Annotated in this window: 54 protein-coding genes (1 of these 54 running past the window's edge); 20 read left to right on the top strand and 34 right to left on the bottom strand. The window is 43.6% G+C overall.

The genetic code is table 11. The features are described from left to right. On the top strand, window positions 1-900 hold the 3' portion of the coding sequence (locus tag DDR33_RS01405; RefSeq protein ID WP_109413969.1) for a carboxypeptidase-like regulatory domain-containing protein. Its footprint begins 330 nt before the window's first position; the window shows 900 of its 1,230 coding nt (coding positions 331-1,230); the start codon falls outside the window, past its left edge; the stop codon is at window positions 898-900. Window positions 901-929: 29 nt separating this feature from the next. Further along, the gene (locus tag DDR33_RS01400) at window positions 930-2,789 is read left to right on the top strand and encodes a M1 family metallopeptidase (protein ID WP_109413968.1); all 1,860 of its coding nucleotides are present in this window, start codon (window positions 930-932) and stop codon (window positions 2,787-2,789) included. Window positions 2,790-2,798: 9 nt separating this feature from the next. Here DDR33_RS01400 and DDR33_RS01395 read toward each other — a convergent pair whose 3' ends face one another. The 10 genes from DDR33_RS01395 to DDR33_RS01345 all read right to left on the bottom strand — a co-directional run bounded on the left by DDR33_RS01395 (window position 2,799) and on the right by DDR33_RS01345 (window position 14,139). Then, window positions 2,799-3,407: a trimeric intracellular cation channel family protein gene (locus tag DDR33_RS01395; protein ID WP_109413967.1), complete on the bottom strand. Its 609-nt coding sequence runs from the start codon at window positions 3,405-3,407 to the stop codon at window positions 2,799-2,801. A 136-nt stretch (window positions 3,408-3,543) separates the two neighbouring features. Further along, window positions 3,544-4,554: an inorganic phosphate transporter gene (locus DDR33_RS01390; protein ID WP_109413966.1), complete on the bottom strand. Its 1,011-nt coding sequence runs from the start codon at window positions 4,552-4,554 to the stop codon at window positions 3,544-3,546. Window positions 4,555-4,571: 17 nt separating this feature from the next. After that, window positions 4,572-5,219 (bottom strand): DUF47 domain-containing protein, encoded by a 648-nt coding sequence (locus DDR33_RS01385; protein ID WP_109413965.1) that lies wholly within the window; start codon window positions 5,217-5,219, stop codon window positions 4,572-4,574. Between the two features lie 94 nt (window positions 5,220-5,313). Further along, window positions 5,314-6,354 (bottom strand): sensor histidine kinase, encoded by a 1,041-nt coding sequence (locus DDR33_RS01380; RefSeq protein WP_109413964.1) that lies wholly within the window; start codon window positions 6,352-6,354, stop codon window positions 5,314-5,316. Between the two features lie 12 nt (window positions 6,355-6,366). Next, window positions 6,367-7,020 (bottom strand): HD domain-containing protein, encoded by a 654-nt coding sequence (locus DDR33_RS01375; protein WP_109413963.1) that lies wholly within the window; start codon window positions 7,018-7,020, stop codon window positions 6,367-6,369. A gap of 18 nt (window positions 7,021-7,038) precedes the next feature. Continuing rightward, window positions 7,039-8,013, bottom strand: a complete 975-nt coding sequence (locus DDR33_RS01370) for an alpha/beta fold hydrolase (RefSeq protein WP_109414175.1) — start codon at window positions 8,011-8,013, stop codon at window positions 7,039-7,041. Between the two features lie 152 nt (window positions 8,014-8,165). Continuing rightward, window positions 8,166-10,469 (bottom strand): TonB-dependent receptor, encoded by a 2,304-nt coding sequence (locus DDR33_RS01365; RefSeq protein WP_109413962.1) that lies wholly within the window; start codon window positions 10,467-10,469, stop codon window positions 8,166-8,168. A 510-nt stretch (window positions 10,470-10,979) separates the two neighbouring features. Beyond that, window positions 10,980-11,669: a response regulator transcription factor gene (locus tag DDR33_RS01355; RefSeq protein WP_109413960.1), complete on the bottom strand. Its 690-nt coding sequence runs from the start codon at window positions 11,667-11,669 to the stop codon at window positions 10,980-10,982. A gap of 73 nt (window positions 11,670-11,742) precedes the next feature. Beyond that, window positions 11,743-13,593 carry a sensor histidine kinase gene (locus DDR33_RS01350; RefSeq protein ID WP_238387616.1) on the bottom strand — a complete coding sequence of 617 codons (1,851 nt, stop codon included), beginning with the start codon at window positions 13,591-13,593 and terminating at the stop codon, window positions 11,743-11,745. A gap of 180 nt (window positions 13,594-13,773) precedes the next feature. Further along, on the bottom strand, window positions 13,774-14,139 hold the full coding sequence (locus DDR33_RS01345) for a DUF3127 domain-containing protein (RefSeq protein ID WP_109413959.1): 366 nt from the start codon (window positions 14,137-14,139) through the stop codon (window positions 13,774-13,776). Between the two features lie 66 nt (window positions 14,140-14,205). Between DDR33_RS01345 and DDR33_RS01340 the strand changes: the two genes are divergently transcribed. Continuing rightward, the gene (locus DDR33_RS01340; protein WP_109413958.1) at window positions 14,206-15,372 is read left to right on the top strand and encodes a THUMP domain-containing class I SAM-dependent RNA methyltransferase; all 1,167 of its coding nucleotides are present in this window, start codon (window positions 14,206-14,208) and stop codon (window positions 15,370-15,372) included. Window positions 15,373-15,376: 4 nt separating this feature from the next. Here the strand turns inward: DDR33_RS01340 and hisS are convergent, their stop codons facing one another. The 5 genes from hisS to fumC all read right to left on the bottom strand — a co-directional run bounded on the left by hisS (window position 15,377) and on the right by fumC (window position 20,220). Continuing rightward, the gene (gene hisS, locus DDR33_RS01335) at window positions 15,377-16,762 is read right to left on the bottom strand and encodes a histidine--tRNA ligase (protein ID WP_109413957.1); all 1,386 of its coding nucleotides are present in this window, start codon (window positions 16,760-16,762) and stop codon (window positions 15,377-15,379) included. Between the two features lie 158 nt (window positions 16,763-16,920). After that, window positions 16,921-17,358 (bottom strand): low molecular weight protein-tyrosine-phosphatase, encoded by a 438-nt coding sequence (locus DDR33_RS01330; protein ID WP_109413956.1) that lies wholly within the window; start codon window positions 17,356-17,358, stop codon window positions 16,921-16,923. 21 nt (window positions 17,359-17,379) lie between these two features. After that, a complete protein-coding gene (locus DDR33_RS01325; protein WP_109413955.1) occupies window positions 17,380-18,168 on the bottom strand; it encodes a S1/P1 nuclease in 789 nt (262 codons plus the stop codon). A 96-nt stretch (window positions 18,169-18,264) separates the two neighbouring features. Beyond that, entirely contained in the window at window positions 18,265-18,768 is a 504-nt protein-coding gene (locus DDR33_RS01320) for a fumarate hydratase (RefSeq protein ID WP_238387615.1), read from the bottom strand. 54 nt (window positions 18,769-18,822) lie between these two features. Further along, window positions 18,823-20,220 (bottom strand): class II fumarate hydratase, encoded by a 1,398-nt coding sequence (gene fumC / locus DDR33_RS01315; protein ID WP_109413954.1) that lies wholly within the window; start codon window positions 20,218-20,220, stop codon window positions 18,823-18,825. 339 nt (window positions 20,221-20,559) lie between these two features. Here fumC and DDR33_RS01310 point away from each other — a divergent pair, with 339 nt between their 5' ends. The 4 genes from DDR33_RS01310 (at window position 20,560) to DDR33_RS01295 (ending at window position 23,361) form a co-directional block, all read left to right on the top strand. Beyond that, window positions 20,560-21,762, top strand: a complete 1,203-nt coding sequence (locus tag DDR33_RS01310) for a serine hydrolase domain-containing protein (protein ID WP_109413953.1) — start codon at window positions 20,560-20,562, stop codon at window positions 21,760-21,762. Window positions 21,763-21,933: 171 nt separating this feature from the next. Next, window positions 21,934-22,314, top strand: a complete 381-nt coding sequence (locus DDR33_RS01305) for a response regulator (RefSeq protein ID WP_109413952.1) — start codon at window positions 21,934-21,936, stop codon at window positions 22,312-22,314. Window positions 22,315-22,359: 45 nt separating this feature from the next. After that, window positions 22,360-22,668 carry a YbaB/EbfC family nucleoid-associated protein gene (locus DDR33_RS01300; RefSeq protein ID WP_109413951.1) on the top strand — a complete coding sequence of 103 codons (309 nt, stop codon included), beginning with the start codon at window positions 22,360-22,362 and terminating at the stop codon, window positions 22,666-22,668. Between the two features lie 12 nt (window positions 22,669-22,680). Beyond that, a complete protein-coding gene (locus DDR33_RS01295) occupies window positions 22,681-23,361 on the top strand; it encodes a metal-dependent hydrolase (protein WP_109413950.1) in 681 nt (226 codons plus the stop codon). 68 nt (window positions 23,362-23,429) lie between these two features. Here the strand turns inward: DDR33_RS01295 and DDR33_RS01290 are convergent, their stop codons facing one another. The 8 genes from DDR33_RS01290 to trmB form a co-directional block, all read right to left on the bottom strand. Next, window positions 23,430-24,692, bottom strand: coding sequence for a glucose-1-phosphate adenylyltransferase (locus tag DDR33_RS01290; protein WP_109413949.1), 1,263 nt, complete (start codon window positions 24,690-24,692; stop codon window positions 23,430-23,432). Next, window positions 24,689-26,116, bottom strand: a complete 1,428-nt coding sequence (locus tag DDR33_RS01285) for a glycogen synthase (RefSeq protein WP_109413948.1) — start codon at window positions 26,114-26,116, stop codon at window positions 24,689-24,691. The genes DDR33_RS01290 and DDR33_RS01285 overlap by 4 nt, the downstream gene beginning before the upstream one ends. A 121-nt stretch (window positions 26,117-26,237) precedes the next feature. Further along, window positions 26,238-27,353 (bottom strand): toxin-antitoxin system YwqK family antitoxin, encoded by a 1,116-nt coding sequence (locus DDR33_RS01280; RefSeq protein WP_146198673.1) that lies wholly within the window; start codon window positions 27,351-27,353, stop codon window positions 26,238-26,240. 4 nt (window positions 27,354-27,357) lie between these two features. Then, on the bottom strand, window positions 27,358-30,156 hold the full coding sequence (gene polA, locus DDR33_RS01275) for a DNA polymerase I (protein ID WP_109413946.1): 2,799 nt from the start codon (window positions 30,154-30,156) through the stop codon (window positions 27,358-27,360). A 253-nt stretch (window positions 30,157-30,409) separates the two neighbouring features. Next, window positions 30,410-30,991 carry a DNA-3-methyladenine glycosylase I gene (locus DDR33_RS01270; RefSeq protein WP_109413945.1) on the bottom strand — a complete coding sequence of 194 codons (582 nt, stop codon included), beginning with the start codon at window positions 30,989-30,991 and terminating at the stop codon, window positions 30,410-30,412. A 24-nt stretch (window positions 30,992-31,015) separates the two neighbouring features. Beyond that, a complete protein-coding gene (locus DDR33_RS01265) occupies window positions 31,016-31,363 on the bottom strand; it encodes a carboxymuconolactone decarboxylase family protein (protein WP_109413944.1) in 348 nt (115 codons plus the stop codon). 34 nt (window positions 31,364-31,397) lie between these two features. Then, window positions 31,398-31,736 (bottom strand): MGMT family protein, encoded by a 339-nt coding sequence (locus DDR33_RS01260; RefSeq protein ID WP_109413943.1) that lies wholly within the window; start codon window positions 31,734-31,736, stop codon window positions 31,398-31,400. Beyond that, window positions 31,736-32,386 (bottom strand): tRNA (guanosine(46)-N7)-methyltransferase TrmB, encoded by a 651-nt coding sequence (gene trmB / locus DDR33_RS01255; RefSeq protein WP_109413942.1) that lies wholly within the window; start codon window positions 32,384-32,386, stop codon window positions 31,736-31,738. The genes DDR33_RS01260 and trmB overlap by 1 nt, the downstream gene beginning before the upstream one ends. A 507-nt stretch (window positions 32,387-32,893) precedes the next feature. On the opposite strand from trmB, the gene fcl reads away from it, so the two are divergent. After that, on the top strand, window positions 32,894-33,820 hold the full coding sequence (gene fcl / locus DDR33_RS01250) for a GDP-L-fucose synthase (RefSeq protein ID WP_109413941.1): 927 nt from the start codon (window positions 32,894-32,896) through the stop codon (window positions 33,818-33,820). Window positions 33,821-33,881: 61 nt separating this feature from the next. On the opposite strand, the gene DDR33_RS01245 is transcribed toward fcl, so the two are convergent. The 7 genes from DDR33_RS01245 to DDR33_RS01215 all read right to left on the bottom strand — a co-directional run bounded on the left by DDR33_RS01245 (window position 33,882) and on the right by DDR33_RS01215 (window position 40,330). Further along, entirely contained in the window at window positions 33,882-34,343 is a 462-nt protein-coding gene (locus tag DDR33_RS01245; RefSeq protein ID WP_109413940.1) for a hypothetical protein, read from the bottom strand. Next, entirely contained in the window at window positions 34,344-34,700 is a 357-nt protein-coding gene (locus DDR33_RS01240) for a phage holin family protein (RefSeq protein ID WP_109413939.1), read from the bottom strand. Window positions 34,701-34,737: 37 nt separating this feature from the next. Continuing rightward, a complete protein-coding gene (locus DDR33_RS01235) occupies window positions 34,738-35,010 on the bottom strand; it encodes a YtxH domain-containing protein (protein ID WP_109413938.1) in 273 nt (90 codons plus the stop codon). A gap of 126 nt (window positions 35,011-35,136) precedes the next feature. Continuing rightward, window positions 35,137-36,120, bottom strand: a complete 984-nt coding sequence (locus tag DDR33_RS01230; RefSeq protein ID WP_109413937.1) for a response regulator — start codon at window positions 36,118-36,120, stop codon at window positions 35,137-35,139. A gap of 11 nt (window positions 36,121-36,131) precedes the next feature. Further along, window positions 36,132-37,424, bottom strand: a complete 1,293-nt coding sequence (locus DDR33_RS01225; protein WP_146198672.1) for a sensor histidine kinase — start codon at window positions 37,422-37,424, stop codon at window positions 36,132-36,134. A gap of 54 nt (window positions 37,425-37,478) precedes the next feature. Continuing rightward, entirely contained in the window at window positions 37,479-38,888 is a 1,410-nt protein-coding gene (locus DDR33_RS01220) for a sigma-54-dependent transcriptional regulator (protein WP_109414172.1), read from the bottom strand. A 194-nt stretch (window positions 38,889-39,082) separates the two neighbouring features. Further along, on the bottom strand, window positions 39,083-40,330 hold the full coding sequence (locus DDR33_RS01215; protein WP_109413935.1) for an anaerobic sulfatase-maturation protein: 1,248 nt from the start codon (window positions 40,328-40,330) through the stop codon (window positions 39,083-39,085). A 97-nt stretch (window positions 40,331-40,427) separates the two neighbouring features. Between DDR33_RS01215 and DDR33_RS01210 the strand changes: the two genes are divergently transcribed. The 5 genes from DDR33_RS01210 (at window position 40,428) to DDR33_RS01190 (ending at window position 46,491) form a co-directional block, all read left to right on the top strand. Beyond that, entirely contained in the window at window positions 40,428-42,098 is a 1,671-nt protein-coding gene (locus tag DDR33_RS01210; protein ID WP_109413934.1) for a glutamine--tRNA ligase/YqeY domain fusion protein, read from the top strand. Then, on the top strand, window positions 42,099-43,379 hold the full coding sequence (locus DDR33_RS01205) for a replication-associated recombination protein A (protein ID WP_109413933.1): 1,281 nt from the start codon (window positions 42,099-42,101) through the stop codon (window positions 43,377-43,379). A gap of 35 nt (window positions 43,380-43,414) precedes the next feature. Beyond that, on the top strand, window positions 43,415-44,890 hold the full coding sequence (locus DDR33_RS01200) for a DUF5687 family protein (RefSeq protein WP_109413932.1): 1,476 nt from the start codon (window positions 43,415-43,417) through the stop codon (window positions 44,888-44,890). Window positions 44,891-44,991: 101 nt separating this feature from the next. Continuing rightward, complete coding sequence (locus DDR33_RS01195) at window positions 44,992-45,693, top strand: ABC transporter ATP-binding protein (protein WP_109413931.1); 702 nt, start codon at window positions 44,992-44,994, stop codon at window positions 45,691-45,693. Window positions 45,694-45,705: 12 nt separating this feature from the next. Next, window positions 45,706-46,491, top strand: coding sequence for an SDR family oxidoreductase (locus DDR33_RS01190; protein ID WP_109413930.1), 786 nt, complete (start codon window positions 45,706-45,708; stop codon window positions 46,489-46,491). Between the two features lie 4 nt (window positions 46,492-46,495). On the opposite strand, the gene DDR33_RS01185 is transcribed toward DDR33_RS01190, so the two are convergent. Further along, window positions 46,496-47,221, bottom strand: coding sequence for a CPBP family intramembrane glutamic endopeptidase (locus tag DDR33_RS01185; protein ID WP_109413929.1), 726 nt, complete (start codon window positions 47,219-47,221; stop codon window positions 46,496-46,498). Between the two features lie 274 nt (window positions 47,222-47,495). Between DDR33_RS01185 and DDR33_RS01180 the strand changes: the two genes are divergently transcribed. After that, entirely contained in the window at window positions 47,496-48,176 is a 681-nt protein-coding gene (locus DDR33_RS01180) for an OmpA family protein (RefSeq protein ID WP_109413928.1), read from the top strand. Window positions 48,177-48,340: 164 nt separating this feature from the next. Next, window positions 48,341-49,567: an FAD-dependent oxidoreductase gene (locus DDR33_RS01175; protein ID WP_109413927.1), complete on the top strand. Its 1,227-nt coding sequence runs from the start codon at window positions 48,341-48,343 to the stop codon at window positions 49,565-49,567. A gap of 7 nt (window positions 49,568-49,574) precedes the next feature. On the opposite strand, the gene DDR33_RS01170 is transcribed toward DDR33_RS01175, so the two are convergent. After that, window positions 49,575-50,816 (bottom strand): aspartyl protease family protein, encoded by a 1,242-nt coding sequence (locus DDR33_RS01170; RefSeq protein WP_109413926.1) that lies wholly within the window; start codon window positions 50,814-50,816, stop codon window positions 49,575-49,577. 236 nt (window positions 50,817-51,052) lie between these two features. On the opposite strand from DDR33_RS01170, the gene DDR33_RS01165 reads away from it, so the two are divergent. Together DDR33_RS01165 and glgP are read left to right on the top strand one after the other, a co-directional pair. After that, window positions 51,053-52,354: a class II aldolase/adducin family protein gene (locus tag DDR33_RS01165; protein WP_109413925.1), complete on the top strand. Its 1,302-nt coding sequence runs from the start codon at window positions 51,053-51,055 to the stop codon at window positions 52,352-52,354. Window positions 52,355-52,531: 177 nt separating this feature from the next. Further along, the gene (gene glgP / locus DDR33_RS01160; protein ID WP_109413924.1) at window positions 52,532-54,184 is read left to right on the top strand and encodes an alpha-glucan family phosphorylase; all 1,653 of its coding nucleotides are present in this window, start codon (window positions 52,532-52,534) and stop codon (window positions 54,182-54,184) included. A gap of 165 nt (window positions 54,185-54,349) precedes the next feature. Here the strand turns inward: glgP and DDR33_RS01155 are convergent, their stop codons facing one another. After that, entirely contained in the window at window positions 54,350-54,838 is a 489-nt protein-coding gene (locus tag DDR33_RS01155; protein ID WP_109413923.1) for a threonine/serine exporter family protein, read from the bottom strand. 3 nt (window positions 54,839-54,841) lie between these two features. Next, window positions 54,842-55,615 (bottom strand): threonine/serine exporter family protein, encoded by a 774-nt coding sequence (locus DDR33_RS01150; RefSeq protein WP_109413922.1) that lies wholly within the window; start codon window positions 55,613-55,615, stop codon window positions 54,842-54,844. 122 nt (window positions 55,616-55,737) lie between these two features. Between DDR33_RS01150 and DDR33_RS01145 the strand changes: the two genes are divergently transcribed. Genes DDR33_RS01145 through DDR33_RS01135 form a run of 3 tightly spaced genes read left to right on the top strand, consistent with a single transcriptional unit; the run spans window position 55,738 to window position 57,652 of the window. Continuing rightward, a complete protein-coding gene (locus tag DDR33_RS01145) occupies window positions 55,738-56,976 on the top strand; it encodes a peptidase U32 family protein (RefSeq protein ID WP_109413921.1) in 1,239 nt (412 codons plus the stop codon). Then, window positions 56,976-57,206: a ferredoxin gene (locus tag DDR33_RS01140; protein ID WP_109413920.1), complete on the top strand. Its 231-nt coding sequence runs from the start codon at window positions 56,976-56,978 to the stop codon at window positions 57,204-57,206. Before DDR33_RS01145 ends, DDR33_RS01140 begins: the two co-directional genes overlap by 1 nt. After that, on the top strand, window positions 57,203-57,652 hold the full coding sequence (locus tag DDR33_RS01135; RefSeq protein WP_109413919.1) for a pyridoxamine 5'-phosphate oxidase family protein: 450 nt from the start codon (window positions 57,203-57,205) through the stop codon (window positions 57,650-57,652). Before DDR33_RS01140 ends, DDR33_RS01135 begins: the two co-directional genes overlap by 4 nt. Window positions 57,653-57,671: the final 19 nt, after the last annotated feature.

Below are 57,671 nucleotides of genomic sequence, written 5' to 3'. Positions count from 1 at the left end.
CTTGCCGTGCAGAAGCATGTGGAAGTGAAGCTTACTCCGGCTGACAGCCTCGGAATGCAATCCGACGCGGCGGAAACAGGAAGAAATGCCGTATTAGCGGATTCTTTATCTTCAGACGCTCCCATCGCGCGGGCAGACGCCGGTAAGGAAATATTTACAATACAGAGTCAGAAAGTTGCCTCTGCCCAAAATAAGCAACAAATAACAGTTTTATCGGCACGTGTAGTGGATACCCTAAGGAGAGCCCTGAATGGCCAGGGCACAGCTGACAACGTACCTGTTCAAACCTCGGGTATATCATCCTCTGCCTTATCTGAACCAGGCGATACTTCAGCGGTTATCCATGGTTCGGCTGCGTATAAGACCAGGACAATTTCAGGCAAGGTATCAAAAGAGGGAGGGGAGCCACTTCCCGGTGTTTATGTAAAACGCGAAGGGGGGGGGGGCGCTGCCACAACAAACGCTGAAGGCATGTTTGCTCTGGCTGATTCAACTTCCGGTAATGTATCTTTCTCCGCTCCCGGATATGAATCTCAGGTTAGACGGGTAGAAGCGGGAGAGCCCGTTGTGGTAATTATGAGGCTGTCTAATGGTACCTCTGCGCCGGCCGCCACCTTGTCCCGGCAGGTCCGGCCGGAGCCCGTTTCCGGCTGGAGCAAATACAACATCTATTTAAGAGAGAATATAAAGCTTGCTAAAGACAAACAAGTAACTGGAACTGTAGTGGTCCGTTTTAAAGTAAACTCAGGGGGTATACTCAGCGGTTTCAGTATAGAAAAAGGACTTAACGAAGCATGTAATAAAGAAGCGGTCAGGCTGATTGAGGAGGGACCGGCATGGCGTTCAGGCTCTGGTAAAGATACAGAAGAGGTACAGGTGACGGTATCCTTCGGAAAATAATCATAACACTTAAATTCTCTTTTTCCGGTATGACGAAATATATCTCATTCCCTGTTCTGGTACTGAGTACTTTTTTATTGATAGCATGTAGCCGGAATAACTCCGGTTCTGAAACTGAAAAGAAAGATCCGCACTCGTTTGCTAACCCGGCACAGGTACGTGTAAGTCATCTTGATCTCGATCTGAAAATAGATTTTATAAACCAGAGTATAGATGGAAAAGCAGAATGGGCAATTGAAAATATTGCAAAAACGGATACAGTCATTTTCGACACCAAAGAGATCAAAATTGAAAAGGTGACACTGGGTGATGACCACCGTGAAACTTCTTATTCCCTCGGGGAAAAGGATAAATACCTTGGACAGGCTCTGAAGATAAAGATTAGCCCCTCTACGTCCAAAGTTACTATCTGGTACAAAACCTCGAAAGATGCTGCTGCGCTGCAGTGGCTGAATCCTGAGCAGACTCTGGGTAAAAAACATCCGTTTTTATATACCCAGTCTGAAGCTATTCTCGCCCGTACCTGGGTACCTTGCCAGGACAGTCCGGGCATCCGGTTTACATATAATGCATCTGTGACTGTTCCTCAGGGTCTAATGGCTCTGATGAGTGCTGAAAATCCGCAGCAACGATCGGCAAATGGAAGATATACCTTCAGACAACCGCACCCTATACCTTCTTATCTGATGGCTCTTGCTGTTGGTGATCTTGATTTTAAAGCTGTGGACAAACGGACTGGCATATATGCTGAACCGGCAGCGCTGGATAAAGCTGCATGGGAGTTTGCAGATATGGGTAAGATGGTGGATGCTGCGGAGAAATTATATGGTCCGTACAGGTGGGGGAGATACGATGTTCTGGTACTGCCGCCGAGCTTTCCTTTCGGTGGCATGGAGAATCCTATGTTAACATTTGCTACACCCACGGTGATAGCCGGAGACAGATCCCTCGTGAGCCTGGTGGCACATGAGCTCGCTCATAGCTGGAGCGGAAACCTAGTCACAAACGCCACATGGAATGACTTTTGGCTGAACGAAGGCTTTACTGTTTATTTTGAGCGAAGGATCATTGAAGAAGTGTACGGAAAGCAGGAAGCCCGCATGCAGGAGGTATTGGGCTTTGAGTCATTAAAGGAGACCATCGCAGATATGGGTAAAGAAAATAAAGATACCAGGCTCAAAGGAAACTTCGCAGGGAGAGATCCGGACGACGGTATGACGGACATTGCCTACGAGAAGGGATACTCGTTTCTGCGAACAATCGAAGAAGCGGCGGGGCGGCAGGCATTTGATGCGTTTCTGAAGCAGTACTTTAAACGTCATTCTTTTCAATCTGTAACGACTGAGGACTTTGTGAATGATCTTGAGACCGGCCTGATTAACAAAAACCCCGGGCTGCGTGATAAAATTGAGATGTCCCGCTGGATTTATGAGCCAGGTATACCTGCAAATGTACCTCCGGTAAACTCCCGGGAATTTGAAGCGATAGATTCTATGGTTTCTTCGTGGAAAAATAGTCTGCATATCGGAGAACTGAGAAAACAGCTAAAGACCGCCAATGAACTTTTATATTTCATCAAAGCTCTTCCTGATAGTATTTCGGCAGCACATCTGAAGGCCTTAGATAAGGAGTTTTCTTTTACACGTTCTGGAAATGCAGAAATTCAATGTTCCTGGTATCTTCTGGCAATCAGGCATCACTATACTCCGGCGTATTCTTACATTGAAGAATTTCTGACAAATGTCGGACGGCGTAAATTCCTGATCCCCTTATATAAGGAAATGGTTTTAACTAAAGACGGTAAAGCATGGGCAAAAGAGATCTATAAAAAGGCAAGGCCTAACTATCACTCTGTTTCCTATAATACCATAGACGCCATCCTTAAATAAGAGAAGAATTTAAGCGTAAAACTTGGGCATACTGAGATTGTACTTTACTGCTACAAGTCTGATCCCGCAAACCAGTGATATGGTAATAACCCGGGAAAGATCTTTATCTATTACTTGTATAAGGAGAAAGTATATTACGCCACCAACAATACAAGCAGTTGCATAAATCTCTTTTCTGAAGATCTGCGGGATATTGTTCAGCAGGATATCCCTTAATACTCCTCCAAAACTGCCTGTAATAGTCCCAAGGATGATGCATATGCCCGGATCCAAACCAGTTACCACTCCCTTTTGAATGCCGATCATGGTAAAAAGGCCGAGTCCTACAGCGTCAAAAAAAACGAATGTGGTTTTCAGGTTCTTAATGTAATTCTTGATAAACAGGGTGATGATCCCTGTAACGAAGATGAGAATTGGAATGTCGGGTGTTCTCATCCAGGTCACTGGAGTGAAACCGATAAGCACATCCCTTATTGTCCCGCCTCCGAGAGCTGTTACAAAACCTATTATCAGTACTCCAAAAGCGTCGAATCTCTTTTGCATGGCAGAGAATGCCCCTGAAATGGTAAATACGATAATTCCCAGGACCTCTATAAAGTATGAGATATTTTGTGTCATTCGGGATTTATAACAGTATAAAAGATTTAAAGATTATTACAAATGTCTCCTTTTTTATTGAAAAAAGCATTGGATATAAACAGGAAAGGACGTCGTTTCCGGCGTCCTTTTCTTGTTTATATCCTTTTACCGGTATCTAAAGGAACATGTTTATAACCAGATAAACAAGTCCGGCCAGTATAGCCGATACCGGGATTGTTAAGATCCATGCCCATACAAGGTTGATGGTGACACCCCATCGTACCGCTGATACTCTTTTAGTAAGTCCAACCCCGATAATTGATCCGGTTATGGTGTGAGTAGTGGATACAGGGATGGCAAAGTGCTCGGTAATGCCTAACGTAATAGCACCCGCAGTTTCAGCGCCAACTCCTTCAAGAGCTGTAACTTTAGTTATCCTCGAACCCATCGTTTTAACGATCCGCCATCCGCCGCTCATTGTTCCAAACGCAATGGCGCTGTAACATACGATCGGAACCCATTCAGGCATATGATCTTCACTGCTGATTACATTGGAAGCAACTAATGCAACATAGATGATCCCCATAACTTTTTGCGCGTCATTTCCGCCGTGAGCAAAACTTAAGGCAGCAGACGATACCAGCTGCAGGCGCTTAAACCATTTTTCTGCTGTGGCTGGCTTCGACCATCGGCTAAGATTCACAATTATCAGGGTTATGATAACAGATATGATCATACCTATAATCGGCGCCAAAACAATGAAGGAAAGAATCTTGAATACATAACCCAGGTTGAGGGCCTCCATGGGAGTATGTCCGTTAAGTAATGCATAGGTTATTCCCGCCCCTGCGAAGCCACCTATTAAAGTATGGCTTGAGCTTGAAGGAATTCCATAATACCATGTAAACAGGTTCCATGTAATTGCTGCAACCAGCCCGGCCAGTACAACATGCATGGTAATGAAGTTCTCCACGACTGTTTTAGCAACAGTATTGGCAACTTTATGATCGTCAAAGTAAAAGTAAGCTGCAAAATTAAAGAGTGCTGCCCACAGAACTGCCTGAAAAGGAGACAGAACCTTTGTTGAAACTACTGTAGCAATAGAATTTGCCGCATCGTGAAATCCGTTAATGTAATCGAACAGAACAGCCAGGATAACGACAACTACTAAAAGGGTTGTGACCATTTTTAGTTGATTTTAGTTTATGCGTTCTTTACAAGAATAGTTTCCAATACATTGGCGGCATCCTCGCATTTGTCTGTTGCTGTTTCCAGTGCAGAAAGGATCTCTTTATATTTGATGATCAGCTTTGTGTCTTGTTCATATTCAAACAGATCGGCAACTGCACGGTCAAAAACATAGTCTGCCTGATTTTCCATGCTGTTAATACGTACACAGGAATCCGTTATGAGGCGGATGTTCTTCAGGTTCTTTAATTCACCCACAGCTTTATTCAGATCTATACATCCCTGAAGGATCAGCTCAGCAAGCTTTGTGAACGGTGCGGTAATATCCGTAACCTTGTAAAGCGACATACGGGCGGCAGATCCATGAATAAAATCGGCTATGTCGTCGATAGCTGAAGCCAGGGCGTGGATATCTTCCCGGTCAAATGGTGTTATAAAGTTTTTACCAAGTTCAAGAAAGATCTGGTGAGTGATATCATCACCTACATGCTCGAGGTCTTCAATTTTTTTGGTAAGTTCTGCTCTCCTGTTTGGATCAGAGGAGTTAACCAGTTCGTTTAATGCTTCTCCTAAATGTATAAGGTTTCCGCTTGCTTTTTCGAACAAGGGGAAAAACTTCCTGTCCTTCGGTACGAAGTATTGGAAAATGCTGTTTAATGACATATATTGCTTTAAAAACTCAGCAAAGGTATCAATACAATGTTAAGTTAATGTTAATTGTTAATTAAGACATTCCTGAACCGCGCCAGGGCTTAACTTAAATCGGAAAACTGCTCTTTGCTCTGGCGAGGGTAAACGCAAATGTAGAACCGAGCCCTTCCGTACTGCGTACTGTGATGGTTTGCTGATGAGCTTCCAGTATATGTTTAACGATCGCGAGACCAAGACCCGATCCGCCAATCTGCCTTGACCGGCTTTGATCGGTTCTGAAAAACCGTTCAAACAATCTGGGCAAATGTTTCTCTTCTATGCCGGCTCCATCGTCTGTTACTTCTACCAGGATCTGATCGTGAAGTTCAAATGTCTTTATTGCAGTCGTCCCGTTTTCTTTGCCGTATTTTATTGAATTGTCTATAAGGTTAATCAACACCTGGCAGATCTTGTCTCTGTCAGCGTATACAAGTGTGGGAATGTGGTATTTATCTTTGAAGATGAGCTCGATCGTCTGGCTCTTCGCCTTAAGCTCCATTTGTTCAATAACCTCTTTTATCAGAACAGTAAGATCGAACTTCTTATAATTTAATTGCATCTCCCCGCTTTCGAGCTTGGAGATAGAATCGAGGTCTTTAATCAAAAGGCTCAGCCTGTCGATATTTTTTGACGCTTTATCAAGGAACTGCTTTGCCAGCTCCGGATCCTCCATTGCATCGTCCTGTAGGGCTTCTATGTAACCCTGTACAGCAAAAAGAGGGGTCTTCAGTTCATGTGAAATATTCCCCAGGAAATCTCTCCTGAACTGTTCCTGCTGCTTCAGCGCGTCTATCTCCGTTTTTTTAACCCTTGCCCATTCTTTTACTTCATTTTCCACGTCATTAATAGGATCGTCACTTACGTATTCTCCCAGTGCGTCCTTGAGGTCTTTGCCTAACTTCAGATTGTGGATCAGTTTATAAATGAGCTTGATTTTACTATAAATATACCGCTCTATCAGGTAATAGAACACGATATAACAAATCACTAAGGTGATAATAAAAGTTAAAAGAAGGTCATATATATTGCCCTGGAAATAATAATTCACCAGAGCGAGAGTAAGAGCTACGACAAACGCATTTATAAAAACTAATTCCCTGAGTTTCATTATACAATGATACTATTTTTCTCCATTCCACTCAGCATAAAACTGATTAAGAAAATCTTCCATAAAAAGATGCCTTTTTTCCGCAAGGCGTTTTCCGGCAGCAGTATTCATTTTATCCTTCAGCAAAAGAAGCTTCTCGTAAAAATGATTGATAGTAGGCGCTGTGTTTTTTTTATAATCCTCTTTGCTCATATTTAGATTTGGGGGGATCTGCGGATTAAAGAGTTCGCGATTTTTATATCCGCCATAGGTAAAGGCCCGTGCTATACCTATGGCACCTATGGCATCCAGTCTGTCTGCGTCCTGCACAACCTCCAGTTCCTTTGAATGGAAAGTAAGCTTTCCAAGGCTGGATTTGAATGACATATTTCTAATAATCTGTTCCACGTGGAATGCTATATCCTGCTGTAATCCAATTGACTGCATGAATTTTTTGGCTGTTTCAGGACCAATCTCCTCGTCGCCGTTGTGGAACTTAGGATCTGCAATATCGTGCAGGAGAGACGCGAGTTCCACAATCAGCCCGTCTACCTGTTCTTCAAGGGCAATGGCCTTCGCAGTATTCCACACCCTTAATATATGCCACCAGTCATGGCCACTCTCAGCTTCCTTCAGTGAATCTTTCACGAAACGAACCGTTAATTCAACTATTTCTTCTTTTTGCATATCTAAGAGCTGCCTAAATTAGAGATTAGCAGTCAGGGAAGAAATAAATTTTTGCGGGATCTGAATATGCGGAATATGTCCGACACCTTCGAATTCTATCAGCTTAGATCCGGATATCCTGGAAGCGATTTGTTTTCCAAGAACTTTATATTGCCCGTGCCTGGATTGCTCTTCTTTTGAAAGGAGTGCTTTTCCCACGATTGTTTTGTCCTCGAGGCCAATGAACAGCACAACCGGAACCTTTAAATTGCTAAATTCATAAACTACCGGCTGTTCATAGATCATCGTAAAGGTCATTGCCGATACTTTTGCATACCGCGGGAAATCTGCGCTTTTTGCCACCCCGGCTCCGATCTTTACCAGGTAATCATATTCTGGTTTCCAGACAGGAAAATAAGAGGATTCATAGTATTTTCTGACACTGGCAGGAGTTGTTTTTAGTTCTGTCATGTATTGTTCCTCCGTCGTGATGTAGGGAACAAAAGTCCGGTAATCCTCAAAACCGATAGGGTTCTCAAGCAATAACTTCGACACACGGTCCGGGTACTGAAGCGCAAAACGTGTAGCAAGCATGCCACCCATGGAATGGCCAAGAACGGATGTTTTTTGTATTCCGAGGCTGTCCAGAAGCTGCTTGTTGAATTTAGCAAGAAGATGAAAGCTATAATGGATGAAAGCTTTCGATGATTTTCCGAATCCAGGCTGGTCGGGAACAATCACCCGGTACCCTTTTTCAGAAAGAGCTTTTATAACATCTGTCCAGTAATAACCGGCAAAGTTCTTCCCGTGCAAGAGCATAATTGTTTTCCCATTCGGGCTGGCAGGCGCGACGTCCATATATGCCATTCTTAAATCCTGTCCTTCTGCATTTATGTTGATAAAATTCACCGGATAGGGATATTGAACATTTTCGAGCGTAATAGAAAGGGTATCCGGTTGCGCAAATAAAACCGGCGGAATCAACAAATTTAATAAGAGCAGAATTGTCTTCATATCGGGTGTGATTGCATCTCTCTGGTGGCGCTGATAGCTGCGTACCACCTCAATGGTAACTGTATTTAAAAGGAATGGTTTTGATTGTTCAAATGTAAAAGCCCCGGCATTAATTATTGCCGGGGCTTTTCAGATATCATGTTCCGGAACGTCTATTCTGCATGTCCGAAGGACAGCGGTACACGTACAGAAAATGAAATGTTTCTTCCTGCATCCCAGAAGCCATCCTTCTTAAACCTGCTTAAGTGGCTTATGTACGCTTTATCAAGGATATTGCTTGCTGTGATGCTAAGCTGAATGGACTGCTTTCCTGCTTTAACGGTAGTTCCGGCAGAGGCGTTTAAAAGGGAATATGCGCCCGTCGGAGTCTCAAATTGGTCTACGCGCGATTGCCGGAAAAAATTGTCAAGGCCGACTGATATCCAGCTGTCATCCAGGTTCTTTATTTCTGGCTCAAATCTCAGTTCATTCCTTAATACAGGAGCTGGAATAAATGGAAGATCGCTCTTTGTCGAATTGTTCTTCGCTCTTGTCAGCGAGAAAGTATTCTCAAAATGGATCAGGGATACAGGATGCAAAGTTATTCCAGCTTCCAGCCCATATAGATTTGCATTATCCTGGGTGTAGTGATAAACATAGTGATCGTCCAGCATTTCATCTTCCGACAACTGTTTTAGATAAATATAATTATCAATGTAGTTATTATAAATATTTACAAACGCGCTGGCTTTATCTGTATGATATTCAAGAGAGGCATCGGCATAGAAGCTTCTTTCCGGATTCAGTTGCGGATTGCCTACTTCGTATCGCTCAGTCCCTTCGTGCACTCCATCAGTACTCAGTTCGGCTACATTTGGAGCCCGGAAGGCACTTCCAACATTTGCTTTGAAATTGACGGTCTGTGATATCTCATGGGTGATACCCAGCGCACCGCTTATATTTGAAAAATTGTTCGAGAAGTTGCTGAATTTAGGGGTGCCGTCTTCTTCCATTTGTTTCCCGTCGATATTCCGGTAGTCAAACCGAAGCCCGGCGTTGAATGTAGTAGATTTCCAGTTCTTCTTGGCATATAAAAATGCACCTATGTCCTGGCTGTCGTAGTCAGGGATCAATAGCTCCTCCGCTTTATTCTCGTTGTTCTGGAACGCTCCCGAAATGCCTATAACGGGCTCCCAGCCTTTTCTTACCGGGAAGTAGTATTTAAAATCATAGCTGTATGTCTTCAGATCGAAGAACAGGGAAGGGTCGGTTTCGTTTTCCTCAAGCTCCCGTCTTTGATTATTTTGGAAGGCCAGTGTCGAACGGAGTTTCCCTTCTCCAAGGACTATGTAGCTGTTGAGAGCTGTTTTATAATGCCGGATATCTTGCAGAGGGGTAAAGAGATTGCGCGTTTTGTACAGGGAGGGAGAGATAACAGATCCTTCTTCACCTTCATCCTCCGGTTCTGTCACAAACTGGCCCTCCTCATTTCTGGTGTATTCAGGAAGACCTAATTTTTGACGGAACGATGAAAGATCCAGGTGCATATACCCCCAGCTCTTGTTCAATCCCAGCTGCCCGCTCAGATTTGTTTCATGAAACCCGGTATTCGGAAGCCTGTAATCAGGAGTATTGTAGCCAAACGCATTTTTATACGAAGCCCTGCTTCTCCAGACGAATCCGCCTGCATTGCCTTCCAGCATGGCAGAATTACCGCTTAAACCATTATTGGTTGCATAATTACTCAGGATCTCCCCCTTTACTTGCCCGGGAGAAGGAGGAAGAGGATCAATAATGTTGATCACCCCGCCCATAGCGTCAGAGCCATAAAGAAGGCTGGCAGCCCCGCGAAGGATCTCTACCCGTTCGGCGCGATACTGGTCGACTTCTATTCCATGTTCGTCACCCCATTGCTGTCCTTCCTGCTTAACACCGTCAGACAGCGTGATCACCCGGTTGTAACTTAATCCGCGGATTACCGGTTTGGCAATTCCAGATCCTGTAGTGATCTGAGAGACCCCGGGAACCGTAGCAAGAGCTCCGATCAGTGTAGTAGATGGCTTGCGGAGGAGGTCTTCCTTGTTTAGGACCGTGACAGAAGTGCTGTTTCTTTTGTTGGTTGAACTGGCAGCTGTTCCGGTAATGACGACTTCCTGAACTTCTATAACAGTTTTTTGCAGCCTGAAATCAACAGAAACAGGTTTACTTACATCAACCGTCTGTGCGACAGATTTGTATCCTATATACTTTACTTCCAGCAGAAACTGGCCTTTTTGAGGTAGAGAAGGAAAAAAGTACTCGCCTTTCTGGTTGGTAACCACCGAGATTCTAAGCTCAGGAATAGATAGGGTAGCACCGGGAAGAGGATTTCCGGTAGCGACGTCCGTTACCGTTCCCCTGATCGGCGGGGCATCGGCTCTGGCAGTAAAAGCCAGGAATGAAATGAACAGGGAAATATAAAATGAGAATGTTTTCATCTTTAATTGTGTGCTAAAATGAATGGCAGGGTGATTAAACAGGTATAACTGGCGTAAATGCCGCCCGAGTCTGCTTTTAGTGTTGATTCCTAAATATGATTGATAGGGTCGATCATCAACCCCCGAATGAAGGAGCAGGGGGCGGGCCTCTTAAAGAAAGTAGTAAGGAGTCATTTGAAATAAAGATGCATGTGTAGTCAGGATGCAGAAAGCCAGTGAGGGGAATACTGTTAATATCAATCCCTGTCTCATTTGGTTTAATTGCTTCTTTCTGGAAATGAGCTAAACAGACCCAGCATGATGAATTGTTGGAAAGATGGGACTTGTGGCTGCATGAGCCATGCCTGGCCAAATCCTGACAGGTGGTTTCCGAAGAATGATCGTGCAGAAAATCAAGGGACAGGGTAACCGCTGAAAAATGCAGCAGGAATACCCATGACAAAACAACCCTGATTGACTTATGCAGAATCTTCATTTTTAATGCAGCAAAGTTACATTAAAAATATTGATTTAGTTAACAATTAATTTGTATCCTTTTCCATGTACGTTAATAATCTCCACTTTCGGATCATCTTTAAGATACTTTCTCAGCTTACTAAGAAAGACGTCCATGCTTCTGCCATTGAAATAATTATCATCATGCCAGATGCTGATAAGCGCTTCTTCGCGCGTCAGAACATTATTCTTTTTTAAACATAAGAGCCGCAGCAGTTCAGCTTCCTTGGTAGAAACCTTTTGCTGATTATCGTCTTTTCTGATTATCTGCCCTTTGTAATCAAACTGGTAGTCGCCGATCTGGAATTTGTCCTGTTCCTCTGGTTTGCTCTCATTGTTAGAGACTCTTTTAAGCAGAGCATTAATCCGTAACAGAAGTTCTTCAATCCTGAAGGGTTTTGTTATATAATCGTCCCCGCCAAGATTAAATGCCTCTGATTTGTCCTCGATCATTGTTTTGGCGGTTGCAAAAATGATCGGAACAACAGGGTTTATTTTCCTTATATCTTTTCCGAGAGAAAAGCCGTCTTTCTTAGGCATCATCACATCCAGGATACACAGATCAAAATTCTCTTTAGTAAAAATTTCTAAGCCCTCTTCTCCGTCCTTAGCCAGAACAACTTTATACTTGCCTTTCAGCTCCAGGTAATCCTGAAGGAGCAAACCAAGATTCGGGTCGTCTTCTACCAGTAAAATTTTCTTCATTTATAATTATCTCTTAATAATTCTACAACGTAACTTATAAAATATATCTGCATGGATCTCCTGTAGCAAATGTTCAGACTGCCGGCAGGATAATTTCGAATTCCGAACCTTTATCCTTTTCACTCTTAACCTTTACGCTTCCATGATGTCTTTTTACAATGTTATTTACATAGCTAAGACCCAATCCAAATCCCTTCACATCATGGAGATTTCCGGTGGGAATTCTGTAGAACTGCTCGAATATCTTCGACAGTTGGTCTTTATTCATTCCGATTCCCTTGTCAGTCACCTTTATAATTAGGTTTTTTCCTGTATTGGCTGTGCTTATGCTGATCTCCGGCGTCCCTTTACTGTACTTCAGTGCATTGTCTATCAGATTGAAGATAACATTGCTTAAATGAAGTTCGTCCCCTTTTACCTCAGAATGGGACGCATTGAGATTGACAGAAACCTTTGCTTCTTTCTTTGCAAATTGAAGTTGCATACTATCAGCAATTGCAGAAATGAGGTCATTCATATCAAGAGGTTTAAACTCGAGCTTGAGATCGTCTCTGTCTATTTTCGCAATGTTCAATACCCTTTCAATGTGGTTCCCAAGACGAACGTTTTCGTCGTATATGATCCCAGCCAGTCGCTGTATCCTGTTTTGGTCCTCCGTAATTTCAGGATCCTTCAGCGCCTCACTGGCGATCATGATAGTCGCGACAGGAGTTTTAAACTCATGCGTCATATTATTGATGAAATCAGTCTTCATCTCTGAGATCTTTTTCTGCCTGAAGATCGTCAGGATCGTGAATGCAAAACATCCAATCATTACGATAAGAAGACTGGCGGAAGAAGCCAGAATAAAATTCATGTTTTGAATCAGATATCTGCTTTTTTGGGGGAAAGTGATGCTTAGAATACCGGAATCATGGATAATTTCTTTCGGGAAAAGGGTAGTAGAATAAGTGTTGTCATTATCAAAAACCCCTGTTTTGTCGTTTGCGAACAACAGTGAATCAGAATTTGCAGAGCCGATCCTGTAATTATAGGGTAAATTAATGCCCCTTGTTAAAAGTTCAGACCGAAGTAAGGTGTCTACTACAATTGGATTAATCCGGCTTAGCAAGGGAATGTCAAATTGTTCATATTCATTGGCCAGATCTTCAAACAGCGCAGATTTATGGCTGGATGTGGCAGATTTGAAAAATCGGTTGATGTTCTTTACTTCTTTTCTTTTCTCCTCTTCCATCAGCCTGGCGAGCCTTTCCGACTCGTGCTTTTCCTGCTCTTTTTTTAGCTGCTTATTCAGCGTAGGGTTTCTGCGGGGCAGTGACACTACCCTCAGTCCGGCTACAGGATCTTCAATAAGATAATAAACGGTATCGGCATTTCTCTTTCCGGATTTCTGCATTTTCTGAACGTCGCCGTTCTCCACATACAGTTCGTGTACTTCATTCTGAAATACCTGCCCATAATCGTCAACAGACTGATGCATTTTAATCCTGAGGGATACTTTGCTCCTCTGACCCGGATCCCTGAGGTATGTTTCGTAAAAATCATTGTCTATTGTCATCACCCTGGGGAAGCTGCTTCTGAGAATACTGTCCCTCTTTTTAAAATCCCGTTCGATCCGGTTATTCAGCCCTTTTATCCGCGCAACAAATTCTTCAGCCTGGCGGCGTGCAGCTTCCTGTTCCCTTCTTTTTTCCCTTGAGTTTTTTAACTGCTCATCCGCCTGTGCTTTCCGCTTTACGAAAAGCATAGCATCTCTTTTTGCAAGCTTTTTAGTTACCTCGCTCAGGGAGTTATTCACAGAAAGATCAAAAAGCTGAGATTTCTGCCGGTAAGATTCTCTTATGAAATAGTATTGCATACCCATTACCCCCAACAGGGCCGCACTCATCAATCCGATAATAAGGCTGATACTTCTCTTCTTCATCTCATACAAAAATACGTAAGGCACCGTAACAGTACCATGGTTTAACAAATTTTAACACAATGAACTTGAAGAACAGAGATTTAGGGGAGGGAAGTCGTTGTTTCAGCCCTTAAAGTAATCATATGAAAAAAGCCCTTCTTTGCGGGAAGGGCCTCTTAAAAATATTATAGGATGCACTAATCAGAATGGCAAATCGTCGTCCTGGGGCGCTGAATTGAAATCAGCAGGAGGTGCATATTCCGGCGCAGGTGCAGGCGTATTGGTAGCTGTGAGCGCATTTACTCTCCATACAACCAGGGTATTAAAATACGCTGTCTTTCCGTTGCGGTCAGTCCACGGACGACCTCTTAAATTAAAAAATACTTCTACCTGGTCGCCAGGTTTTAAAGTATCAAATAGATTTACTTTATCCTGAAGTGCTTCGAATTTAATATACTCTGGGTAGGAAGGATTCTCTGCATATTCAATAACCAACTCCCGTTTCTTGAATGTTTCCGTTACATTCATTACCGGAGATATTTCATGTACTTTGCCCTTTATATCCATTTTCTCTTTCAATTATTACAAGATTCAAAACTGGCAAATTTAATTGACTAACTTCGCACATATTTTATGGAAGTTTTCAACACTGCAAGTCGTATTCTTGTAACATGTAATAAAAGACTGGCTCCGTATCTCATAACTGAGATAGAAGAGCTTGGTTTAAAAATAGAGAGAAGTTTCAGTACCGGAGTAGAAATTTCGGGAACAGTTAACGATTGTATTGTTCTTAACCTGAATCTCCGCACTGCAAGCCAGGTTCTTTATTCCCTTAAGAGCTTCAATGCTGAAACTCCCGATGATTTGTATAAATCCCTTGTTGAAATTGAATGGGAAGAACTGATTGACTTCGCGGGATATTTTTCGATTACCTCGAATGTCAGTAACGAACATATCAGGACGCCTCTGTTTGCAAATGTGAAGGTTAAGGATGCCATTGTCGACCGAATCAGGGAGAAAAAGAACCTAAGACCCGATTCAGGCCCGCTTGTAAATAAAACCGTGATCCATCTCTACTGGAGAGATAATCAGGCCGAAGTATTCATAGATACTTCGGGAGAGGTTATTTCGAAACACGGCTACAGGAAGCTGCCGGGGAAAGCACCGATGCTCGAGGCCCTTGCTGCCGGGACTATTCTTTCCGGGAAGTGGGACCGCAACAGCTCTTTTGTAAATCCCATGTGCGGATCCGGAACCCTTGCTATTGAGGCTGCACTCATTGCCACAAATAAAAGCCCGGGATACTTTCGCATGAATTATGGTTTTATGCACATCCTCGGATATGATGAGCAAGTGTTCTTTGCCGAAAGAAGGAAGTTAAAAGATAAAGCAAAGAAATCACTTGATTTTAAAATTATAGCTTCTGATATATCAGACGAAGCCATCGATATTGCAAGAAAGAATGCAAAAACAGCCGGCGTAGATCACCTCATAGATTTTCAGGTGTGTGATTTTGAAGAGACGGAAGTTCCCGAAGGCAGCGGTGTAGTGATGTTCAACCCAGAGTATGGTGAAAGGCTGGGAACACATACCAAACTCGAAGCTACCTATAAACGTATCGGCGACTTTCTGAAACAAAAGTGTAAGGGATATTATGGGTACATCTTTACAGGAAATCCCGATCTCGCTAAAAAGATAGGACTGAAAGCTTCCAGAAGAATTGAGTTTTATAATGGGAAACTTGATTGCCGCTTGCTGGAATACGAATTATATGAAGGCACAAAAAGAGAAGAAGCTTAGTTGGTTAACTAAGCTTCTTTATTAATTCTTCTTTAGTCAGTTTCTCCTGCTGCCCGCTTTTCATATCCTTCAATGTTAATTCTCCTGACTGTATCTCCTCACTTCCTATCAGTAAGACAAAAGGAATATTCTTGCTGTCTGCATAAGCCATTTGTTTCTTTATCTTAGCAGCTGAGGGGTATAATTCTGCTGCTATCCCCTTATTGCGGAAACTGAACAGTAAGGGCAGTGCATATTTTTCAGCGTCCTGGTCGAAGTTGGTGATGAGAACTTTCGTGATCTCCGACGATTGTTCAGGGAATAACTTCAACTCGTCGAGAACATCATAGATCCTGTCGGCTCCAAAGGAAATTCCAGCCCCTGTCAGACCTTTTAAACCAAACATCCCTGTGAGGTCGTCATAGCGTCCGCCGCCGCCGATACTACCCATCGCTACCTCGTTTGTTTTCACCTCGAAAATTGCACCGGTATAATAATTCAACCCTCTTGCCAGCGTGATATCCAGTTCTACATTTGGAAGGGATGAAGACGATAGCCGGGCGAGGTAGTCAAATATTGTCTCGATTTCCTTAATGCCCGCCTTGCCCACAGAAGTTGGTTCCAGAACGGCTTTTAATTTTTCAAGTTTTTCAGCATTGTCTCCCTTAAGCAGGATCACCGGTCTTAGCATCTCTATATCCCCGGAAGTGAATCCCCGTTCAAGCAATTCCTTTTCAACTCCATCCAGCCCGATCTTATCAATCTTGTCAATAGCAACTGTCATGTCTACTATCAGCTCCGGCTTCCCTATTATCTCCGCGATCCCTGTTAAGATCTTTCTGTTGTTGATCTTAATAGTGAAATCCCTGAGACCGAGCTTGCTTAACGCTTCCTGGTAGATAAGAACGAATTCAGCTTCGTTAAGTAAGCTCTCCGAGCCAACCACGTCGGCATCACACTGATAAAACTCCCGGTATCTTCCTTTTTGCGGCCGGTCTGCACGCCATACCGGCTGAATCTGGAAGCGCTTAAAAGGAAAAGAGATTTCGTTTTGATGCATGACCACATACCTGGCGAAAGGAACGGTAAGGTCATAACGGAGGGCTTTCTCCGATAATACTGGGAGAAGGCTTCTGGAACTAAATTGAAAAGCCTCCGCTTTTTGTTGTTGCTTTTCAGCTTCCCCCCAAAAATCCCCGCTGTTTAAAATCTTAAAGATCAGTTTGTCTCCTTCATCTCCGTATTTCCCTGTTAATGTACTCAGGTTTTCCATAGAAGGTGTTTGAATTTCCTGGTAACCATACTTCCGGAACACAGATTTAATAGTGTCGAAAATATAATTACGTCTCACCATTTCCACGGGTGAAAAATCTCTTGTACCCTTTGGCACGGATGGTTTATTACTCGCCATGGCGCAAAAGTACAAAAAGCAGCAGGAGAGTATATAGCCCGATTCTAAATTCATTTAGCGGAGGTCCGCTTTTTTTAAAGACAGCAACAGGGTAGAGGTGACGGGATATTCCCAATGGGTATATTAAGAGCAGGGAGGCCCCTGCTCTCTGATAGCTTTTAGCTGAGCTCCTGCTCTACGATTTTCCGGCATCCCTCTTCCACCATGAGGAAAACGGGATCAAACTGATCATCATCGTAGTAAGGGTCGGGAACAACTTCCTTATCCAGAAGTAGTCTGACCTTTTTGCGGTCATTTTCTGAGTGTGCCATACTCAGAACATCCCGGAGGTTCATGCGGTCCATCACATAGATCCTGTCAAAACGATCGAAGTCACCGGACGTAAACTGCCGGCAGCACTGACCGGAAATATCAATACCGTATTTCTTTGCTATAGCCGTTGAACGACGGTCAGGCGGAGAACCAATGTGCCAGTCTCCTGTTCCCGCAGAGTCTATTTCCCAGTCCAATCCCTTCTCTTTCACAATGCTTTCCATTATCCCATGTGCGAGCGGGGAGCGGCATATATTGCCCAGGCACACCATTAATATTTTCATTCGCAGTATAACTAAATTGGCCTATGAAAAGATCTCGTTTAGAAGCCCCGCAAGGCGGATACCTCCTTTTAACAACTGCTCATTGAGAGTATCGATATGATCGAAATTATACCTGTAGCTGAAGCTCTGATCTTTCTCTGCTTCCTCATACAGCTGTTCGCTGATTTGGTAAGATTCGAAAATCCAGTTGTTCAGCCCTGTTTTCTGCCATGCAGAAACTTGCTCCTTAGTAGGGTGATCCAGGGCTTTCGCATATTCTGTATAGCTGAGCTGCTGAAACTCTATGAACTCAGAATCCCAGAAGGTGTGCAGGTTAGACGGTTTATTAAACCACTTAATTTTGACGTCATTCCCGCCGCGGTCTTCTCTTCGTCCGCAGTGCATCGGCTGGTGTATATCCCCCATCACATGAACCAGTATGCGCAGATACATCCGCTTCATGTCCATCGGTAATGTTTTCTTCCTGAGCTCTGCCGCTACAAACCGGATTTTATTGAATGCATTCGCTGCGGTATCAGTCTTAAGGAATGAATCCACCTGCTCCGCTGTCAGGCCCTGCGGCAGGTTTACATAATGCCACACATCAAGATATTTAAACGATGGATCTGATTTAATAAAATCCATCCAGTTGGCATTCATTGCAAGCGTTTCGGCGCCGAAGATTTTCTGAATTTCTTTCCGCGCTTTACTTGTGAGATGCTGCCCGGCAATCTCACCTACAATCCGGTGTCCTAAAAGCCCCCACGCCATAGAGTGAAGAGGGAGATATAAAAACAGTATTGCAACCAGAAGTATTTTTAGCTTTTTCATATGTAATTTATCAAATCATAAAAGAGTTAACGCCTGTGCTGTATGTCTGAAGACTGCTTGTTACGACTGTCCCATTGTTCCGGTATCCCGGTGTTGTTACAAAGGTTGGGGATCGCAAGTTAACTTTTCTTTAAGTTTTAATATCACCGGAATATTCTGACTGAGGTCAAACAATTCTATTCTTTCCGCCGATAGCTTTTTTACCAGGAAAACGGGAACATATTGCCCGATCCGGTAACATCCCGAGAGTTTTTGCCTGAAATTTGATTGTGTAAATGTGCCGTTGATATAAAGTGTATCATGACTTACAACATAAACTCCTTTTGCGTATTCTTTCCACTCCCCTTTATTGAAACAATGATCATCATAGTAGTTTACCTTAGATCTGGTGCTGATAGTGGCATAAAAAGAATCACAGGTAAATTTAAAGGAATGCTGGCTGTACTGAAGTAAGGTATCCACGAATGCAGGAGGTTCCTCATTCCAGGAGCCCTGTAGTTCAGCTGATCCCCGTCCCTGTACATTAGGATTAAACCGGCACGAACTTAGGATCAGTAACGCCAGGCAAAGAGATAGAAAATAGTAATTGTTGAACCTCATATAAAAAAATTCCCTCTCTCCCTTACGGAGAGAGGGAGTTTTAAAACTGTTTGTTTATTTTAATCCGCCGATCATGTCTTCAGGGCGAACCCACTGATCGAATTGTTCATTAGTCAGGAAGCCCAGCTCAAGGGCTGCTTCACGTAATGATGTCTTTTCTTTATGAGCCTTCTTGGCAATTTTAGCCGCGTTCTCGTATCCGATATGAGGATTAAGGGCCGTTACCAGCATGAGTGAATTTTCAACATGCCTTTTAATCCCGTCATAATTAGGCTCGATTCCGATTGCACAATGGTCATTGAATGACACACATACATCGCCGAGTAATCTTGCCGACTGAAGGAAGTTTGCAGCAATAACAGGCTTAAATACGTTCAGTTCGTAATGTCCGTTAGATCCGCCGATAGTGACCGCAACATCATTACCCATTACCTGGGCTGCCACCATCGTCATTGCTTCATTCTGTGTAGGATTAACCTTTCCCGGCATGATAGAAGATCCTGGTTCATTTTCCGGGATGAAGATCTCTCCGATTCCTGAACGTGGGCCTGAAGCCATCATTCTGATGTCGTTGGCGATTTTCATCAATGCTACTGCCAGTTGTTTCAATGCTCCGTGCGATTCTACCATCGCGTCATGAGAAGCAAGTGCTTCAAACTTATTCTCTGCCGTTCTGAAAGGGAGCCCGGTGAATTGTGCTATATAATCAGCAACTTTAACATCATAACCTTTAGGCGTATTGATTCCCGTACCAACCGCAGTTCCGCCCAGTGCAAGTTCTGCCAGGTGATCAAGAGTATTCTTAATAGCCTTCAGTGCGTGATCCAGTTGTGATACGTAGCCGGAAAATTCCTGCCCCAGTGTCAGTGGCGTTGCATCCATTAAATGCGTACGTCCGATCTTTACAACATCTTTAAACGCTTCTGCTTTCGCTTTTAATGTATCTCTCAGTTTCTCTACACCGGGAATCGTAACTTCAGTTACCATTTTATAGGCAGCAATATGCATTGCTGTCGGATAAGTATCGTTCGAAGACTGGGATTTATTTACATCATCATTCGGATGTATGAAGGTTTTTCCTTCCCCGAGTTTATTTCCCTGAAGTACGTGTGCCCGGTTAGCAACCACTTCATTCACATTCATGTTAGACTGGGTTCCCGATCCTGTCTGCCAGATAACAAGCGGAAACTCGCCATAGAGTTTTCCTTCCAGGATTTCATCACATACTTTAGCAATAAGATCACGCTTTTCGGCAGGCATCACACCGCAATCTGTATTGGTGTATGCCGCTGCTTTTTTCAAATATGCAAACGCATCGACTATCTCTTTCGGCATTGAGGCTTCGGGCCCTATTTTAAAGTTGTTTCTTGAGCGTTCAGTCTGAGCTCCCCAGTATTTGTCTGCAGGAACCTGTACTTCGCCCATTGTGTCATGTTCTATTCTGAAATTCATGATTTTAGGGTTTTTTGATCGCACAAACTTATATAAAAATGTTCAATATGCGTTTTTCGAAACGTGATATTAGAACAAATTTTGTCATGATTTAAGTCATGTTTTTGATACGGAATGAAGAGCCTGGCTCCCCGGTTGGGAACTATGAGCAATACCGGCTTCTGATTCCTGCTGACCTGGAATTGCTGAGAAGAGGGATGACGCTAATAATTGCGTTATCTGTGTAAGGAAACCGGAGGCTCGGGGAAGGCAGGAGAAAGGATTGTTTAAAACTCTTTTAACCTGCTTTTGTAATAATTTCTGATTTTCGCCTTTTAATATAGAATTAGCTTAAGTAATATGACCCGTTTCTGTGTTGTCGCTCTTAGTTTACTTTGTTCAGTCATTACCTGTACTTCCTGCTCATCCGATAAAAAGAATAAAACAGAAAGAACTGTTGAAGATGATAAATCGGATAGCCTTCTTTTAATATATGACAGCAAAAAGGCCGATAAGCGGATAGACGATTTCATGCAGAACCTGCACCAAAAAAGAGGATTTAACGGAAACGTCCTGGTAGCAAAGAAGGGGAAGATTATTTATCAGAACGCTATAGGCTGGGCTGATTACCTGCACCGGGATAGCCTGAAGATTAATTCCGTATTCGAGCTGGCTTCGGTTTCTAAACCGATGACTGCCACCGCCATATTAATGCTGGTTGAACAGGGAAAACTTAAGCTGGACCAAACAGTGAACGACTTTTATCCGGATTTTCCCTATCCGGGAATTACTATCCGTATGCTCCTTTCTCATCGTTCTGGCTTAATGAACTATGTGTATTTTGTAGACCGGCTGTGGAAAGCTCAGAAAAAAGATGAAAGCAAAGGGATCACCAATGACGATGTGATGAAGCTCATTGCACAAAATAAGCCTGCTCCTTACACCCGGCCAAACGTGAAGTTCCATTACAATAATTCGAACTTTATGATCCTGGGAGCCATTATAGAGAAGGTTACCGGAATGAGATATTCCCAGTTTATGAAAGAGAATGTCTTTAAACCATGCGGTATGACAAATACAGCAGTTTATTCGAAATCTGAATATGAGAAGATCCCGGTTGACGTGGTAGGGCACGACAGGACATGGCGGTATTCCGTTGTTCAAAACTTCCTTGATGGCCCTGTGGGAGATAAAGGAATTTATAGTACTGTACACGACCTTTTACTATTCGACCGCAGCCTGTTAAAGGGAAAGCTAATTTCTAAAGCCTGGCAGGATTCCGCTTATACCGGGCATAATACATTAGTTAGAGGTCATTTCAATTATGGTTATGGCTGGCGTATTTTTGAAGGAGACGGACACAAAGTAGTATATCACACCGGCTGGTGGCATGGTTTCAGGCACATTTATTTGCGGGATCTCACAGCAGATGTAACTATTGTGTTGCTTTGCAACCTAACAAATGGCAGTCTGTTACAGTTAGATGAGCTTTTTAAGATAGTGGGGATGCCAATTGTTAGAAAATCTGCTTATACAGGAAACGGAGATACATCTGAAGACTAGGGTTGTGAAATCACGATATATTATTGTTGATTGATTTCTCGCAATTTTGTATGTTTAACAATTGTTGCAGATAGATACACTGAAATAGCCGTAGTGGTAAATACAAATGGGTGAAAGAGGATAAACTATTCTGAAAAATCAGTAAACATACATTTAAAGGTCTAAGCCACAATGAGTAAGGTTTTTATTATTGATGATGATCCTATTCATCAGAGAATTGCGCAAATCATGATAGCCAAGCACATGATCTACGACGAATATTCGAGTTATATGGAAGCAACCAAGGCTCTTGAATATCTGGCAGATCATCATGATAATACCCGGGACCTTCCTGATGTAATTCTTCTGGACTTAAACATGCCCGGAATGGATGGGTGGGATTTCCTTGACCAATACGATAAGCTGCGGGCGGGCATCACCAAGGATATAAAGATTTTTATTGTGAGTTCGTCCGTGGATGAGAAAGATAAGCTCAGGGCCGAAACCTACCCTACAGTAAATGGCTTTATATCCAAACCTCTTACCCCTCAGATTCTACGTACCACGCAGTGAACATTTCAATAGCACTGCTGTTAATTTTAATATATCTGATTCAATATGTTTGATAAATTACTTCAGGTTCAGCAACAGGCTGATGAAATAAAAAAAAGGTTAGACGCTGTAACGGTAAGCGGAGAAGCAGAAGGCGGGAAAATCAGGGTCACTGCAACCGGAAACAAATACATAACATCCATTCAGATCGACAATGAGCTATTCGGAGCTGCCGACAAAGAGGAGCTGGAAGAACTGCTTGCTGTTGCGGTAAATAAGGCGATAGAACAGGCAGAGAACGTGCATCAGTCTGAGATGCAGGCGTTGAGCCAGAATATGCTGGGCGGACTGGGAAATCTTTTTGGAGGACAATAAATTCATTATAAAATGAAGGCAACCTATTATGGCCAGTCCTGTTTTCTCCTCGAGCTGCAGGGCACGAAAATATTATTCGATCCATTTATAACCCCCAATGAACTTGCAAAAGACATTGATCCCGATACAATAGAAGCTGATTTCATACTGGTTTCCCACGGCCACTCCGATCATACAGCGGATCTTGTGCCTATAGCCAGCCGCACGGGTGCCACCGTTGTTTGCTCCTTTGAAATTGCAGAATGGCTTGGAACGAGAGGAGTGACCAATACTCACCCGATGAACCTCGGCGGCCAATGGTCATTTGAGTTCGGAAAGGTAAAAATGGTGTTCGCCGCTCATTCAAATTCACTTCCCGACGGTACTTACGGAGGTACAGCTGCGGGGTTTATTATTCATGCAGACAATAAGATCATTTATTATTCAGGCGATACAGCTTTAACCCAGGAAATGAAACTGACAGGTGAGCTCTACTCCTTAGATGTAGCTTTTCTTCCGATAGGCGACAATTTTACCATGGGGGTAGACGATGCTATTATCGCTTCTAAATTCATTAATTGTACCGAGATCATCGGAATGCACTACGATACTTTCGGCTATATTAAAATAGACAAAAAAGAAGCCCTGGCAAAATTTGAACATGCAGGGCTTAATTTGAGGCTCCCGGACATCGGAAGTTCGATTGAGCTATAGCATTGGGAGTTGAAAGTAAAAAGTTGAAAGTAAAAAGTTAATTCGCTTTTACTTTCAACTTTTTACTCCTAAATCACCGTTCCATTCGGTATCACAGCCGTCTTTTTGATCACTACAATCCCATCTCTTACCGTGTACTTTTCATAATCGCCATCTTCGAGATGAGGGCCACCGTTAATTCTCACATCATTTCCGATGCGGCAATTCTTGTCGAGGATAGCATTTTTGATGTAGCATCTCTCTCCCACACCCATTATCGGCGCACCTGTAGCCTTAGCTTCTCCCAGTTGCTCAAGAGTCTGGTAGTAATCACACCCCATGATATAACTGCATTCGATAGTAGTGCCGCGGCCGATGCGTGTACGTATCCCGATTACAGACCTTTCAATGCGGCTGGCATCTATGATGCAACCATCTGCGATAATGGTCTTTTCAAGAGTAGTTCCAAGGATCTTGGAAGGCGGAAGCATTCTGGCCCTTGAAAAAATACTTCTCTTATCAAACAGGTTGAACTGAGGAATATTATCAGTTAAGCCGATGTTAGCCTCAAAGAACGAGGGAATAGTACCAATATCCGTCCAGTATCCATCGTATTGATAGCTAATAACCTTTTGTTTGGTAATAGCCTCGGGAATGATTTCCTTTCCAAAGTCCGTGTGAGGATCATTCATCAGGGTGTTATAGATAGTTTCCCTGTTGAAGATGTAAATTCCCATTGAAGCCTGGTACAGCCGTCCCTGGGCTTTCATTTGGTCATCTACCTCCGAAGTCCATTCTTCAAGTCCGCTTTTCGGCTTTTCGATAAATGAGATAATATTATTATTCTCATCGGTTTTCATGATCCCGAAAGAAGAAGCATCCTTTGCTGTCACAGGAATAGTGGCAACGGTCACATCCGCTTTATTCTCAGCATGCTTTTTGATCATGTCGTTAAAGTCTGCCTGATACAGCTGGTCTCCAGAAAGGATCAATACATAATCGAACTCGAAAGGCGAGATGTGATGAAGCGACTGCCTTACCGCATCAGCGGTACCCTGGAACCAGCCACTGTTACTCGGCGTTTGCTCTGCCGCGAGAATATCGACAAAACCATTGCTGAATACATTAAAATGATAGGTATTCTTAATATGTTTATTAAGAGAAGCCGAATTAAACTGGGTTAAAACGAAAATACGGTCTATTCCGGAATTAAGACAGTTTGAGATCGGGATATCAACCAGGCGATATTTTCCGGCAATAGGAACAGCCGGCTTTGAACGTGTGGCAGTAAGAGGGTGCAGACGGGTCCCCTGTCCCCCTCCAAGAATAACTGCAATTACTTTCGACATCATATGTTTAAATTATTTAGGCTCTTATAAAGGTCGATATATTCATCCGCCGAACGATTCCATGAAAAATCAAGGTTCATCATCCTTTTTCTTAACAATCTAATGCCCGGCGTGTTTGAGCACAACTCTGTAGCTCTGGTTACCGCCTCTGCTATTGCTTCCGGATCTGCTTCCGTGAAACGAACGCCATATCCGTCTGTTTCCGAAAAATCAATGACCGTATCTTTTAATCCTCCTGTACTCCGCACAATTGGGATAGTTCCGTATCTTAATGCATATAATTGATTCAGCCCGCAGGGCTCTACTCTCGACGGCATAAGAATAAAATCGGCACCTGCATATATAACATGCGACAGCGCTTCATCATAGCCGATAAATACATTATAATCTTTCTTATACGTATTCCTCAATCCCGCCAGTGCTTCTTCTATTACCGGATCTCCTGAACCCAGCACCAGCACGCTTACTTTCCCTTTTAACGATGTGAGGAGGTGACTGATCGCTTCCGGAAGGAGGTCTGCCCCTTTTTCATGCACAAGGCGTCCGATAAACGCAACAAGCGGCTTGGAGAGAGACAGGCCGAAGTCTTTGCAGATTGTTCTCTTATTTTCCTGCTTGCCTTTGCTGACGTTGTCAATATGATAGTTACATGGGATCATCGCATCTGTAGCAGGATTCCAGACATTGGTGTCTATCCCGTTGATGATTCCTTTACTTTTAGCTTCCTCGAGTATAAACAGCTCTTCCAGTCCATTCGAATTAGTTTTTAACTCTTCCAGATAGCTTGGAGAAACAGTAGTATATGCCCAGCAGCTTTTTACTCCGCATGCCAGGGGATTGATGCTGCCCTGCCAGTCAAGCATCCCCCACTTCCAGGGATCTACGTCGGGCAGATAATGATATTTGTCCCACCCGAACCAACCCTGGTACTGCGCGTTATGAATAGTCAGAACAGTTGGAATGTTGGTCAGCCGGTTGTACCTGAAAGAATGGTTCATCAGGAATGGAATCAGCGCTGCCTGGTGATCGTGGCAATGAACAATATCGGGCTTCTCCCCAAATTGCAGCAGCCACTCAAGGACCGCAAGCTGAAAAGCCACAAACTGCTCAGTTTCGTCGGGGTAAGAGTAGATGTCAGGCCTGTCTAGAAGGTCTGGAATTCTTATTAAATGAAGCGGAAAACCAAGTTTGTCTGTACTTTCCTTCAGTACCTCAAAAGAAAGCATTTTGTTGCCCAGAGGAACCTCTGACTGATAAATTACTTCCAGGCTGCTTTCTCTTGCAAATTGCCTGTCATAATAAGGAACTACCACCATCGACGTGATACCCGCAGCCTGCTGATATTTAGGTAGAGAACCTACAACATCGCCGAGCCCCCCCACCTTAGCTACCGGGTAACACTCTGCGCTTACATGGATTACAACCATAATTTGAACGTTGTTATTCTGTTTTGAAAGTTATGAAATTATATACCTGAAAAACAACAAAACATTAATTTTGATAATAGTTTTAATCATTTTTATTTTGTTACAAATCAGGTATATATACCTATGATCCTGTTTTCCTGCTTATCCGGACATTTGAAAATGTCATTTTACCTGCGTTTTCTGCTGTAATATCAATTCTGACAGTAAGGGTATCATTGATCACTTTCCCTGCTTTTTGCGATGGAATCCAGTATCCTATTGAATAAAGAATTTGGAGAAGGTACTTATCTGCCGTTTTATCATCAAAACCCTTAAGGAGCGTAACTCCCGATAGCTGCCCGTTTTTATTAACCTCGAGTGAAAGTTCTAACGTTCGCTCAGTATCGCCCAAAGGCAGCTCGGCTCTGAAATTTTCAGTGAGGTAATTGCTCAGGTAGATCGTGAAATTAAAATGCTCATCAATGTTACAGTTCTTGGCTACAAACCGTTCTGCATTAGTGAATGGATGACTCGCCGCAAAAAGGATCCTCGACTTTTTGTAAGATATATTTCCATCAGCCTGGGAGATCCCCGCTATGAACTTTCCGTCCGAAAAGGTCTCTATCGCTGCCGTTTCATAATCACTCCCCGAAAACTTCCTTAGTATCCTCCATGTGCCTTCCGGCTTCCCGTCTTTCAGAGAACCCCGGTAAATGACAGCCTCATAGCCCTGCTCATTGAAGCCGAACTGCGGGTCTTCCAGCGAAAACTTCCCGGTCCCGTTTTTAACTGTTACCCGCCCTTTGACATCCCAGGCATCCGTAATCAGTACTTCTCCATTTTCCACTTTAAGGATACTCAGTGGCCGCCCGTCCGGGTAGAAGTAATACCAGGTTTTTACAGGTACATCATCCAGGAACTCTGCCTGCCATTTTAACACCCCTCCCGGATAAAACGCCTGGAAAGAGCCCTGTTTCCTGCCATCCTTATAGGTGCCTGTCAGGAGTATGTTTCCATTAGTATCTGTATCGGTAAAACGGCCGTCAAATGTTTTAAATGCCGTGTTGTATGAACACGTCCTTTTGATCTCGTAAAACTCGCAATTCTTATCGGTGAGGTAGTACTGACTGTCGAAAAAGAAGTTATAGAGACTATCCGGTGTTCGTTCAAACACAGTTTGTTTCTCTGGTTGTCCGCTTGCTGAAAAGCAAAAGCCCAGGAGTATAAAAATAATAAAGCCGGATAGTCGTTCTTTCATTTTTCTAATGTGCCTCAAGCCAGTTTGTGCCCGTTCCTATTTCAATTACAATCGGAACGCTTGTCTTTATTGCATTCTTCATGCGATCTTCAATAATCGGTTTCACAAGATCGATTTCCTGCAAAGGAACCTCAAAAACAAGTTCGTCATGCACCTGCATTGTCATTTTTGATAATAAATTCTGCTCCCTCAGATCATTATGGATATTGATCATTGCAATCTTTATCAGATCTGCTGCAGAACCCTGGATGGGGGCATTAATGGCGTTTCGTTCAGCAAACCCTCTTACCGTCGCATTCGCGGAGTTGATATCCCGCAGGTAGCGCCGCCTGCCCATGAGGGTTTGTACATATCCATTTTCCCGGGCAAAGTTCATGGTATCATTCATGTATCTTTTTATCCCCGAATATTGCCTGAAATATTCTTCAATAATTTCCGCTGCCTCCTTCCGGGGGATGCCAAGGTTCTGAGACAGTCCAAAAGCTGACTGACCATAAATAATTCCAAAATTTACAGCTTTGGCGTTCCTTCTTTTGGTTGAATCCACCTCCTCAAGCGGAACTCCGTATACCTTCGCCGCCGTCGCAGTATGGATATCCAGCCCTTTGGCGAAAGCATCCATCATATTCTCGTCTTTGCTGATTTCCGCTATCAGCCGCAACTCTATCTGCGAATAATCGGCAGAGAGGATTACATGATTCTCGTCCCGGGGAATGAAGGCTTTTCTTACTTCACGGCCCCTTTCAGTCCTGATCGGAATATTCTGAAGATTGGGGTTGTTAGAGCTTAGACGACCCGTAGCTGCCACCGCCTGGTTATACGAGGTATGGATCCTTCCTGTTTTAGGGTTGATCATAAGCGGCAAAGCGTCAACATAGGTCGATTTTAATTTCTGAAGCTGGCGGAAGTCGAGAATATCTTTCGCAATATCGCTCTTGTTGGCTAAGGCTGTCAATACATCTTCCCCTGTCTGGTATTGCCCTGTTTTTGTCTTCTTTGCCTTGGGATCCAGCTGAAGTTTATCAAACAGGACTTCTCCGAGCTGTTTGGGCGACGCAATGTTGAAACGTACCCCTGCTTTATCACAGATTGTCTGCTCCAGCAACCTGATTTCAGATTCAAGTTGTTTGGAATATTCAGCCAGTGCCGGCTCATCCACTTTCACTCCCTCTCTCTCCATATCCGCCAATACGTAAATCAGAGGATTTTCTATTTTTTCTGCCAGCTCGCGGGCCTCTGCTTTTTCAAGGAGGGGAGCAAAAGTATCTTTTAACTGGAGGGTGACGTCTGCATCTTCAACGGCGTATTCTTTAACCTTTTCTACTTCCACATCCCGCATATTGCCCTGGTTCTTTCCTTTCGCACCAATAAGCGTGGTAATAGAGACCGGGCTGTACCCCAGATAATTTTCCGAAAGGAGGTCCATGTTATGGCGTGTGTCCGGATCGAGCAGGTAATGAGCGATCATTGTATCGAACAGTTCTCCTTTCACATACACCTGGTACCAGTTTAGCACGAGGATATCGTATTTCAGATTCTGTCCGATCTTTTTGATGGAAGGGTTCTCAAAGATATGCCGGAATTCCGAAACTATCTTCATTGCTTCATCCTGGTCCGAAGAGACCGGAACATACCAGCCTTTGCCTTTCTCAATCGAAAACGACATCCCCACCAGCTCGCAATTATTCGCGTCGGTGCATGTTGTCTCAGTGTCGAAACAGATAAATGACTGTTTCTCCAGGGTGGATATCAACGCTTGTCTTTTCTCAGCTGTGTCTGTTAACTCATAATCATGCGGAGTATTCTCGATATTTTTAGAAGGAGAAACCGGCTCAACAATCGTTTCTGTCTTTATCTCGATCTTTTCCACAGGCTGACCAAACAGATCGGTCTGCTGGCCATAACTCACCTGTTTTACATTCGTAACATTAAATTCCTCTCCAAATACCCGCCTTCCTATTGTTCTGAATTCAAGTTCCATAAACAGGGGCTCCAGCCTCTCCCGGCTTGGTGGATTGATCTGCAGTGCTTCCTCATCCAGCTCAACAGGCGCGTTAAGCATAATAGTAGCCAGCTTTTTGGATATAAGGCCCTGTTCTTTATATTGTTCTATGTTTTCTTTCAGTTTGCCCTTCAGTTCGTGACTGCTGGCTATGATGTTTTCAACAGAACCATACTGCTTTATAAGCGTTTTTGCCGTCTTTTCTCCAACACCTGGTATTCCCGGAATATTATCCACAGCATCTCCCCAGAGGCCGAGAATATCTATCACCTGGTCTACCCGTTCGATTTCCCATTTTGCCAATACTTCAGGTACCCCTAAGATTTCTATGTCGCTTCCCATGCGGGATGGCTTATAGATAAAAATATTCTCAGACACCAGCTGGGCAAAGTCTTTATCAGGCGTCATGCAATAAACCGTGTAGCCAGCTTTTTCTGCTTTTTTTGCCAATGTCCCTATGATATCGTCGGCTTCATATCCGTCGGAAGTAATTACGGGGATGTTGAACCCTTCGATCAGGCGTACAACATAAGGAATGGCAGCAGCAAGATCTTCCGGCATTGCCTGCCTGTGGGCCTTATAGTCTGCAAAGTCCACGTGACGTTCTGTCGGTGCATCCGTATCGAATACGACCGCCATATGAGTTGGTGCTTCCTTTTTCAGTACTTCCAGCAGGGTGTTGGTGAAGCCCATAATTGCAGAAGTGTTAATTCCCCCCGAAGTAAAGCGCGGATTTTTGCTTAAAGCAAAGTGCGCTCTGTAAATGAGGGCCATACCGTCTAAAAGAAAGAGTTTTTTCATTGTTAGTGTCGTACAGATTAATATTAAAGTATTCCGGATATTGACGATTTTACCGATCCTGTGAGTGACACACATTCGGTGCTGAGCCAAAGGTAGCAACAATAAAATTAATCTTCTTCCGGAGAATACAATCTTACAATAACGGGAAAATGAAGGATAGCTTATCCTCTCGTCTGGTTTTGAACTGCTGATTTACGGATATAGCTACAGTCTCTTGATGTCGTTGTATCAGGTTCAGACAATGCCCTGTCGATCACCTGAATGCGCAATTTTCAATATGGTCATTGACCATTCCCGTAGCCTGCATATGCGCGTAGCAAATGGTGGTTCCGAAAAATTTAAAACCGCGTTTTTTCATGTCTTTCGAGATCGCATCTGATATATCCGTTTTTGCAGGTGCATTTCTGTGATCAGACCAGGTATTGACGATAGGTTTTCCGCCGGGCATAAAAGAGTACAGGTATTTGTCGAATGAACCAAACTCTTCCTGCACTTTGAGGAAGCATTTTGCATTACTTATTGCTGCTTCAACTTTCAAACGGTTCCTGATAATGCCGCTGTCTGCCATTAAGCGCTCAATATCATCTGGTCCGAAGGCAGCAACTTTAACAGGGTCAAAGTTGGCAAACGCTCTTCTGTAATTTTCTCTTCTTTTTAAGATAGTGATCCAGCTTAACCCGGCCTGCGCCGATTCCAGGATGAGGAATTCAAAAAGAGTTTTGTCATCATGAACTTCCTTTCCCCATTCTTCATCATGGTATTTAACATATAGCGGGTCAGAACCACACCAGGCACATCTGATAACAGGACTATTCGATTCGGAAGTTGATACCATTTTAATTAAAGCAAAAGACAGACATTATTTACCGGCGCAAAGCTCATCCCAGTATTCAACCGCCCTGCGATAGTGAGGAATAACGATAGAGCCGCCTACCAGGTTCGCGATCATAAATACCTCATTCAGCTCTTCAGAACTAACGCCGGCTTCATGGCATTTTCCGAGATGGTATTTAATACAATCGTCACATCTTAAAACCATAGACGCAACCAGCCCGAGCATTTCCTTGGTCTTTACATCCAGTGCCCCCTCCGCATAGGAGGTAGTATCCAGCGCAAAGAACCGTTTGATGTTAGTATTGGCCGTTTCCATAACCCGCTCATTCATCCGGCTGCGGTAAGTATTAAAATCTTCAACTAGTTTACCCATAATTAGAAGTTATGATAGTACGTAACAATATGTCTTAAGACATGGTCTGCAGATCTGCAGGATGCCAGAAAACATGTTTAAAATCCATCACCTTGTCGTTTTTAATTTCTATGCCTTCACTTTGAAGCAATTCCTGCATCAGGTTAGGCGAAGCGAAAGCCCTCTTGCCAGTTAAAAGTCCCTGGTGATTGACCACCCGGTGTGCCGGTACCGGTGGATATGCGGTGCCGCAAGCGTTCATCGCGTATCCCACCATTCTGGATGAACCTTTTGTGCCCAGATATTCTGCTATTGCTCCGTAAGAAGTGACCCTTCCGTAAGGAATTTGTCTGACGATGTCATAAACTCTTTCGAAAAAGTTCTCCTTGTCCATTAATCAAAACTAAAACTGAGGTAGTTGATGTTTTTATCATGTGCAAGATACTTCTTTTCGTAATAAGTTTTAATGGACAACACGTCATTTACCAGGTCGGAATGATACAGATCCTCCGTTTTACTGTGCAGCCTGAGTTGCAGTTCCCCGATCTTTTCAAACGTATAGGCATGAAGTCCGTCGTTGTCGGTTTTAAGATGAATGATGCCGCCTGGCTTGAGGATCCTTTTATATTTCTCCAGGAAGCCCGGAAACGTCAGGCGTTTCTTTTCCCTGCTTATTTGAGGCTGCGGATCGGGAAATGTAATCCAGATTTCTGATACTTCCTGGTCCCCGAAGTAATCCAGTATATTTTCTATCTGGATCCTGAGGAAAGCAACATTTTCAATGTTTTCTTCAAGTGCTGTTTTAGCTCCCCTCCAGATGCGGTTGCCTTTATAGTCTAATCCAATAAAGTTTTTTTCCGGAAAGAGTTTTGCCATATTCACCGTGTATTCACCCTTGCCGCAGGCAAGTTCCAGAATAAGGGGTTTGGCATTTTTGAAGTGTTCTGAGCTCCAGGATCCTTTAAACTTTTTTCCCTCATCCAATTGATGAACGTTTGCAAAAGTTGCAACCTCTGCAAATCTCCTTAACTTATCTTTTCCCATTAGTCAAAATTGACGCAAACATATTGAAAAATCTGTGATCTGTAAGGGTTTTACTTTAGTGCCTGTGAAAAGCGCCGTATCAATTGTACGCTGGGCTTCCATAGCATCACAAGAAAGAAACTGATAGCCTCCCGGGCAATGTCTTCCCTGGTGGCAGCCAAACAAGTGCATAGCGAAAATTATTTCCGTTATCCGGTCGTGCCTGCTTTCACCCCAGTGTACATCAATAACACAGTGAGTGCACCATAAGTGCACCTTTTTCATCATAAAGGTGCACTTATGGTGCACTCACTGTGCTATTGCCGTGCTTTCGACCGGAAGATTGTATAATCATTTTTCATATCAGGGAAGGGATTTCCTTATCTCTGACCCTAACCTGTCCTGAACGCATTCTATGTGAAATGGGTTCGATGCTTTATACAATTGAGTCTCATCTTAGGGGGATCACAGAGAAGTATTCGGCAGATGTGCCCAGAATCTTTATCTTTGGCAAAATAGTTCTCGTCCGTGGAAAAAAACTCTAAGATCTACATTGCCGGCCACAAAGGAATGGTTGGTTCGGCAATATTCAGAAAATTACAAAAAGAAGGATACGAAAACATTATCACCCGCAGCTCCTCTGAGCTGGATTTAAGGAACCAGGCAGCAGTGGCTGAGTTCTTTGAACAGGAAAAGCCCGACTATGTATTTCTGGCCGCCGCCAAGGTAGGAGGGATCATCGCCAATAATACCTACAGGGGTGAGTTCTTGTATGACAACCTGATGATCCAGAACAACATTATCCATAACGCTTATGTACAAGGCGTAAAGAAGCTGATGTTCCTGGGATCCAGCTGTATTTATCCAAAGATGGCCCCCCAGCCATTAAAAGAAGAATATCTGCTGACCGGCACATTAGAGCCAACCAATGAGCCCTATGCCATAGCCAAGATAGCCGGGATCAAGTTATGCGATGCATACCGTGACCAGTATGGATGTAATTTCGTATCCGTTATGCCCACCAACCTGTATGGATATAACGATAACTACCACCCTGAAAACTCACATGTGCTGCCCGCATTGATCCGCAAGTTTCATGAAGCAAAGACAGGAGGAAAAGATAAAGTAGTGATCTGGGGAACCGGTAGCCCAAAGAGAGAATTCCTGTTTGCCGACGACCTGGCGGATGCCTGCGTATCGCTGATGGAGACGTATAATGAACCCAACCTGATCAACATCGGTACAGGGGAGGATGTCACCATTAAGGAACTGGCCCTGACGGTAAAGAAGATCATCGGGTTTGAAGGAGAGCTGGAATTTGATACCACCAAGCCGGATGGTACCCCGCGGAAGCTGATGGATGTATCAAAGCTGCATTCTTATGGCTGGAAGCACAAGGTGGAACTGGAAGAAGGGATTCAGTTGGCTTATGAGGACTTTTTGAGTAAGCTTTAAGAGAAAGATAAATATTAACACAAACAGAAAGGGCTCCATCGGGAGCCTCTTTCTGTTTGTGTTAATAACTCTCGCTGTCAGGAGGAATGCCGTAATCTACAGACCGGCGGCTGGTTTGTTTAACTCCGAAATTGCTGAATTGCGGACTTCTCTTTTTTTTAAAAAAATCTTTTACTTTATCCATAATGCCCGAAACTGCATTAGAGTTTACTTGTTTTGCTACTTTCTGCGAAAGGAAAGTAATGATCGTTTTGGTGATAAATCCTGATTTTCTGAACAAAACACCATTCATAAACAAAGGAAGCACAATCCGGGCAACACTTGTTATAGCATCCTGACTTAACAGATCTGATGTTAAAGATTTTTTGTTGTTGCCTGACTTGAAAAAGCCTTTTACTGTATTAAATACAGCAGCAGGACTGCTCAGGGATTCTTTTAAGGCCTCTTCCTGCTGAAAGCTCCGTACCTTTAAAAGATCAATTTCCGCCTGTAGCTCTGCCAGGCTGCTAAAAGCCTTTTCCATCTATTTCTTCTTATTATTGAATATTAACTTAACAATAAAGTCCTGAAGGTATTTATTGATATACTTCTCTTTCGTTTTAGCAATTACAATTGCCACAACGAGATACAGGAGCGCTACAATGCCGAATCCTGCAGCATAAGAATCGAGAAGTTCGCCCAGAAAGAATGCAAGAGTTAAGGATGCAAACAGGAACGTTAAAAGAGCCGCTACCACCACACAGCTAATTGTAATCAGGCTTGAAACTACGACTGTAAGCCGTTCGATAGCGCTCAGCCGCGCAAGTTCCAGTTTGGTTGTAATATATTCCTTTAGTAAGGAAACGATATCCTGCTGATTCTGTTCTTGAGTTTCTGACATAGAGTATAGTTAAGAGATCAGAACTTTATAAAAATTATTAAACCTGACTTTCTGAATTCTGAGTTGCGAATTCCTCTTCAGCTGCTGCGAATCTGGTTTTAATGTTGTCAACAACCTTGTCTTTCAACGATGTCAGATTTTCGATCTCTTCAGCTGCTTTGTCTTTGATGGAATCACCCAGATTTTTCAAAGCATCATTTAACTTGTCGCGGGTATCTGACCCTTTTTCAGGGGCAAATAAAATCCCTAATGCTGCTCCTGCGGCTACGCCTGCAAGCAATGCTACCAGAACCTTAGTATTGTCGTTCATGATTTAGTAGTTTAAGTTTTAAAGTATTATTTAACCAATATTAATACAAAATTTTGATATTAACTGTTTTAATTAATTCAAATTGTTTGGGAGCGAAATAGCATGCTGAGAGAATGAAATTTGCGCTCAGACCTTCTGCTTGCCGTGTTTCCGGGAGGCGGAGATCAGTGAGGATGTTATAGTTCTGATCCGTTCACAGTTCTTGTTGATGATAGAAATTAATTCAGGGTTTTGCTTATCCAGGTTGTTGAGGAGTTCTTCGGTTGCAAAATTAATACTGGATAATGGAGTGTAGACTTCCTCTGCCATCAGGCGGGTAAAGCTTTCTGCAAAATCATCCGGAATTTTTATTTCGTTCGTACTCTTTTCGGTTTCGTGAATAATGGTGTAATAAAGTTCGCTGTTTCCATGTTGCAGGATCTGGATGAATGACCAAACCCTGCAATGCTTCCGTCTGCCACGGGATGTTACTATTTCGAGTTCCAGATCTTTTACAACTCCGTAACGCTGTATCTGGGAAATGAAATGTTCGATATCGCCGGGATCTGCAAAGAAGCTGATGATATTTTTCTTTTTCAGTTCTTCAAAGGTGGTATCGAGAAACGATAAAATCGAGCCGTTTGCGTCGTAAACGGTACCGGTTGAATCTGTGATGATAACGGGATCCTTAGAGCGCTCAAAGAGCACCCTGAACTTGCTTTCACTTGTTTTTAACTGTCCGATGGTGTTATGGTGCCTGAGAGCGTACCGGATGGCGCGTGTTAGTGTATCGAAGTTAATTTCGGCTTTGGTTAAATAATCGGCTGCGCCAAGCATAAGAGCCTCTTCATCGGTTTTCCGGTCGCCTTTTCCGGTCAGGATAATCAGAGGGTCAAGGCAATTTGACTTGATGGCTTCCCTTAACAAGTCCAGCCCCGAATGTCTGCCAAGCCGGTAATCAACAAGATAAATATCATAATGACCCTTTAGCATAGAATTGATTGCTGCTTCATATCTGTTGCACCAGTATAATTGATACATATCTCCACCTGGCCCGCCCGAAAGAATTTCGCGGGTTATAATGAAGTCCTCTTCGTCGTCATCAACCAATAATATTTTAACAGGATGCATATATGCACTAATTAAACGGGCAGATATATTCTAAAGCAAGCCCCATCGTTCTCTTTTCCTTCCGCAACAATGCAACCGGAGTGATTTTCGGTAATTTTTTTGCACAGAGCAAGACCTAATCCTGTGCCTTCATATTCCGACCTGGAGTGCAGGCGTTCAAATTTATTGAATATCTTCTCAGACTTCTGTGTGTCAAAACCAATGCCATTGTCTCTTACTTCTATTTTGTAAAACTTCTTTGGGACTGCCTGACCAGCAGTATCTGTGTTTTTCGGTACCAGACTAACAACCTCACTCACTATCTGGATGAAGGGAGGTGTGTCTTTTTTGCTGAACTTAAGAGAGTTGCTGATTAGATTGTACAATAACTGACGTATCTGCGCGGGGATGCCCGAAACAGTTATATTAACGGATATATCGAAACGGGCACCTTTTTGTTCGATTGTATATTCAAGGTCTGCGAGTATGCCGGCAACCAGGTCATTTAGCTTTACGGGTCTCAGGCAGGTGTCTTTCTCCGTTGGTGTTGATAGCATCAGCAGATCGTCAATCATTGTTTGCAGCCTCTCAGATGCATTTATCATTCTCGAAAGATAATTTCCTGCATCTGTTGACAACTCACTTGCGCAGTTCTTTAAGAGGATGTTGCCAAAAGCTTGTATTTTTCTGAGCGGTTCTTTAATGTCATGTGAGGCAGTATAGGCAAACTGCTCCAGTTCAAGATTGGAACGGGTTAATTCTTCTATATTCCGTTTTAGTTGTTCCTGGGTTTTTACAAGGAAAATTTCCCTGTCCTCAAGTTTCTTCTGGATAATTATCCGCTCGCTGATTTCATCCTGCAGGGACTGTATGAGGTCTTTTTTCTTTTGGTGCGCCCGGAGGTAATGGATGGCTATTGCCAGCAACGGGACGATACAGGAAGTAAACCGAAGGATCCAGGCGATATTGAAAGATATATCGAATGGAAGTCTGTGTATAGTCATGAAACCCTCTGCGAGCACCGACGGGATAGAGCTCAGGAGAATCAGCCGGGTGAGGGGAGGTGCAAAATGTGTCCGTAACCTTGCAAACAGGCAAAAACCAACAGTTGCTATAACGGAAGAAATTCCTGATACATGCCATAGAAGATACAGGGGGCCGCTGGATTTATATCCTGCAAAGTTGATGAATGCCGGTGTGTCCGGGCCGGGTGACGTGAGAAGGAGAATGGACGGTATAATACACGCAATCAGAACCACTGCCATAAGGGCAAAGGGGGAATTGAACCTGTTATTGTGATCGTAATCAGGCGAATGTTTCTCCACGTTTAATTTAACCTAATACGCTGAGCGTGTTAAAGTATATGGAGATAACAATTCCTATTCCAGGTTAATAGCTTTCATTTTATTGTATAAGGTCTTACGGTCTATATTCAGTACCTGGGCGGCTTTTGTTTTGTTAAAATTTACCTCTTTCAGAACTCTGAGGATCGTTTCATATTCAGCTTCGAGCGCTGCGTCCTTCAGGCCTTTTCTGCTTTCCCTTCCCTGGATATGTTCCACTGCATTTTCAATAGCGGCTACCTTAGCAAAAGTTGAAATCTCAAGCGGAAGGGCTTTTAGCTGTATTTTATTGGTCTCAGTGAGAAGAGTTGCTCTCCTGATCACGTTTTTAAGTTCACGTACATTGCCGGGCCAGTTGTACGTGAGCAGGCATTCGGTTACCTCCTCAGAGAAACCCTCTACATTCCGGTTGAGCTCTTTATTGGTGAATTTCAAAAACTGGTGAGCAAAGAGGATGATGTCTGTTTCTCTCTGGCGGAGAGGGGGCAGATGGATGCTGAATTCGTTAAACCGGTGATACAAATCTTCCCGGAACCTTCCTTTCTGGATAGCTTCATGCAGGTTTTCGTTTGTAGCAACGATGATTCTGACATCGAGTTCGATTTCTTTGGTTCCGCCTATCCTTTTTACTTTACGTTCCTGCACTGTTCTGAGCAGTGCTGCCTGAATTTCATAAGAGAGGTTCCCTACTTCGTCGAGAAACAGTGTTCCCCCGTTGGCCATTTCGAAATGCCCGATTTTCGTATACAATGCGCCAGTAAATGATCCTTTTTCATGGCCAAAAAATTCACTTCCTGCGAGTTCTTTGGTTAAAGACCCACAGTCCATCGCAATAAATGGTTTATCTCTCCTGTTGCTCTTTATGTGAATAGCCTGGGCTACAGATTCTTTTCCGGTTCCGCTCTCTCCGGTAAGGATTACACTGTAGCTGGTAGGTGCAATTAATTCAATTTGTCTTAATAAATCTTTTGATGCAATACTTTCGCCTACTATGAATGCCTCAGGAAGGCCGGCAACCACGTTTTTTTCCTTTTTCACCTGGGTGGTATTTACCGAAGAAGTGGTTTCAGGTTTACTGAGCACTTCCTGTGTTTCCAGGGCTTTGGTAATGGTGTTGAGTATTTCATCGGGGTAGAGAGGTTTTGTGATATAATCGTAAGCCCCCATTTTAATTAACTCAACTGCCAGTTTAATATCCGAATAGCCTGTTATAATGATTACTCCTGTAGACGGGTAGAGAAGTTTGATCTTTTTCAGCATCTCCCTTCCATCTGTGTCTTCAAGCCTGAAATCGCATAACACCAGGTTAAAGCTTTCTTTTGCAAGCATTTCCAGTGCTGTATTTCCGCTGGTAGAAATTGCTACTTCATAGCCGTTCCTGGTAAGAAACTTAGATAGTAAAAGACCTATATTTATTTCGTCGTCGACTATTAAAATTCTCTTCATATTCATGAATATAGACAAGTTATAAAGGTACTTTTATAAAATCATTTGGGAAATTTTTTCTACAATTTCTGTAAAGAAAAAACCTTTTTTCCATAAAGTTCCTTTGGCCTTTAAATTGTTTCAGATTTATTTTTACTCATTAATCCCCTAAAAGGATACAATAATTTTTAACTGATAACTGTTTAATAATTTTCTCATTGAGACGCAGTTCTATTACCTGCGGACTGATTGATCCTGTGATACATGACATTGGCCGGGGGCCGGTTGTTGCGGAGCTCGCCAGCCATAAATTCGACATATGGCCGGGCATGTCTGAAGAACATCTTGTAGCCCTCACAAAGATAGTTTAATCCATCTTCACCGGTGGAGGTGCGCATGAAGCGGTTTTTCGGACATTCGCCACGGCAGTAATGATAGACGTCGCATCTCTTGCAGACTTCGGGAAGGCGATCGTACTTATCATTTCCAAATTTCTGTTGCTGCGGTTGAAGGATGGTCTTTTTCAGGCTGCCGGAGTGAATATTGCCTATTTTGTATTCCGGGTAAACAAAGTGGTCACATGAATAGATGTCGCCGTTATGCTCAATTGCAAGCGCATTTCCGCAACGCTCATTAAAGACGCAAACACCGGCCGGAATGCCCGCTTCGTTGGCCAGTGCAGCGTCAAAGGTTTGTATAAAATATTTGCCAACGTCATTTTTTACCCATTCATTGAAAACAGCGATCAGGAATTTTCCAAACTCCAGTGCGGGTACCGACCACGGCGTAAGCACTGCTTCCTGCTTTGTTTCGGGCAATACCAGCGCAAGATCAGTTGATGAGCAGTTTACTGATATCCGTTCTACGACGGGAATAAACTGTATATACCGGCTGCCAATCTGTTTCAGGAAATTATAGACTTCGAGCGGTCTTTTTGCATTAAGATTATTGACGACTGTCAGAGTGTTGAATTCGACGCCGTGTTTTTGCAGCAGGGCTATTGCCTGTAAAACTTTTGCAAAGGTTCCTGTCCCTCCCTTATTGATCCTGTATGCATCGTGGATTTCCTCAGGTCCGTCGATGGAAATGCCGATAAGGAAGTTATTGTCTTTGAAGAAGCTGCACCATTCGCCGGTCAGCAGCACCCCGTTCGTTTGGAACGAGTTATGAATTACTTTGCCACTGCCGTATTTCTTTTGCAGGGATAAGGCTTTTCGGAAAAAATCAATACCGGCAAGCGTCGGTTCTCCCCCCTGCCATACAAAAGTAACTTCAGGCCCTGGCTGTTCATGAATATACTTGCGGGTGAATACTTCGAGTGTTTCGTCACTCATTTGGAAATTTCGGGTATTGCCGTAAAGTTTTTCCTTCTCCAGATAATAGCAATATGAGCAATCGAGGTTGCAAACCGCTCCTCCAGGCTTAGTAAGAAGATTAAATCCGGAAAGCGAAGGTTGGTTCATGTTTTTGTATTTAGTAAGCAAAAGTACCAATTTGAGCCGACGAAAGTGACTGCTTTTCCCCGAATGTTTAGTACTTTTGTAGCCTTTTAATCTGTATATGAGCGAAGAACGATCACTTAATTTTTTAGAAGAAATAATAGAAGAAGATATTAGGAACGGGAAAAATGACGGTCGCGTCCATACCCGTTTCCCTCCTGAACCTAATGGTTACCTGCACATAGGCCATGCAAAATCTATTTGTTTAAATTTTGGACTGGCTCAAAAATATAACGGTCAAACCAATCTTCGTTTTGATGATACAAATCCGGAGAAGGAAGAGACTGAATATGTGGAAAGTATCAAAGAGGATGTTAAATGGCTTGGATTTGAGTGGCAGAATGAATTGTATGCGTCCGATTACTTTAGTCAGCTGTATGATTTTGCTGTAATGCTGATCAGGAAAGGGAAAGCGTATGTGGACGACAGTACCCCTGACCAGATAGCTGAGCAAAAAGGGACGCCGACAGAGCCGGGAACGCCTTCTCCCTGGAGAGACCGTTCAGTTGAAGAAAATTTGCTCTTATTTGCTGAAATGCGGGATGGTAAATACCAGGATGGGGAAAAAGTGCTCCGGGCTAAGATTGATCTGGCATCTCCAAACATGCATATGAGAGATCCGATCATGTACCGTATCCGGCATGCCCATCACCATCGTACGGGCGATGCGTGGTGCATTTATCCGATGTATGACTTTGCTCATGGGCAATCAGACTCGATCGAAAAGATCACTCACTCTGTTTGTACACTTGAATTTATTCCGCACAGGGCTTTATACGACTGGTTTATCGAAGAACTTGAAATATTTCCTTCAAGACAGTACGAATTTGCGCGGCTGAACATGACGTATACAGTAATGAGTAAACGTCGCCTGTTACAACTCGTCAATGAGGGTTTTGTTAACGGATGGGACGATCCCCGGATGCCCACAATAAGCGCTCTCAGGAGACGGGGGTATACATCTGCTTCAATCCGTGATTTTTGTGACCGCATTGGAGTGGCTAAGAGAGAAAACATCATAGATGTTAGTCTTCTGGAGTTTTGTGTCAGAGAAGATCTTAATAAAACTGCATGGCGCCGTATGGCTGTCCTTGATCCGCTGAAGCTGGTGATCACTAACTACCCTGAAGATCAGGAAGAGATATTCGTAGGGGAAAATAATCCTGAGGCAGAAGATGGAGAAGGCAGCAGGGAGATCCCTTTCAGCAGGGAATTATGGATTGAACGTGAAGACTTCATGGAGAATCCTACAAAGAAATATTTCCGGCTCGGTCCGGGTTTAATGGTCAGACTTAAGCATGCATACATTATCAAATGCGATGATTTTGTGAAGAATGAGCAGGGAGATATTACCGAAGTGCATTGCTCATATATTCCGGAATCAAAATCGGGAAATGACACATCTGCGATCAAGGTAAAAGGAACGATTCATTGGGTGAGTACCCGTCATGCTGCTCAGGTGGAGGTTCGCTTATATGACCGTCTCTTTAAAGTGGAAGATCCGGGAGCAGAAGGACGTGATTTCAGGGAGTACGTTAATCCGGAGAGCCTTCAGGTGATTCCGTCTGCCTATATCGAGCCTGATCTGGCATCCGCGGTTCCTGGAAAGGGATACCAGTTTATCAGAAAAGGGTATTTTACTCTTGATAAGGAGTCTGCTCCGGGACAACTTGTCTTTAACAGGACTGTTACCTTGAAAGATACCTGGGCGAAGGAAGTTAAGAAAGGATAATTGGCAACTCTACCACCGCTGGCTGAAAGGATGAGACCGTCGTCTCTCGATGAATATTCAGGGCAAAAGCACCTGGTGGGATCTGGTGCTGTGTTACGTAAAGCGATTGAGAGCGGCAATTTGCCTTCAATGATTCTGTGGGGGCCTCCCGGGGTTGGGAAAACCACCCTTGCTTATATTATTTCCCGGCAGCTAAACAGACCATTCTTTAGCCTCAGCGCTATCAATTCGGGGGTTAAAGATGTAAGAGAGGTAATAGAGAAGGCGGCTGCCTACAAAAATATAGGAGAGAACCTGCCGGTACTTTTTATTGATGAGATCCACCGGTTTTCGAAGTCGCAGCAGGACTCTCTGCTCGGGGCTGTTGAGCGGGGACTCGTCACGTTGATTGGTGCAACGACAGAGAATCCGTCTTTTGAGGTAATTTCAGCTTTGCTCTCAAGGTGCCAGGTCTATATTCTGAAGCATCTCAGCGAGGATGATCTGACCGAACTCATCAACAGGGCATTAAAGGAAGATAAATATCTTTCTGCTAAAAAGGTGGATATAAAGGAGTACGAAGCTTTGTTACGTCTTTCGGGAGGGGATGCCCGAAGGCTGCTCAATGTTCTGGAGCTGGTGATCAATGCGGGAGGTACGAACGAACTTGAAATAACCAATAAGTTCGTGCTCGATAATGTGCAGCAGAATATGGCTCTCTATGATAAGGCCGGGGAGCAGCACTACGACATTATTTCTGCTTTTATAAAATCCATCCGGGGAAGTGATCCGAACGCTGCGGTCTACTGGCTGGCCAGAATGATCGCAGGAGGTGAAGACCCGCTTTTTATAGCACGCAGGCTTCTGATCCTTGCGTCAGAGGACATCGGTAATGCTAATCCTAATGCTTTATTGCTTGCAAATAACTGTTTTCAGGCTGTTAATGTGATCGGCTGGCCGGAATCCCGGATCATCTTATCTCAAACGGTTACGTATCTGGCGTCTTCGGCAAAGAGCAATGCGAGTTATGAAGCTATTAACAGGGCAGAACAGCTGGTTGCCAGGACAGGTGATCTGCCGGTGCCGCTGCATATACGGAATGCGCCTACGAAACTTATGAAGAATATAGGCTATGGTACGGATTACAAGTATTCGCACGCTTATCAAGGTAATTTTGAGGAGCAGGAGTATTTTCCGGCTGCCCTGAGCGGAACTACCTTATATGAGCCGGGGAATAATGCTGCTGAACAGAAATTAAAAGAGCGTCTGAAGTCGCTATGGAAGAATAAATATAAGTACTGATCTTCTCCCTGAAAATTTCTTACCTTCACTTTATTATGACCTCGTTATTCTTACAGCATCAGTGGAAATCTTTTTGGAGATCAAAAAATAAAGGAAAAGGTATAGCGGTACGTGTGATTTTGGGCATTCTTTTATTATACTTTTTTTTAAACATGCTGGTGCTGGCATTCTTCCTTGATAAGATCTTTAAAGCTGCTTATCCTTCAGCCGATGTTATAAGTACTTTCAACAGTTTTCTTATTTATTATTTCTTGTTCGATTTACTGGCGCGATTCCAGTTGCAGGAGTTACCTACACTAAGCGTAAGGCCCTATCTCCATTTGCCGGTCAGTAAGAATCAGATTGTTAATTATTTATGTATCACTTCTCTCTGGTCGGGTTTTAATTTTACCCCGTATCTCCTCTCAGTCCCTTTCTTAATTAAGGTGGTATTGATGGCGAAGGGCGGTACGGTGTTCACTGCTTATCTGGTTGCAATCACGGGGCTCATAGCCTTTAATCATTTTTTCAGTGTATGGTTCAAAAGGAAGATGAATCTGAACGGCTGGTATTTGCTGGGGTTCCTCCTGATCCTTACCTCGGCAGGGCTTTTGGATTTTAACTGGCATATTATTTCAATCGGAGCTTTTTCAACGCAGGTGTTCGACAGCCTGATGGTCAATCCGGGATACATGGTAGTTCCTATACTCATTGCAGCATGTATGTTCCTGGTGAACTACCGGTTTCTAAGAAACAATCTTTATCTGGACGAATTGCAATCAAATACTCATACCGTCAAGAGCTCAACAGAGATTCCTTTTCTATCCCGGATGGGAATGCCCGGTGAGCTTGCCATAGCGGAAATCAAATTGATACTGAGGAACAAGAGGTCGAGGACCTCTCTTACCATTTGCGGATTTATGATGTTTTACGGGCTGTTATTTTATACGAACCCCGTTTACAGCGGAATCGGATGGAAGATCTTCGCTGCTATGTTTATGACGGGAATATTTATCATTAACTACGGTCAGTTTATGTTTGGCTGGCAGTCCAGCCATTTTGATGGTATTCTTGCTCACAGGATAAGCGCAGAAGATTTCATTAAATCTAAGTTTGTTTTATTCACTCTGTTTTCGGGCGTTACGTTTATCCTGACTATCCCGTATGTTTATTTTGGCTGGCAGGTGCTGCTCGTACAAACTTGTATGTTTCTCTGGAACCTCGGTGTCAATACCTTGCTGGTACTTTATTTTGCTAACAGGAATTACAGAAGGATCGATCTCTCAAAAGGGGGTACCTTTAACTGGGAAGGCGTGGGAGCTTCACAGTGGTTGCTTACTCTTCCTCTTCTGGTCCTGCCTTATGTTATTTTTGTTCCGCTTAAATACCTGGGATATCCCGAAGCTTCCATATTGCTGATCGGTTTTACCGGTTTGTTGTTTGTGGTAACCCGTCAGTTCTGGGTAGGTAAGTTGACCGAAAATTTCAAGAAACAGCGGTATCAGATTGCGGAGGGCTTCAGGCATCAGTAGTCCGGGGACTTTACATCCCGGATGGGTTTAGAGTGACCGGGGACGGTTTGCCTGTAACGAACTGTAATTGAATAAGACAGATAAGAATAGAATACCAGGGTATGATAGAAATAAAGAATTTAAAGAAGGTTTATAACGGAGTTACTGTTGTTAATATTCCGGAACTGACCATCAGTAAAGGAGAAACAATCGGGCTTGTTGGAAATAACGGTGCGGGGAAAACTACCCTTTTCAGGATGATACTTGACCTGATCCGTTCCGATGCCGGCGAAGTATTGTCAAAAGGGGAACATGTTGGTCAGACAGAGCGCTGGAAAGATTATACGGCTTCCTATCTTGATGAGGGTTTTCTGATTGACTATTTTACACCTGAAGAGTACTTTTACTTCATTGCTGGTTTAACGGGTCTGAGCAGGGCGCATACCGATTCTGAATTGGAGGCGTACAGCGACTTCTTTAATGGGGAGATCCTTAAAAAGAACAAGTATATCCGTGATCTTTCGAAAGGGAATCAATGTAAGGTAGGAGTAGTATCCTGTTTGCTTCAGAGGCCCGAAGTGCTCATGCTTGACGAGCCCTTTGCCAATATAGATCCGAGTACCCAGATCCGTTTGAAGAATATGCTCAGGCAGATTAACCATGAAGCCGGGACGACCACCATTGTATCGAGCCATGATTTAAATCATGTTACTGACATATGCGGGAGGATATTGCTGATGGAGAAAGGCAAGATCATAAAGGATATACAAACGGATAGTAACACAAAAGAAGAACTTGAGGAGTACTTTTCTGTTATGCAATAAAACCCAGGGACAATGAACACGGATCTTACAGGAAAGAGGGCATTGGTTTGCGGAAGCACGCAGGGGATCGGTCGTGCATGCGCTTTTGAGCTGGCCTCCATGGGAGCGAGCATTACATTGGTAGCGAGAAATGAGGAGAAACTGAAGAACGTCATCAGTCAGCTTCCTGTGGATGATACGGAAACGCATAATTATATCGTAGCTGACTTTGCGGAGCCTGAACAGTTAAAATCAGGGCTCGAACGTTTCCTTAAAGATTTCTCTGTGGATATTTTGGTGAATAATACGGGAGGGCCGAAGGGGGGACCAGCAATTGAAGCCGGCCCCGACGAATTTTTGCAGGCTTTTACAAGTCATCTTATCTGCAATCAGATCCTCGCCCAGGCGATATCGCCTGGGATGAAGGCGGCAGGCTGGGGAAGAATCATTAATGTTATTTCTACATCCGTTAAAACTCCGCTTAAAGGTCTGGGAGTTAGTAACACCATAAGAGGTGCTGTTGCTAATTGGGCGAAGACCTTATCTTTTGAGCTTGGGCCTTTTGGAATTACTGTAAATAATGTCTTACCGTCTGCGGCTATGACCGGCAGGCTGGAATCGCTAATCCGAAGCAGGGCAGAGAAGGAAGGGAAAAGCGAGGAATCTGTGAAGGAAGAGATGATCCGTGAAATTCCGGCGGGCAGGATTGGCACAGCAGAAGACGTGGCAGCAGCAATTGCATTTCTTGCTTCTCCAGCAGCTGACTATATTAACGGTATCAATATTCCTGTAGACGGCGGAAAGACCCCTTCTTTATGATGGGCTAGTGGTTGGTTGCCAGAAACCACAGTGCATGAAACAGGATTGCAGGGATGATATTGCCTGAGCGTTCCTTCAGCATACCTGCAATCAAACCACACAAGAATCCCATCAGAATACTCATCAGGTTGATCTGAAGATGAAAGCCATTCTGGAAGATCAGCCCCTGTGTTAACCCGAACAGCAGGGCGGTAATCAGGATACTCCAGCTTAACTTGAACCCGAATAAGTCCTCGCCAGCGGGGTAGAGTTTGCTGAGAAGCCCAAGAAGTATACCTCTGAAAAAAATCTCATCACCGATTGCATTGGCTGTACTCTGAAACAGAACGGTTTCCGTGTTAAAAACAGGAGAGGGGTTTTGCAAAATAAAAAGGATTGCGGCGCGGACTAATAACCCTGTAAGGAATAAGACCAGAACAGGCAGGAAAGAGCCTTCGTTTATCGTTATCCTCATGCCTGTTTCGCGGCTGTTCAAAACCCTGGCCCTGTAAATAAAAAAGAAGGACATTAATAAGCCCATCACTTTACCCGTCCAGTTCCAAAGCTGGCCTTCAAATAAGCGAACGTTGGTGAATCCGGTAGTCAGTACTGTCCACAGAAGGAACAGGATGAAGAAAACTGCCATCATGCGACGGTCTTCTTTCGTCCATTTGCGTCTTGATAAGAATATGAACGGAACGATCAGAATCAAATGAAGTAAACCGCTGAGCAGTTGCGAAGAGACGAACATCTTTTATTTTTTATGTTATGCAAAGATAGGTTTTAAAGAGTGGTACACACGTTTGTCGCGGTTTAATAAACAACATCCTGACTTTTTTTGTTAAAGTTTACAAATTGCTTACTCAGAATAAGCCGGGGGTGTACTTAAAATAAGTCAGTATTTTTACTTTTGCAGAAAATATATTTACATATAAATTTACAGTAAATTGGATTAAAGCAGGATTTGTCCTGTTTAAACAAATGGCACTGAATTTGATTTTTCAACTTAACATAACACATACAATATGAAATTTACTAAAATTAAGATAGCGACCTATTGTGTTGCTTTTGCTAGTGCAACATTTCTTGCTACTGGTTGTAGCCAAATGACAAAGACCCAGAAAGGAGCAGTTATTGGTTCTGCTGCCGGAGGTACAATCGGAGCCCTGATTGGTAAGAAAGCGGGTAATACCGCTGTTGGTGCGATATTAGGTGGTGCAATTGGTGGTACCGCCGGAGCTTTCATCGGCCGGAAAATGGACCGTCAGGCCCAGGAAATCAAGAATACGGTTCCAGGTGCTGAAGTGATCGATGCAGAGGAAGGGCTTATCGTGAAGTTTGATTCGGGTTTATTGTTTGATTTTGACAAGTCAAATCTGAAGGATGCCGCAAAAACGAATATCGCGAACCTTGCCGCTTCCATGAAGAACAATCCGCAGACTGATATCATGGTGATCGGGCATACCGACGATAAGGGTTCTGATTCTTATAACCTCTCTCTTTCTGAAAGAAGGGCACAGGCCGTGAAGGACTTTGCTGTTGCAAACGGAGTAAGTGCTTCCCGTCTGAGGATTGTCGGAAAAGGTGAATCTGAGCCTATTGGAGACAATACAACCGAGGCTGGCCGTGCCCAGAACCGTCGTGTTGAAATTGTTATCGTCGCAAATGATCAGATGAAAAAAGAAGCTCGTCAGAGTGCTCAGTAAAGCTGATCGCGAAATAAAAGATGAAACCCTGTCCTGCACCGGACAGGGTTTTTCTTTTTTGTGCGAACGGAACGGTGGGTTCAGGTGTTAAAAATTGTTAAACATCCTGTACTGGAGGATGAAATGCTTTATTCTGGCGTTGTTGATTTATATTAGCGTTATTGATGATGATGATAAGAGATATACACAGAACAATCTTTTCGGCAGTAGCTCTGCTGCTGCTTAATTTTGCTGGCTTTGCGCAGAATATTAAAACCGGTGTTCTGGTTATCGGAGCCTCTCCTTCAGGACTTGCTGCTGCTATCCAGGCTGCTCATTCGGGGGCTAAGGCTGTGCTTCTTGATAAAGGTAATTTTGAGTCTGTTGACCTGCCTGCGTCTGAAGCTGAAATGCGCTCCGGGGTTTATGCTGCTTTTATCAGAAGGGTAGAAGGAGCACAGCGATATCCTGTTACCAAAAATCAGACATTTACTCCATCCTTCGCTGCAACCATATTTAAGGCCTGGACAGACACTGTGAAAAACCTTCAGGTCGTTACTAAGGCCACGATTACTTCAATAAAAAAAAATGGAAAGGGATGGGAAGCCGTTCTTTCTGACCGGCGTGGATTGAAGGCAGACGTGATAATTGATGCGACAACGGATGGCTATATTAGCAGGCTCATCCCGGTAAGTAAAACGCCGGCTGGTTCCGTTGACACTATCCCTTACCAGTCAAAGAAATACCGGACAGGCATCGGACTTATTCCTCCCGGGAAGTTTGTTCCCGCTACCCTTCCGGTTTCGGAGCTGCTTTCGGGAACCGAGAATTTTATTGTTACCGGCGGTAGTATCATTCCTCCTTCTATGTCCACAGGCCAGGCGGCCGGAGCGGTAGGGGCGTATTGTTCTTTCTTTAAGACCACAACCGGAAAGCTGAACGTCCGCACGATTCAGAGTGAATTAATTAATTTTGGTTCACACCTGCTTGCTTTTGATGATATCGACCGCCGGGACTCAAATCTGACAGCGATCCAAAGTATCGGGCTCACAGGCATTTTAAAGGGAAAGAAGGTGGATGGTAAATTCCTGTTCAGACCTGATTCTTCTGTCTCTTCACATGAGATTATGGCTCCGGTTAAGGAGTATTATCTCCGCAGTCAGATCTGGTTCCCGGACAATATTAAAGAGAAGCTCACTGTTGATGATGTTTTAAGCCTGATAAAGTGTGTTGCTTCCAGAGGCAAAGAGCTTAACAAAGAGGTTGAGAAGGCGTGGACGCCGGGTTTGAAACTTCCGGGGAAGTTTGATCTTAAGCGGACGGTAACCCGACGGGAATTTGCGGTTCTCTTTAATTCTTACGTGAAGCCCTTCATCGTGGCAGTTGATCTTGATGGCGCATTGAAGAGATAAGGGCTTTTCAAATACGCCGTTTTAGCGTCAGGATGACTACCTGCAGTTTGCCGGACCGTTCCTTCCGGATACGAAGCATAATATTGCGGTTATTGCCGGATTGAAGCAGGTCGTGTATTTCCTCAGTGCCGATCTGATCAGATGGTTTAAGGTTGATGTCTGTTATAACGTCATTTTCCTCCAGCCCTGCTTCGTCTGCAGCGGAGCCTCTTTCGACCCTGGAGATGATCAGGCTGCGATAGCCCACTCCACCCCATGCCAGTTCAAGTCCGCTCATGTCGTGTTCGAACGGAGTTTTGAACCGTGCATTTGCCCTGATGTACATACACGAGCCGCCATAGTCAAAAACTACCGTAAACCGGCGAAGTATGCTGTTGCCAATATTCCCATTCCTTGTGATCCTCGTGAACTTTCCGGCGGCATCCTGAAAGTCCGGAAACGCCGTGACAACATTTTTAAACTGATATTTTCCGAGAGACAGTGCCGGTATCCGTGCTATATAGCCGCTTATAGCCCCACCCAGCCCTACTCCTAAATTTGCACGGATGTTGGGTTCTGGTACCGGGAAAGGAATGCTGTCATCTGATTCCAGTGAAACGGGATGTCCGGCTCCCGTATCGATGATCAGTTTGACCAGTTTTTGATTGCCTGGTGCCAATGTGGCCAGGGCTACGAGGTAAGGTTTCCTGTCTTCAATGGACACCGGAATCTTTTGTCCTTTCCTTGGAACATAGGTTGTCCGGGGAGAATAAAGCTTAAGGGTGTTGGTGTAATAATTCAGTTTGACAATGAAGCTGCTGAAGAATTCATATCCGATCAGTCCGTGGACGGGCATACCCGTATAGGCCGACAAGTTGAAAGTGTCGTGCTTCAGAATGGCCGCCGATATCTCTCCCAGGATATTGTTGCCGATATTGAAGAGCAGAGAGGGGGTGACGCCGGCTTCCAGCTCTTCTCCTTCTCCGAAGCCGCTGATCTTTAATGTGCGGAGATTTTTTAACCCCAGTGAATCCGCCAGGGATGGGTCTGTGATCAGGGTAATGCCAATGCCGGTGTCGAGTACAAAATTATAAGGGCCTTTTCCGTTAATCTGGAGTGGGATGATAATCAGATTTTTGATGTACTGGAAGCTGATAGTCTTGTTTTTTTTACCATTTATAAAGTGCAGGGACTGTGCAGAAATCTCAAAGGGAGCAGATATAAGCAAAATACTTATAACGAAATACCGGTAAGCTCTCCGATGGTTCACAATGGTCAGTTTAGCTCAAGTTATAAATTTTCTTATAAACTCTTTACCTAAACGTGAATATAAAATGGATAGTATATTTTTTGCGGTTTATTGTCATGATCCTGCGTGATTTTTGTCATTCCGGAATTATTTGATTTTTAGGTGTTTTGTATAGGTGCAGATGCAGGAGCAAGACACTACATGACAGCTGAATTAAACTTGCGATGTAATATTGTGCTTTATTAAGATTTAGAAGAATGAATGATATTTTAAATACCAGTTTGATGCATCCCAGGGAGCAGGTAGCGCTGGTGATGACCCGGATTTATCGCAGAGGCCTGACTACTACATCCGGCGGAAATATCTCTGTTATGGATGCTAACGGGGATATATGGATCTCTCCTTCTGCGGTAGACAAGGGCTCACTGCAGCCGTCTGATATCGTGTGTATCAGGAAGGATGGGACAATAGAAGGTTTACACAAACCGTCCTCTGAGTTTCCTTTCCACCGGGCTATTTATGCTATTCGCCCGGATATAAAAGCGATTATCCATGCCCACCCGCCGGCATTGGTTTCATTTAGTATTGCCAGAACAATTCCGGACACCAATATTTTATCGCAAGCCCGGCAGGTATGCGGAGCTATTGGATATGCTGAATACGAGCTGCCGGGAAGTGAAGCTCTGGGTGCAAAGATCGCTAGCGAGTTTACCAGGGGATATAAGGCTGTGATAATGGAAAACCACGGAACTGTGGTAGGAGGAGATGATTTGATGGATGCGTTTCAGCGTTTCGAGACCCTGGAATTTTCTGCCCGTACTATCCTTTATGGAAAAGCGGTGGGAACCCCTGCCTACCTTAAGGATTCTGATGTAGATGCATTTGAGGCACAGTTGCCGGAGCCTCTTCCTGAAATGAAGGTGGCAGAATATCCTTCAGACGAAAGAGAGAAGAGATCTGAAATATGTAAAATAGTGCACCGTGCCTGCACGCAGGGCCTGATGTTCAGCTCTTATGGAACTATTTCGGTAAGATGGAGAGATAATGATTTTCTGATTACACCTACAGATGTTTCGAGGTGGGATCTTAAGCCAGAAGATATTGTTCAGATCAGGAATGGAGAGCGCGAACCAGGCAAGATGCCAAGCCGCACTACTTATCTGCACCAGGAGATCTACCGGAAACATCCGGAAATAAATTCGATCATTATTACGCAATCGCCTTATTTAATGGCGTTTTCGGTAACGGGAGCTTCCTTTAATGTGCGTACGATACCCGAAAGCTGGATATTCCTGCAGGATGTTCATACACTAGACTTTGGTACTCAGTTTGCCGGAAGACCTGAAATTCCGGACCTGGTAAGCAAAAATAATCCGGCAGTGCTGATAAAGAACGATTGTGTGATAGTGACAGGGAATAAGTTGCTTCAAACTTTTGATTACCTGGAGGTTGCAGAATTCAGTGCCAAATCCTTGGTTATGTGTGCCCCGATCGGTGCTATGGTGCCTATCAGCAATGAGCAGGTTGAGGAGCTTAGAAAGGCATTTCTAAAAGGATAACTCAGTATTTGTAGGTACAAATCACAAAAAGGGCAGTCTCTGCCCTTTTGTTTTTTAATATAAATGTATTAATATGGCGGAATGTTGATGTGCGTTGAAACTTTTAATTTTCACATAAGTATAAATAACATCGTCCCGATCAATTTAATATATTAAATAATTCGCTATTTTGCTTTTATGATTACAACTAAGGATATTTTTAGCTATGAGCCCGATCAGAAATATGCAACTCCTGTTTCATATTTTTCTATGGAATTTGCCATCGACCAGGCATTAAAAATTTATAGTGGTGGTCTCGGATTCCTTGCCGGATCACATCTTAGAAGTGCTTATGAACTTAAACAGAATCTTGTTGGAGTTGGAATACTCTGGAAATATGGATATTATGACCAGGTGAGAGATACCAGCGGTATCATGAAACCTGCATTTGTTGAGAAACAATATTCGTTTCTGGAAGATACCGGTATCCGGTTTACTATTCCCATTCATGATTCTCCCGTGCATGTAAAAGTATGGCTTCTGAAGCCTGAGGTCTTTAAGTCTGCGCCCCTGTTTTTGCTGAGTACCGATCTTCCTGAAAATGATGAAGTTTCGAGAGGTATCAGCCATCGGTTGTACGATTCAAACGAGGCAACACGTGTTGCTCAGTCTATCCTTCTGGGAACAGGCGGTGCAAAGCTGCTTGACCTGATCGGAAGAGACGACACCTTGTATCATATGAATGAAGGACATTCTATTTCTCTTAACTTCTATCTGTACTCTAAATTTAAAAGTGTTGAAGAGGTGAAGAAGCGGGTAGTGTTTACTACGCATACACCGGAAGCTGCGGGTAACGAAGAGCACGGCTACTCCCTCCTGCAGGATATGTCTTTCTTCTACGGCCTTACAGAGCACGAGGTGAAGTCGGTTCTTGGGCTGGAAGGGCACGCATTTAATTATACCCTCGGGGCTCTTAAGTTTGCCGGGAAAGCTAATGCGGTCTCGAAACTCCATGGTGAAGTTTCCCGCGATATGTGGAAGGGTAATCCAGGAATATGCGATATTACTTCTATTACAAACGCCCAGAACAAGACTTACTGGGAAGATCCCGCTTTTGGGAAAGCTCTTGAAGCTGGTGATGACACGGCCATGGTAGCCAGAAAGAAAGAGATGAAAAAAGCTCTGTTTGATCTTGTTGCTGATCAGTGCGGGAAGATCTTTGACGAAAATGTGCTGACAGTGGTTTGGGCCAGGCGCTTCGCCGGATACAAAAGAGCTGATCTGCTGATGAACGACTGGGAGCGTTTTCTTAAGCTGGTGAATAATTCTGAATATCCTGTTCAGATAATATGGGCTGGGAAGCCTTATCCTCAGGATTATGGTGCAATTGATACGTTTAACAGCATCATTGACCGTACGCGGTCTCTTACTAATTGCGCAGTGGTAACAGGCTATGAATTGAAATTGTCTGCATTATTGAAGAAAGGTTCTGATGTTTGGCTGAATAACCCAAGGATGTACAGGGAGGCTTCGGGTACCAGTGGTATGACGGCAGCTATGAACGGATGTGTGAATCTTTCCATTCCGGATGGGTGGATCCCCGAGTTTGCAATAGATAAGGAAAACTGTTTCCTTATTCAGCCGGCTGCTGATGAGCTTTCATTTGAAGAGAAGGACCGCCTTGAGGCCTTAAATCTGATTGATACTCTGGAGAAAGAGGTATTGCCAACTTATTATAAGGATCAGAGCAGGTGGCTTTCAATTGTGAAGAAAGCAGCAGCAGACGTTGTTCCTGCGTTCGAATCCGGCCGTATGGCTAATGAGTATTACGAGGTGATGTTCTCGAAATAACAGCTGAACAATGTTGGCCATAAGTTTCGGCTTTTAGCTATCAGCAAGTATAGATTATAATTATAAAAGAAATGCCGGAGTTGTTTAGCTCCGGCATTTTCTTTTTATGAATGTTGTGTTTTGTATCGCAGGCCCAAAGCTAATAGCCGATATCTTACCGCCTTATCATCCTTTTCTTTTGAACTTAAGTTCTTTGGCTGATTCCTTACGTGTGATGAGCATAGGGATGGCAACACCGCCGGCTAAGCACATCAGGATGAACATCACTTTCAGCCCGTTATTGACCGTTTCAGATAATATTTGGGAATAGGTGTCGGGCTGAACCTCTCCTGCGAGCTTTATAAGACCAATGATCATCTTGTATGCGAGGATCCCCGGGATCATGGGTATGACGGCAGGAATGGCCAGAACAGGAGGAGGAGAGTGGCGTCTGTGTGCAAAATAAATACTAAGGAATCCAACTACTGTTGCCCCATATAGTGAACCGAAAACTATGTTCGTGCCTAAATGCATGGTAAATACCTTCGTAAATCCTCCCGCTGCTCCCATGAGATAAATAGCTGGCAGATTTTTCACCGGAACATTAAATAATACAGCGAATCCTGTTGCTGCAAGACCGAACCATATGCATTTTTCTAATAATAACCAATCCATCTGTTAAAGCTGATAAATAAAAGTTGACGTTAAGAGTCCCAGACCAATTGCAAAGGAAATAATAAGTCCGTTCATGCCGCGGATAATTGCATTTTGAAGATTTCCCTCAATCATATCTGAAAATGTATTGATCAATGGAACTCCCGGAATGAGGAAGAGAACGGAAGTGGCAAATGCAGGAAGATGGGTATAGCCCATTCCGAACTTGACCGCTGCCCCGGCGATAAGAGAGGCTGTCAGGGCGCCGAAATATACACACATATAACTATTGAACTTGAGGCGTACGGCCTCCTGTCTGACAAACAGGCCTGCAACGGTCGCTACAAAAACAGTGAGCATGTCAAGTGCTTCTCCTCCGTTCACCCGGCAGAATGAAGAACCTGCAAGTCCGACCAGCGTGAGCACTATCCATCTGGTGTAGTGGGGAAGAGCCACCAACCGCGAAAGGCGTTCGTTTATTTCCTGAACACTCAGCTTATCTTCCACAGCCTGCCAGCTGAGGTGGCTGATCCCTACGAGCAGGGTGAAATTTACTCCGTGCGGAGATGACCTTTTGAGGCTGTTGAAGAAATACTCGTCATTCTCATCATTTAGAGACAGGAGAAGTGTTCTGTTGCTGATCACAAACTCCGTGTTGTATCCAAATGAATCAGAAATCCTGGTGATAGTATTCCTGGTTCTGCCTGTACTGGCACCTGCACTCAATAGCAAAGCTCCTATATGCAAGAGGGTGTCGCCTAATTCTTTAATTTCAGTATTTTTTAAATTTGATGTCATAGAATTGACAATTTTTGAAAAACTCTGCAAAAATAGGATAACTTCTTTCTCCACACTTGACAGAGATCATATTTTATAGCGAAAAAAATGCAAAATTTTGTAAAGTAATAAATCGTTGTAAAATGCAAGATAATAAAATTGAATTGCTGGCTCCAGCAGGATCGTTTGAATCGCTCATGGCTGCTATTAAAGCTGGTGCTGACTCGGTGTACTTCGGAATTGAGCAGCTTAACATGCGCGCACGGTCCAGTAACAATTTTACAATTGATGACCTGGCTCAGATTACTTCTATTTGCCGGCAGCATAACATAAAAAGTTATCTGACTCTCAATACAATTCTTTATGATCACGACATCAGCCTGATGAAGAGCATTGTTGATGCAGGGAAGGCATATGGTGTGGATGCCATTATCGCTTCGGATTTTGCTGCCATCCATTATGCCCGTAAGGCAGGGGTGAATGTTCATATATCTACCCAGGCGAACGTGACGAATATAGAGACGATCGAGTTCTTTGCGGAATATGGGGATGTGATGGTGATGGCAAGGGAGTTGAGCCTGATGCAGGTTGCTGCTATAACCCGTGAAATAAAACGGAGAAATATCACCGGGCCATCCGGCAAAATTGTTGAGCTTGAAATTTTCGGGCATGGGGCGCTGTGTATGGCGGTGTCAGGAAAATGTTATATGAGCCTTCATTCTGATTTTGCATCGGCCAACAGGGGCGCGTGTATTCAGAATTGCCGGAGGAGTTACATTGTTACAGACAAGGAGCAAGGGGTAGAGTTTGAGATCGACAACGAGTATATCATGTCTGCCAAGGACTTATGCACGATAGATTTCCTTGACAAGATCATTGATGCAGGGGTGAAAGTGCTGAAGATTGAAGGCCGGGGCAGGAGTGCTGATTACGTTTATACAGTTATTAAAAGTTACCGTGAAGCTATCGATTCATACTACGCAGGAGATTATACCGATAGTAAGATAGAAGACTGGAAAGCGCGTCTGGCAACAGTGTTTAACAGGGGATTCTGGGAAGGCTATTACCTGGGTCGAAAAATCGGTGAATGGAGTAATGCCTACGGATCCAAAGCCACTAAAAAGAAGGTGTATCTTGGTAAGGGGGTCAAATATTTCGACAATGCAGGAACAGGGGAGTTCAGAATGGAATCGCAGTCGCTTGATATTGGTGATGAGATCCTGATCACCGGCCCAACCACGGGGGTAGTACAGACAGTAGTAAATGAGCTTCGTGTAAATGACCGGGCAACCGGCAGGGTAAAAAAAGGCGATGTATTTTCCATGCCCCTGAGGGAAAAGGTGAGGGCATCGGATAAACTATATAAACTTGTTGACGCCTGATGGTCCGTATTACTCAGCAAAGGGCAAAGTGTATAGGCTGTAATGCCTGTGTGGAGGCTGCAAATTACCGGTGGCGCATTTCGAGAAGGGATGGAAAATGCACCTTGATACAGGGCGTGGAAAAGAGAGGGTTTTTCACCGTTATTGTGGGCGATGATGAGTATGAAAGTAACAAAAGTGCAGCTCAGCATTGTCCTGTTAATATTATTAAAGTAGAAAAGACGAAATGATTGAAACTCTGTCTCCGGCAATGGAAGTTGATAAGCGGATTGTTGCCTTTTTACAATCTCAGACGGTTCTTACACTGGCTACGTGTACAGATGGTATTCCCTATTGTGCGACATGCTTTTATGCATACAGTGAAAAATATAACAGCCTTATTTTTAAATCCTCTCCTGAAACGTTACATGTTGTGCAGGGGCTTGAAAATGACAAAGTTGCTGGTTCTGTACTGCCTGATAAACTGATCACCGGTAAGGTAAAAGGAATTCAGTTTTCAGGTTCATTTGTACGTGCAACAGACCCTGAATTGCCGGATCTTCAGAAGGTGTACTATAAGAAGTATCCTTTTGCTATGGCAATCGGAGGCGAATTATGGGCAGTAAAATTGACCCGTATTAAATTTACGGATAACACTCTTGGGTTCGGAAAGAAATTATTATGGGAAGCGAAATAGCGAAGCGGCTATCTGTTAG

The organism is Pararcticibacter amylolyticus, from assembly GCF_003130405.1.
GTDB classification, from domain to species: domain Bacteria; phylum Bacteroidota; class Bacteroidia; order Sphingobacteriales; family Sphingobacteriaceae; genus Arcticibacter; species Arcticibacter amylolyticus.
Note: the sequence above shows the minus strand (reverse complement) of the source record. Positions and strands in the feature narration are given on the sequence as shown.

What these genes read in the sequence shown, in the direction of transcription:
- DDR33_RS01400 (WP_109413968.1), top strand. Translation starts at nt 930, where the DNA reads ATGACGAAATATATCTCATTCCCTGTTCTGGTACTGAGTACTTTTTTA.
- DDR33_RS01395 (WP_109413967.1), bottom strand. Translation starts at nt 3,407, where the DNA reads ATGACACAAAATATCTCATACTTTATAGAGGTCCTGGGAATTATCGTA.
- DDR33_RS01390 (WP_109413966.1), bottom strand. Translation starts at nt 4,554, where the DNA reads ATGGTCACAACCCTTTTAGTAGTTGTCGTTATCCTGGCTGTTCTGTTC.
- DDR33_RS01385 (WP_109413965.1), bottom strand. Translation starts at nt 5,219, where the DNA reads ATGTCATTAAACAGCATTTTCCAATACTTCGTACCGAAGGACAGGAAG.
- DDR33_RS01380 (WP_109413964.1), bottom strand. Translation starts at nt 6,354, where the DNA reads ATGAAACTCAGGGAATTAGTTTTTATAAATGCGTTTGTCGTAGCTCTT.
- DDR33_RS01375 (WP_109413963.1), bottom strand. Translation starts at nt 7,020, where the DNA reads ATGCAAAAAGAAGAAATAGTTGAATTAACGGTTCGTTTCGTGAAAGAT.
- DDR33_RS01370 (WP_109414175.1), bottom strand. Translation starts at nt 8,013, where the DNA reads ATGAAGACAATTCTGCTCTTATTAAATTTGTTGATTCCGCCGGTTTTA.
- DDR33_RS01365 (WP_109413962.1), bottom strand. Translation starts at nt 10,469, where the DNA reads ATGAAAACATTCTCATTTTATATTTCCCTGTTCATTTCATTCCTGGCT.
- DDR33_RS01355 (WP_109413960.1), bottom strand. Translation starts at nt 11,669, where the DNA reads ATGAAGAAAATTTTACTGGTAGAAGACGACCCGAATCTTGGTTTGCTC.
- DDR33_RS01350 (WP_238387616.1), bottom strand. Translation starts at nt 13,593, where the DNA reads ATGAAGAAGAGAAGTATCAGCCTTATTATCGGATTGATGAGTGCGGCC.
- DDR33_RS01345 (WP_109413959.1), bottom strand. Translation starts at nt 14,139, where the DNA reads ATGGATATAAAGGGCAAAGTACATGAAATATCTCCGGTAATGAATGTA.
- DDR33_RS01340 (WP_109413958.1), top strand. Translation starts at nt 14,206, where the DNA reads ATGGAAGTTTTCAACACTGCAAGTCGTATTCTTGTAACATGTAATAAA.
- hisS (WP_109413957.1), bottom strand. Translation starts at nt 16,762, where the DNA reads ATGGCGAGTAATAAACCATCCGTGCCAAAGGGTACAAGAGATTTTTCA.
- DDR33_RS01330 (WP_109413956.1), bottom strand. Translation starts at nt 17,358, where the DNA reads ATGAAAATATTAATGGTGTGCCTGGGCAATATATGCCGCTCCCCGCTC.
- DDR33_RS01325 (WP_109413955.1), bottom strand. Translation starts at nt 18,168, where the DNA reads ATGAAAAAGCTAAAAATACTTCTGGTTGCAATACTGTTTTTATATCTC.
- DDR33_RS01320 (WP_238387615.1), bottom strand. Translation starts at nt 18,768, where the DNA reads ATGAGGTTCAACAATTACTATTTTCTATCTCTTTGCCTGGCGTTACTG.
- fumC (WP_109413954.1), bottom strand. Translation starts at nt 20,220, where the DNA reads ATGAATTTCAGAATAGAACATGACACAATGGGCGAAGTACAGGTTCCT.
- DDR33_RS01310 (WP_109413953.1), top strand. Translation starts at nt 20,560, where the DNA reads ATGACCCGTTTCTGTGTTGTCGCTCTTAGTTTACTTTGTTCAGTCATT.
- DDR33_RS01305 (WP_109413952.1), top strand. Translation starts at nt 21,934, where the DNA reads ATGAGTAAGGTTTTTATTATTGATGATGATCCTATTCATCAGAGAATT.
- DDR33_RS01300 (WP_109413951.1), top strand. Translation starts at nt 22,360, where the DNA reads ATGTTTGATAAATTACTTCAGGTTCAGCAACAGGCTGATGAAATAAAA.
- DDR33_RS01295 (WP_109413950.1), top strand. Translation starts at nt 22,681, where the DNA reads ATGAAGGCAACCTATTATGGCCAGTCCTGTTTTCTCCTCGAGCTGCAG.
- DDR33_RS01290 (WP_109413949.1), bottom strand. Translation starts at nt 24,692, where the DNA reads ATGATGTCGAAAGTAATTGCAGTTATTCTTGGAGGGGGACAGGGGACC.
- DDR33_RS01285 (WP_109413948.1), bottom strand. Translation starts at nt 26,116, where the DNA reads ATGGTTGTAATCCATGTAAGCGCAGAGTGTTACCCGGTAGCTAAGGTG.
- DDR33_RS01280 (WP_146198673.1), bottom strand. Translation starts at nt 27,353, where the DNA reads ATGAAAGAACGACTATCCGGCTTTATTATTTTTATACTCCTGGGCTTT.
- polA (WP_109413946.1), bottom strand. Translation starts at nt 30,156, where the DNA reads ATGAAAAAACTCTTTCTTTTAGACGGTATGGCCCTCATTTACAGAGCG.
- DDR33_RS01270 (WP_109413945.1), bottom strand. Translation starts at nt 30,991, where the DNA reads ATGGTATCAACTTCCGAATCGAATAGTCCTGTTATCAGATGTGCCTGG.
- DDR33_RS01265 (WP_109413944.1), bottom strand. Translation starts at nt 31,363, where the DNA reads ATGGGTAAACTAGTTGAAGATTTTAATACTTACCGCAGCCGGATGAAT.
- DDR33_RS01260 (WP_109413943.1), bottom strand. Translation starts at nt 31,736, where the DNA reads ATGGACAAGGAGAACTTTTTCGAAAGAGTTTATGACATCGTCAGACAA.
- trmB (WP_109413942.1), bottom strand. Translation starts at nt 32,386, where the DNA reads ATGGGAAAAGATAAGTTAAGGAGATTTGCAGAGGTTGCAACTTTTGCA.
- DDR33_RS01245 (WP_109413940.1), bottom strand. Translation starts at nt 34,343, where the DNA reads ATGGAAAAGGCTTTTAGCAGCCTGGCAGAGCTACAGGCGGAAATTGAT.
- DDR33_RS01240 (WP_109413939.1), bottom strand. Translation starts at nt 34,700, where the DNA reads ATGTCAGAAACTCAAGAACAGAATCAGCAGGATATCGTTTCCTTACTA.
- DDR33_RS01235 (WP_109413938.1), bottom strand. Translation starts at nt 35,010, where the DNA reads ATGAACGACAATACTAAGGTTCTGGTAGCATTGCTTGCAGGCGTAGCC.
- DDR33_RS01230 (WP_109413937.1), bottom strand. Translation starts at nt 36,120, where the DNA reads ATGCATCCTGTTAAAATATTATTGGTTGATGACGACGAAGAGGACTTC.
- DDR33_RS01220 (WP_109414172.1), bottom strand. Translation starts at nt 38,888, where the DNA reads ATGAAGAGAATTTTAATAGTCGACGACGAAATAAATATAGGTCTTTTA.
- DDR33_RS01215 (WP_109413935.1), bottom strand. Translation starts at nt 40,330, where the DNA reads ATGAACCAACCTTCGCTTTCCGGATTTAATCTTCTTACTAAGCCTGGA.
- DDR33_RS01210 (WP_109413934.1), top strand. Translation starts at nt 40,428, where the DNA reads ATGAGCGAAGAACGATCACTTAATTTTTTAGAAGAAATAATAGAAGAA.
- DDR33_RS01200 (WP_109413932.1), top strand. Translation starts at nt 43,415, where the DNA reads ATGACCTCGTTATTCTTACAGCATCAGTGGAAATCTTTTTGGAGATCA.
- DDR33_RS01195 (WP_109413931.1), top strand. Translation starts at nt 44,992, where the DNA reads ATGATAGAAATAAAGAATTTAAAGAAGGTTTATAACGGAGTTACTGTT.
- DDR33_RS01190 (WP_109413930.1), top strand. Translation starts at nt 45,706, where the DNA reads ATGAACACGGATCTTACAGGAAAGAGGGCATTGGTTTGCGGAAGCACG.
- DDR33_RS01185 (WP_109413929.1), bottom strand. Translation starts at nt 47,221, where the DNA reads ATGTTCGTCTCTTCGCAACTGCTCAGCGGTTTACTTCATTTGATTCTG.
- DDR33_RS01180 (WP_109413928.1), top strand. Translation starts at nt 47,496, where the DNA reads ATGAAATTTACTAAAATTAAGATAGCGACCTATTGTGTTGCTTTTGCT.
- DDR33_RS01175 (WP_109413927.1), top strand. Translation starts at nt 48,341, where the DNA reads ATGATGATGATAAGAGATATACACAGAACAATCTTTTCGGCAGTAGCT.
- DDR33_RS01165 (WP_109413925.1), top strand. Translation starts at nt 51,053, where the DNA reads ATGAATGATATTTTAAATACCAGTTTGATGCATCCCAGGGAGCAGGTA.
- glgP (WP_109413924.1), top strand. Translation starts at nt 52,532, where the DNA reads ATGATTACAACTAAGGATATTTTTAGCTATGAGCCCGATCAGAAATAT.
- DDR33_RS01155 (WP_109413923.1), bottom strand. Translation starts at nt 54,838, where the DNA reads ATGGATTGGTTATTATTAGAAAAATGCATATGGTTCGGTCTTGCAGCA.
- DDR33_RS01150 (WP_109413922.1), bottom strand. Translation starts at nt 55,615, where the DNA reads ATGACATCAAATTTAAAAAATACTGAAATTAAAGAATTAGGCGACACC.
- DDR33_RS01145 (WP_109413921.1), top strand. Translation starts at nt 55,738, where the DNA reads ATGCAAGATAATAAAATTGAATTGCTGGCTCCAGCAGGATCGTTTGAA.
- DDR33_RS01140 (WP_109413920.1), top strand. Translation starts at nt 56,976, where the DNA reads ATGGTCCGTATTACTCAGCAAAGGGCAAAGTGTATAGGCTGTAATGCC.
- DDR33_RS01135 (WP_109413919.1), top strand. Translation starts at nt 57,203, where the DNA reads ATGATTGAAACTCTGTCTCCGGCAATGGAAGTTGATAAGCGGATTGTT.